The sequence below is a fragment of the Acinetobacter sp. YH01011 genome (assembly GCF_013420785.1).
GTDB classification, from domain to species: Bacteria; Pseudomonadota; Gammaproteobacteria; order Pseudomonadales; family Moraxellaceae; genus Acinetobacter; species Acinetobacter towneri.
Map to the genome: position 1 here is coordinate 173,015 of NZ_VOYG01000002.1, position 57,671 is coordinate 230,685.

Genomic DNA, 57,671 nt, shown 5'->3' on the forward strand with positions numbered 1-57,671 from the left:
AATTAAATCGGCATCACTATAGGCTTTGGCCATATCTTCAATAAAAGGCTGTACCTCAACCTGTAAATGGTCAGGCTTGTGTGCATAACGTGCCTGCGTCGCTTCGGCATGGTTTTGCCCACATTGATGATAAACATCTAAAGCGACATTTAGTTGCTTTAACGCTTCAGGTACACATTCATTTAAGGCTTGTGCACCTAGTGAACCACCCACAATTAAAATACGAATTGGCAAGCCTGCTTTTTCACGTTCCTGATAGCGCCATGCAGGGCTTAAGGTCGCAGTGATTTCTTCACGAACAGGGTTGCCTGTGGTGACAATTTTGTTACTGTTTGGAAAGGTATTTGGGAAAGCCTGACACACGGTTTTTGCCACACGTGACAATTGAGTGTTGGTAAAACCCGCAACTGCATTTTGTTCGTGAATCAGCACAGGAATACCCAAAGCACGTGCTGCCAAGCCACCCGGCCCTGCCACATAACCACCAAAACCTGCAACAGCATCAACTTTTAATTGCTTCATGTAACGCACAGCACTGAGCGTTGCGCCTAAAATTTTAAATGGTGCAGCCAGTTTACGGATCAAACCGTTGCCACGTACACCTTGAATATTAATTTGGTAAATTGGGATATTATGATTTTTAAGCAGACGATTTTCCATGCCCGTTGGGGTCGCCAACCATGACACTTGAATCCCTTGTTGCTGTAATTGTTTTGCGACGGCCAAAGCGGGAAAAACATGTCCACCTGTACCTGCGGCCATCATCATGACATGTTTAGGCTGTTGTTGCTGTGCGTCAGTCACGGTTTAATTCTTCAACTCAAAATAAGGCAAATAAAAATCTTGTATAAGCTATCAATTGTAATCACAAACGCATGGGCTTTAAAGGTTATTTACTTTTTTTCACCAAGTGCTTGATTGTTTTTTTCTACAGTTTTCCAAGTTTAAACTAGTTTTATTATTAATCTACGGAAATTGTTAAATTTTATTCAGTTTCAGACAATTTATTTGACCTATTTTACAAAGCATAAGTGTGCATTTTTGTATCTTTCATTCTAAAAACAAAGCACCCTAAAATTAGAGCGCTATTGTCTGAACTTTCTTAGCCTGATTTGACTCACACTTTTTTATAGCCTCATTCGGTACTTAAACCTGCGATGTAATCAGTCAAAGCATAGACTCTCGTTTAACTGTTACGCTCTGCTTCGAGTACGTCAAATAAATCATCGGCTATAGATGTGCCAAACTGTGCGTCAATTTCACGAATACAAGTTGGACTGGTCACGTTAATTTCAGTGACATAGTTGCCAATCACATCTAGTCCGACAAAAACTAGACCTTTTTCGCGTAAGTATGGCCCGACTTTGGCTGCAATGGCCTTGTCATTTTCAGTCAATGGACGTGCTTCACCTAAACCACCTGCAGCTAAATTGCCGCGCACTTCGCCATTTTGCGGAATTCGTGCCAAACAATAAGGCACAGGCTCACCATTAACCATGAGGATGCGTTTATCACCATCTACAATTTCTGGAATATAGCGCTGCGCCATGATTGGCTGAGTGCCGTTGTTGGTCAGAATTTCAATGGTTGAGCCAATATTGACCCCATCTTGGTACAAACGGAAAATTCCCATGCCGCCCATGCCATCGAGCGGTTTAACGATCACATCACCATGTTGCTGAATAAATTCACGAATCAGGCTTTGTTGTGAAGTGACCAATGTCGGAACTTGTAGTTCTGGGAATTGAGTCGCAAACAGCTTTTCATTACAGTCACGCAGGCTTTGCGGCTTGTTGATGATCCATGCGCCTTCGCGTTCAGCTTGCTCTAAAATATATGTGGTATAAACGAAATTCATGTCAAAAGGCGGGTCTTTACGCATGAGAATGACATCATAATCAGCTAAGGATTCTTTGCGTTTTTCGCCCAATTCGTAATAATGGTTATAATCTTCAAAGACTTTGAGCGATGCAATCAGACCAAATGCCTTGCCCTGATCAATATATAAGTCTTGCTGTAATGCATAGCCCAAGGTATGCCCACGACGGCTTGCCGCCCATAACATCGCCATGGTTGAGTCTTTTTTCAAATTGACACTTTCGATGGGATCCATCACAACAAGTACGCGCATATTTCGGTGCTCTTTTGAAGAATTGAATAAGCAAAAGTATAGCGGAGTTTGGCTTTGGTTTTGCTGCAATTTTCGTAACGCTTTATCCACGATCATCATGCACTTAGGAGTATGCGATGCAACAAGCGATTATTGGTTTTCATTTAGATGAAGAAAATGATTGGGTCGCAGATTTGGCCTGCGGTCATGGGCAGCATGTGCGGCATAATCCACCGTGGCAAAACCGCCCGTGGGTAATCACAGAGCAAGGGCGCAAGGAAAAGTTGGGGGTGATGCTGGAGTGTAAGAAGTGTGAGGAGGAATTGGAGTGGGTTTTGGATAAGAGATTTTAGGTTAAAAAGATAATCAAACGACCCATGAAGCGGGGCTTTCGTATAACGACCACGATTATGTTAAATCGAAAATTTAAGTATATTTTCTTAGATGATAATTGTGCTGACACCGTCAAATTAAAGATAGTATGGGCGCCCCAAACTCATCTACAAGTTCAATATCAGCAGCTTTTAAACGATCTAATGGATCCCCTGTTTTTAAACACCATCCATCAGGCATTTTGTTTTTTAAGCCACATGTCTTGGAATCTAATTTTTTTTGCTCGTCATGAGTAATATAAGCTATGCCTAAATTTCGTTTGAGAATCGTTGATAATTCTTGATTTGATAATTGATCGGTTTTTATTAAACCCCATAAACCATTGAAAAGATAAGACATAGGTACGATGTGTTCTTTTCTTGCAGGAATAGAGCCCACAGGTAAATTTTGAAAAACAGGATTAGAGTATCCCTTAAAAATTAATTCATCTTCTGGATGAACTAATCTCTCTATAAATCTGGAGTGATATCCCCAAGACTTTTGAATATTAGCTTGAAATACCATTATATTTTTAAGGTGTTGAATGACAAGATCACAAGTATTATCTAAATACTGATTAATATATTCTTTATTTTTCATTGAAAGACATCGCTCATAATATTTTTAAGAATAAGCTATTCTAAAATCGACATCATACACCTTTAACACATCACGAAAATTATTCCACATAATTCAGTCCCCTGCATACAAAAAAAGCCCAAACCTACAGATCTGGGCTTTTTATAAACTTGTTACGTTCCGCGCTAAATTATTAATCAACGCTCAATATTATCATTAAAGAGAATTGATAAGACTTAAATCCCATACTTTACACGGTACGCTTCCATTTTCGCCAAGGCATCTTTTTCACCTTTGGCATCCAAATAATTCATTAAATCTTTCATAGTAATTAAAGCATGCACAGGAATTTCCAACTCTTTTTGCACTTCCTGAATGGCTGACAAATCGCCCTGACCTTTTTCTTGACGGTCTAAAGCCACCAATACGCCCGCAATTTGTGCGCCTGCATTTTTCAAAATAGTCACCACTTCACGAATAGCCGTACCCGCAGTGATCACATCATCAATAATCCAAACTTTTTTGCCCTCAACCGCAGCACCCACCAACACACCACCTTCACCATGGTCTTTGGCTTCTTTACGGTTAAAACCCCACGGCACACTTACGCCATGATTTTGTGATAAAGCCACTGCTGTAGCTGCTACAAAAGGAATACCTTTATAAGCAGGCCCAAAAATAACATCTACGTTTTTGCATTTCATGAGTTGATCTGCATAGCCCGAAGCCAATAGGGATAAAGCTTCGCCATCATTCAACAAACCTGCATTAAAAAAATAAGGACTCACACGACCCGATTTTAAAGTAAACTCACCAAATTTAAGCACACCACGTGATAAGGCGAGTTCGATAAAAGCTTGCGGGTTAAATTGAGCTGGCGATGTCATGAGGTGCTCCAAATTAATACATTGAGGTAAGACCTGAGCATGATACCAAAGAGTAGCTATCCGAGTGATCAAAAAATTCTTCGAGTGGTTTCAATTAACGTCAATGGGTTGCGTTCATCGGTAAGCAAAGGCTTACTCGAATGGTTGGAAAAGTCTGAAGCAGACGTGATTTGCATGCAGGAAAGCCGCATCACACACGCCCAATGGACCGATAAATTTAAGCCAGAAGGCTGGCACACGCATCTTTTCCCTGCAGAACGCGCAGGCTACGCAGGGACAGCTATTTATAGCCGTTTGCCGTTTGTTTCTGTGCAAAATGGTTTAGGCTTTGAATTGGCCGATTCTCAGGGTCGCTTTATCAGTGCTGAATTTGATGTAGGACTGGATCACCCAATTTACATCTGTTCACTGTATTTGCCTTCTGGCTCTTCGGGTGAAGAAGCGCAAATGCGGAAAGATCACTTTTTAGAAGAGTATCAAAAAATTCTAAAACAGTGGCGTGAAGACAATAAATCGATCATTGTCTGTGGCGATTACAACATCGTGCATAAGCGCATTGATATTAAAAACTGGTCGGGCAACCAAAAGTCTTCAGGTTGTTTGCCGCATGAACGTGCATGGTTAGATCATATTTACAATGATTTGGGCTATGTTGATACCTTCCGTGAAGTGCGCCATGAAGCGGAGCTGTATTCTTGGTGGTCAAATCGCGGGCAAGCCCGTGCCAAGAACGTTGGTTGGCGGATTGATTATCATGCTTGCTCACCCGACTGGAAAGCACGCACTGCCAATGCTTGGGTGTATAAAGACGAATGGTTTAGTGACCATGCCCCTGTGATTATTGATTATAAGATCTAATATTCACACAAATTTCACAGCCTATATGAGTGAACAGTTGTTCACTCAACTGAGGTTCAATTCGCACATAATCTGTCGACTTTGTGTATTTATCTTCAAGTCGATTCAGCGCATTATTGCATCACGGCAAAGGGACAGTCAGGATGACACAAAAGGATTGGAAGCCGAAGGATGGAAAATAAACTAACTGGTTTTGGTTAGTTTCAAGGATGTAACAATGGACGTTAAAATGAGACCCGCATAATCAGGATGATTAAATGCGGGTTTTCTCTTTTTATCATCTTATTTTCTGTTTTGCGCTGTTACTGTTGTTCTTCACTGTATTTTTTATTTTCACTAGAGTCTGTTCTTATCAAGTTTTTCATTTTTTTCTGTTTATGCGTCCCATTTTAGAGCGATCAAGTGTCAATTTGGTGACATCGGTATGACGTATTGATGACACATACCATTTAAACAGCCAATCATTGTTCACTGCAAGTTTCTAGCACTTAGCGCTGTTTTGGGCTAGGCTATAGCCAGTTTGATGATATTAACGTGAAAAAAATATGTTAAAAATTTATGGGATTAAGAACTGCAATTCAATGAAAAAAGCCTTCGATTTACTCAATGAATTGGGGCTAAGTTATGAGTTTCACGATTATAAAAAACAAGGGATCGATGCCGACACTGTCAAAAGTTGGTTAGATGCGCTTGGGCAAGATGTAGTACTGAATAAAAAAGGCACCACTTGGCGCAAACTCAGCGAAGCAGAACAGCAAGCTGCTTTGGCCAGTGAAGCCAACTTAATTGAAGCACTTTGCACTCACACCAGTTTAATTAAACGTCCTGTCTTAAACACTGAATCAGGCTTTATTGCGGGTTTTGATGAAGCGGCTTATCGTGCTTTAGGTTAAGTTTAAAAAAATACCAATAAAAAAACCTGCTCACATGGAGCAGGTTTTTTTATATCCTGTGCAATATGATTTCAACTGCACAGGTGGAATACATGCTTAGTTCGCACGAATCCATGTTTGGTTACGACCCAATGCCGCTACACCAATGAAACCACGCAATTCCAGTTTCTTACCACCATCGGCAAGTTTACCTTTTAGCTTGTAGGTTTTACCTGTTTGCGGGTCAAGAATTGAACCACCATCGTAGCTCGTGCCGCCTGTATTTTTCAGACCGCGAACAATGGTCAAACCTTTGAGTGATTTGTTGTGATACGGACCTTCACATTTTGTACAGGCATTTTCTTCACCAGGCGTTAAAATTGACTGAATGCTTGCGGTTAAAGTTCCATTTTTTTGCTCAGTAAATCTTACCGTGGCTTTGGGTTGTTTGGTTTTGTCGTCAATTGTTTTCCAAACTGTGCCGTTAAGCGGATCTGCAGCATTGGCCAAAGCGCTTAAACCTAACAGCCCGAATGCAAGTGCAATTTTTTTCATTGTTTTGTTTCCCTGGTCTACTATCAGACAACTTTATTATTAAAAAGTCACAACAAATTTGCAATTTTTGAATGTGACCGTTTAGTGTACCCTTGTAAATTATGTTGGTAAATACACAAATATCCGATCAAATAAAGAACAAGATGGAAAAATCATGAAGATTAACCCCATGTGGAAACAAATTATTACAGAGCAGTTTTTAAAAACCACCATTCGCAAACCAAGCCAATTTAATTTACCCCCCAATTCTGTACGTTTTGCACTAGAACAAATGTGCCGTTTATTTCCCATGCAAAAGTCGGTGCAGGTACGCGCGCTGCGTTTAGCAGGTCTGCATGCCGAAGAATTAAAACCACAGAATGCTGCAACACAGCTCATTTTTCATATTCATGGCGGGGCTTTTTTTCTGGGTTCGTTAAATACCCATCGAGCATTTTTGAGTCAAGTTGCGGCACGCACCCAAATGCAAGTGATTCATGTCGATTATCCGCTTGCACCTGAGCATCCTTTTCCACATGCTTTGGAAGCCGTGTTTGATGTCTATCAAAGTCTGTTGGCGCAAGGTATACACGCCAAAGATATTATTTTGTCAGGAGATTCTTGCGGTGCAAATTTAGCGTTGGCGCTAGCTTTAAAAATACGTGATGAGCAATTGCCGCAAGTGAGTGGCTTAATGCTGCTGTCACCATTTTTAGATTTAACCCTCACCAGTGAATCCTTGCGTTATAACAGCAAGCATGATGCCCTGCTGTCAATTGAAACGCTGGAAACAGGCATTGATTACTATGTACCGCCTGAACTTGATCGGGCAGACCCGCAAATTTCGCCATTGTTTGATGATTTACACGAATTACCACCAGTTTTAGTACAAATTGGCTCTAAAGAAATTTTGCTGGATGATGCAACACGTTTTAAAGAAAAAGCCGAACAGGCAGGCGTAGAAGTGCATTACAAACTCTACACGGGTATGTGGCACAATTTTCAAATGTTTTCACCGTGGTTTGAAGAAGCCAAACGTGCATTGGCAGATTTAGCAGAGTTTGCACATCGGCAAGATCAGAGCTAAGTTCAACCATAACAAGGCTTTGCTAACCAACCCTTTTAGCCGATCCATCTATATAAAAAAAGCTCAGCACCCTCAAGGCACTGAGCTTTTTTTATTGAAATAGTGGGTTAAATCGCCTGAATTTTTTGCATCGCATTGGCAACAGCTTGGTCTTTAAATTCCGACATACTCACCCCTTCAGCGCGAATAATTTCTACATCATTCACCCCTGTAAAGTTGAAGATGGTTTTCAAGAAATCTTCCTGAAAATCGGCAGGGCTGTTATCACCATACACACCGCCACGGCTGCTGGCGATATAGGCTTTTTTCTCACCCGCCAAGCCTACAGGCCCTTGCTCGGTATATTTAAAGGTTTTACCTGCCACGCTGATGCGATCAATCCATGCTTTTAAAGTTGAAGTCAAACCAAAGTTATACATGGCTGCACCCACCACCACGACATCGGCATCAATATATTGTTGGATGATTTTTTCACCCAAAGCCGCTTGTTCTGCATCCTGCCCCATTAAAATTTCGGCAGTTAAGTGCGGAATCGGCTGTTGTGCCAAATCTAAATAATCGACCTGTGCATTGCTATTTTTTGCAGTCAATTGTTGCACAATCGCTTGGCTTAACTGACGTGAAACTGAGTTTTCACCTAAAATACTCGAGTCGATGTGTAAAATTTTCATGGGGATGTTCCAATCTTGTATTCATTTAATAACGCTATTTTAATCGTGCAGCGTAAATAGAATAATTGGGAAAACTAAGACACTATGTTTTATTTTTGGAACAAAAAAGACCACTTTACCGCACAAAAACTTCCGCAGTATTTTTCCTAATCCTACTTTTTCCAAGTCATTTTGCTGGTTTTTGATAAGGCTCTAAATAATTGACCCACATTGCTTCTTGTGATGCGGCGTGTACCCAAGCGCGCATAGCAGGATGCTGCATCACCCGCTGCATATAGTGTTGGCTGTTGGCACTTACAGGCAAGGCATAAGTCATAAAACGCGTCACCACAGGAGCATAAAACGCATCGGCAATGCTAAATTCACCACACAAGAAACCATCTGCTGCAGGACGTGCCGACCAAATGTGTTCAATGCGTGCCACATCCTGCCTTAAACCCGAATGTTCTTGCCATAATTTTGTACCCACTTCTGCTAAATTGGCGCGAATATTCATGCCACATAAACTGCGTAAATCGGTAAAACCACTGTGCATTTCTGCGCTGATGCTACGCGCCCAAGCGCGTTGCTGTACATCACGCGGCCAAAGTGCCTGTTCAGGATATTGCTCTGCCAAGTATTCACAAATGGCGAGAGAATCCCAAATCAACATGCCCTGATCTAACAAGGCAGGCACTTTACCATTGGGGTTAATTTCTAGGACACGTTGTTTAAAATCGCCCTCACCACGCTCGCATGGAAAGTTCAGTTGTATTTCTTCAAAAGCCAAATCAAACGCCTTCAGTACCAACCACGGGCGCATCGACCAGCTCGAATAATTTTTATTGGCAATATACAGCTGCATCATGGCGATGACTCCTGTGTGGTTTGAAGTTGCTGCAGTTGATTTAACAAGGTGCTTTCGTTAAACGCACCCGTTAAACGCAGACTGCGAATTTCTTGTTGTTGTGCATCCAAAAATAAAAAGGTAGGTGGCCCTAAAATTTCCCATTTATTCAGCAAAGCTTGATGACTGGCATCGTAATGGCTTAAATCGAGTTTAATTAAATAAAATTCTGCAAGTGCCTGTTTTACAGTGGAAGATGTCAATACCTGTTGCTCAATCGGACGGCACGCCACACACCAATCGGCATAGACATCTATAATCATGCGCTGATTTTTCGGAGCTTGGGCAAGTAACTGTTGTAATTCCGTTGCAGTCGTTGCACGGTGCCATTCTAAAACCGCATCGTTTTCCTGCTGCCAAAAACGCTGGCTGTGTTGATATTGGTTATAAATCAGATACGGCACCACCACCAATAACGCACTCAGATAAATCGCCCGCAGCGTACCATGATAGCCACTCAAACGATGCAGCACATAGCCGACAAAACCCACTCCAAGTGCCAAACTAAGCCATTGCATCCATGCTTCACCCAATAACGGACGAATAAAATACAATGCCAATGCCAACATAATAAAGGCAAACAGCACTTTGACTTGATGCATCCACAAACCTGCGCGTGGCAAAGCTTTTGCCCCAAGCACACTGGCCAACAATAACGGCGTACCCATGCCAAACCCGAGCGTAAATAGCAGCAACGCCCCATGCATCTGACTTTGGGTTTGTGAAATAAACAATAACGCCCCTGCCAATGGCGCAGTCATGCATGGGCCGACCAAAAGTGCCGACAACATGCCCATGAGTGCAGCACCTGCCAAATTGCCGCCTTTTTGCATAGATTGCGCCTGATCGAGTCGATTGACCCAAGCACGTGGTAACTTGATCTCAAACAGTCCAAACAAATTTAAGGCAAACAACACAAACAGTAAACTAAAGGCAATTAAAGTAGCAGGTTGTTGTAACCAACGCTGAAAATTCAAACCTGCGGATGACGCAATTAAACCCAATATGGCATAAACCATTGCCATGCTACAGACAAAAACCAGAGTAATCGTCCACGCTTTGACACCTTTATGTTCACGCACCAACAAGGAGGTCAAAATGGGCAACATCGGCAAAGAACATGGAGTAAAGGCCAATAAAACCCCTAAACCAAAAAACAGTAGCAAGCCATAAGCAAATGAACTCTGTGCCAGTTTTTCTGACCACATTTGATCTTGTGCAGTGATGGGTTGCGCTGTCGCAACACTTGTTGAGGATGCTAGCGTGGAGTTGGCAGGTGTTGTCGAAAACACATTCTGGGTTGGGTTACTGTGTCCACCCCACAGATTTTTTTGTGCTGCGCTTTGATTGTCTAAAATCACCAAACCAGTGCTGTCTGTCTGAAATTCAATGCGCTGTGGTGGATAACAAAGTCGATCTTGCGCACAACCTTGCCAGCTCACTTGATAGCGCTGTGCAGCCTGCGTGGGAATTTTAAAACTGACTTGTTGATAATAAACCTGAGTATGTCCATAGTTTTCATCATAAACATCTTCTGCGGGAGGCAACTCTAAAGCCAGTATTTGCTGTCCATGCTCAACCTTAAATTGATGCTGATACAAATAATACTGTTCAGGCATGTTCCAGCGCAGTTCGGCTTGTTGGGGATTGACCGATTCAACGCTAAACTGAAAGGCTTGTTCGGGTGGGAGTAAAGGTGCTTCTGCGTGTAGGCTTAGCGAACACAATAAAAGTAGACTTGCGAGCAGACAAGATAAGCCCCTATTCATATAGCGAAAAATATCAGCCATTAGATCAACAGCAGCTTGCCAAAAGGTCTGAAATAAGGACTGCTTCATGTTCTGCTCGCCTCGGCATGAACTTTATTAGGATGAAAACGAATCTGCAGCAAGCTTAATACTTAATAACTTTGGCCTGCTGCAGCATACAACGTATTTTAAAGCTTTAAATGGTTTCGATTGCTTAGAACAAAAACGCCATACCTAAACCTGCACGGTAACTTTTATCTGCACCGTCTAAATCTACACCGACACTGGCATCCAGTTGAGTGCGTTCATTCAGTGCGTAAATCACTCCCGAAATTAAGCCATATTCATTGTCCTGACTTTCAGCTTTGCGATAGACCAATTCTGAAAAACCTGACCATTGATCGCTTAAACGGTACTGAATATTGGGAATTGCTGTAACCGCCCAATCGCTATTTTGTACATCGTAACGCATGTTGATGCCTGTTTTTAACAGCTCACTGTATTGATAGCTGACTGCCGTACCCAAGCTATAAATATCATCTTCTTCGCTAAAGCCATCATTGCCTGTGGCAATTAGCGCTTGCAACAACACGGCCATAGAAAGTTTGTCATCATTTAAGTCAATGGCTTGTTTTAAACCAATGCTGACATCACCCAAACCATCATCTTCAACCGATTGACCTGCAGTTTTGCTTTTGCTCCATGCAGGCCCTTGCCAGCCCAGCTGTAACTCTAAATCTTGCGCCAAACCTGTACGTAACAGCATGTCAGCATTAAGGCGAGTAGTTTTAACTTTTTCGCCCGAAGCATCGTTACTTTCTTGATAACTTGCACTTGGCAAAGCCTGTTCCCAAGCCAGTTTCCCTACAGGTGTAATACCCGTACTCATTCCTGCACCAGGACGATCAAACTCAAAATCTGCCGCGCTCACCTGCATGCTGATGCCTGCCGCCACGATTAACCCAACTGTTTTTAATGCTGACATATTTTTATCTCTGCTCTTAGGCCAATTCTTTGCTCATTTTTGCGCCATAACGACGCAACAATTCTAAAGTCTGCTGTTCTTCTAGCAAAGCATCCGACCACTGAATTTCATCAAAATCACAATCAAACAATAAATCACTAATTGAAGATAAAATCGTTAAACCATCTTCATCTTTGCTGTTCGGATCGACTTTTTCATCTAATAAACGCTGTACCGCAGGAACACATGCTGCAGAAGCCGCATCCCACAATGGGCCGTAAATTTCTTCGGCATCCCATAAATGCAAATTCACTTTGGCTTGAATCAAGGCCTCTAAAATATCTAAATGCACTTGCAAATCTTGCTGTTTTTGCTGCTCTGTGAGTGGCTGACCTGCTTCATATGCTTCGCAGACTTTTTCCCACCATTGAAATAAACCATCTGACCAGACTGAAATTACAGGGCCTTTTTCGGCATCCATAAAGTTAGGGTCTAAACCGTCTGCCAATAGGCGTTGCACTTGGGCAAGGTCTAATTCTTCTATTGCTTGCACCAAGACTTGTTGTTGCGCAGTTAACATGCAGAGAGCTCTCTTATTCAATGTTTAATTTAGAACTATTATGCCCAATAAAGCGACATTTGTATGAGATAAATGTCAGCAAATCGTGAATTTAGTGCATTGGCTACATGCAAACACAAAAAAGCCTCGCAAAATTTGCGAGGCTCTTGGAATCTGTCTGATCCTTATTCGTCGTCGCCACCAACATCTGTATCTACAAATTCTGGGCGAGCACCACGAGGATTTTCATTTTTCTCAAACGCATGTTCTAGGCTGCGTTTTAAACGGTCAATCGCACCGTGAATGGCTGTATCAATATTATGACCACGATGATTCACAACCACTGGTTTTAAACCTGCTGGACGTGCTTCAATCATACAACGAATATCGTCATCACCGCCTTTTTCACCATTTTCATCACTAAAATGCACTGAAAAATGGGTAATACGCTCACTGTGGCGTTGGAATTCATTATTCAGTTCTTCACGAACGTAACTAATTAATCGATCACTGTTTTGAATGTTTTTATCGGTACGGATTTCAATGTTCATGATTTCATCCTCTTGCGTTCGTTATTTCTGAATCTTGTTGTGCCAAAATCTTACACATAATTTTATATATACGTTTTGGCGTGTTTATAATGTGCTGTTTTTACAGCATAAAGTACATCTTCAACTTAGTTTGGAATCACTTCCTCCTACGTGAATGATGAACACTTTTAATTCTGCAGAACCGTGTCCCTATACCTTGAATATCGGGCCTATCTGAAAAATATGCAAGCGATATTTATAGAAAAGCAGCAAAAGAATAACCCTTTTATCACCAATTTCAGCTTAGATGTTCAATAAGCGATCAATTTGGATAGCACTACGTTGTTCAATCTATTGCCAATGAGAAACTTGATGCTTTTAAGGGGCTTAGCATGGCATGCAAAAAGCTAGACATTATTTTTACCATTGGTTTTAAATCCTGCAAAAAATGCAGCGCTTTTAGAATTGGCAAAAAATACCAAGAAATGACCCGTCAATAATCGAATTTTGCTTTATTTTTGCTAAAGAATCTGTATCCTTGAAACGCTTTTATTGGGGTCTATTTTTATGAAACTTACACATATTGCTGCGCTGTGCGCAATCTCCACTGCTGCAACTTTTACGCAAGCTGCACCGATTTGGCAAGATTTTAGCGTGACAGGTTTATACGGTGAAAATTACAAATCACCTTTTTTAACTGGCGATCAAGAGATTGAACAAAGCACTGTAACTTTTGAATACGCTGCTGGTTTTAAATATGGTGATTTTTTTGCCTTTGCTGACCGTTCAAACAATGATGTAGATGGCAATGACACTTACTTTGAAGTATCACCACGCTTAAGCTTAGGCGCTGTTTCTGGTCAAAAACTTGCCTTTGGTCCAATTAAAGATGTTTTAATTGCAACCACTTGGGAAGGTGGCGAAGGCTTTAACAATTACCTATACGGTATTGGTTTTGATCTTGAGCTTCCATATTTCAAATATGCGCAATTGAACTTCTACAAAGCAGATAATGATAAAGATATCTCTCAAGATGATTATCAAATGACGTTTGCTTACGGTCTTCCATTTAAAGTCGGTGCTGAAGACTTTTTAGTAGATGGTTTCCTTGACTGGTCTACTGCAGAAGATGACCATGCCAGCGAATTAAACTGGACTTCTCAATATAAATGGAATGTGGGCAAACACATTTCACCTAAAACCAAATTATACGTGGGTATCGAACACTCTGTTTGGAACAACAAGTTTGGTATTAAAGGCGTAGATCAAAACGATGTCAGCGCATTGGTCAAATACCATTTCTAAGCTGTATTTTTCTCTGTTCAAAAAAGCAAGACTTCGGTCTTGCTTTTTTATTGGTCATTAAAATAGTTTCCAATAAATATGCTTTGCTCATAACCATGCAACCCATTTGTACTTAGCGCAAAACTCCGCTACATTGAGTTAAATTTCAAATAAAAAGCACTGTGAAGCCCACATGCAAAAAACCGATTTCATTATTCTGCTGTTTTGTGCGATTGCTGCAATTTTGCATGGCATGAGCGGTTTTGGTTTTCCTATGCTCAGTACGGCTGCGGTGGCGATGTTATATCCACTCAGTACTGCGGTTGCTTTGGTTCTGATTCCCTGTTTGCTTCTCAATATCTACATGCTGCGGGGCGATGCCACACAATCTATATTCAGCAGTTTATATGGCTACTGCAAAAAATATTGGGGTTTAATCTTCAGTGCGCTGATTGGCAGCTATTTGGGCGTCAGTTTGCTGCTCATTCTGAACGAAGGTTATTTAAAATTGGCAATGGGCGTACTGATTTTATTGTACGTGGCCGATCAATTTCGACAACGTCCTTTGCAAATTTCTGCCTCACTCAAAAATATGCTGATTTTTGGTTTGCTGGCAGGTGTGATTGGTGGTGCGACCAATGCCATGGCACCATTTCTAATGATGTATTTACTCAGCACTCAACACAGCAAAACCGATATTGTGGTGATTAGCAACTTAAACTTTATTATTTCCAAACTCATTCAATTAGCAGTTTTATATCCAGTAATTCAACAGTTTAGCCACATACAATTAAAAGTTTTAGCCCTGATTTGCATCATCTCTATGCTGATGGTGTATATCGGCAGTCTGATTCGTAAACAAATTTCCCAGACATTATTTAAGCAGATTGTATTTACGTTATTGGGTTTTATGGCACTTTACGCGATTGCTCAAGGATTATTCATCATCCAAACATCACCTGCTTTATTGATATAAATCAGACCAATAAACATAACAAATGGAAAATTATTTAGATTTTTTTTGGCTTAAATAATTATTTACACCTATAATTAAGACCAGCTTAAAAAACAGTCTGTTAAGACTGCTTCGGTCGTTTGCACCGACCAATCTTCCAACTTTTCCTTTTATTCCATTTTTACGGAGCGAACTTCTATGGAAAATAACCATATAGAAGTGCCAGCCAGTATTAAGCGAAAAGAACTGATCAAGACTTGGGCCATTGTTATTCTTGCGACCCTGCTCTCTTTCGGTTTGTATAACGTCTTACCCTATGATGAAAACGCCAATAAGGGTCTAAGTCTGTTGCTTTTTATTGGTATTTTATGGCTCACCGAAGCGGTACACATTACCATTACAGCACTGTTAGTACCTGTGCTTGCTGTGGCTTTAGGTATGCCACTTGAAAATGCCAGCAAAGAACTTGTACCAATTTCAACCAAGCAAGCATTAGCAACTTTTGCAGACCCTGTCATTTTCTTATTCTTTGGTGGTTTTGCCTTAGCAACTGCGCTGCATATCCAAAAACTGGATCGTAAAATTGCGATGTGGATTATTTCCATGTCGGGCGGTCACTTGGGGATTTCGGTTTTATCTATTTTTGCGGTTACTGCTGCGTTGTCGATGTGGATTTCCAACACAGCCACGGCGGCGATGATGTTACCGTTGGCGCTGGGTTTGTTATCACACCTCGATGCCACTAAAGAGCGTAAAACCTTCGTTTTCATTTTATTGGGGATTGCCTACTCTGCCAGTTTAGGTGGTTTGGGTACGTTGGTAGGTTCGCCACCAAACGCTATTGCAGCCAAAGCGTTAGACTATGACTTTGCTGACTGGATGAAAATTGGTTTACCAATGATGCTGATTTTGCTACCAGCAATGTTGGTCAGCTTATATTTGGTATTGCGTCCAAATTTAAATCAAAAAATTCATTTTGAAACTGAAGTAATTCCTTGGACCAAAACCCGTGTTGCAACGATGATTTTATTCGTATGTACTGCAGTGGCGTGGATTTTCGGCAAGAAACTTAGCGAAACCTTTGGTATTAGCCAACCCGATACATGGACTGCATTAACTGCTGCATGTTTAGTGGTTATGCTAGGTACTGCGTCTTGGAAGCAAGTGGCTGAAAATACCGATTGGGGCGTGTTATTACTGTTCGGTGGTGGTTTAACCCTCAGTGCGATCTTAAAAGATTCAGGCGCATCTTTGGTATTGGGTCAAACCCTTGCCAATACCTTTGGTGATACTTCGCCATTGGTAGTGATTTTTGCGGTGACCATCTTCATTATTTTCTTAACTGAATTTACCAGTAATACAGCGTCTGCTGCGTTATTGGTTCCTGTATTTGCTGCAATTGCAGACCAAATGGGTATTCCAAAAGAAATTTTAGTGGTGATTATTGGTATTGGTGCATCGTGTGCCTTTATGTTACCTGTGGCAACGCCACCAAATGCGATTGTATTTGGTACAGGTCAAATTAAACAAAGTGAAATGATGAGTGTGGGCATGGTGTTGAACGTCATGTGCGTATTTATTATTTCATTATTTGTATATTGGTTCTTTAGTTAAGGATCAATAAAAAATGGAGCACAAGATGCTCCTTTTTTTTCGCCTCAATTTTAGAATATTTTTAATCATCAAATCATTACCTAAATAAATTCGCTATACTCGAAACATAATAATTTAGACACGATGAGGAGGGTTAAATGGCTAAGTTTTTAAATACGAGCGCGACCAATTTTTTCTTAGAAGAACTGATAAAAAATGCCAAAGAAAGGTTAATTTTAATTAGCCCATATTTACGTTTAAATGACCGTATTAAAGAATTACTTGAAGATAAAGATCGACTCAAAATTGATATTCGAATCGTTTATGGAAAAAGCGATTTACATCCTGATGAAATAAAATGGATGCAAAAACTTGATTTTGTTCGGCTCAGTTTTTGTAAAAACTTACATGCTAAATGCTATCTCAATGAATCTGAATGTATGGTAATCCCCCCTAAAAATAATTGAGTTTAAAAGTAGAAAATCGAATAACCTTGATTTAAGGAGATTTTCTATGAAAACATCTAAGTATTCAGACAGCTTGATCATGAGTATCTTGAAGCAAGCTGAAGCAGGAACACCCATACCGAACTTGTGCCGCGAACATGGTATGAGCTCTGCTACATTCTACAAGTGGAAGTCCAAATATGGCGGCATGGATCTTTCAATGATGACGCGGCTTAAAGAACTTGAGGCTGAAAATGCCCGTTTAAAACGCATGTATGCTGATGAGCGGCTAAAGTCAGACATCTTGCAAGATGCACTTTTAAAAAAGTTTTAAGGCCTGTTCAGCGAAAGTCACTCACTCAACAAGGCAAAGACGTAGGTGCAGAATTTAAAACCAGTCAATATGGTGGATATTTTTTATGGCCTGAAAATATTGAATTATAAACACCAATCAAAATTACAATAAAAAGCATCCATTACTTTTTTGAAATAATGGATGCTTTTTCTAAATTAAATCAGCTTAAACCGCCAAATCGGCTAAATTACCTTTTTGCTCTAACCACACTTTACGGTCTGCAGAGCGTTTTTTAGCCAGCAATTTATCCAATAAACCCGCGGTAAAATGACTATCATCCAAATCCAATTGCACCAAACGGCGTGTATTTGGATCCATCGTGGTTTCACGTAACTGACTGGCATTCATCTCACCCAAACCTTTAAATCGGGTAATTTGCGGATTTTTGGTTTTGGCTTTTTTCAGCGTATTTTCTAGCTCATCTTCATCTAGCGCATAATGCACATCTTTACCGTCATCAATACGGAATAACGGCGGCATGGCGACGTATAAATGCCCATCTTCCACCAAACTTGGGAAATGTTTCACGAATAAAGCACACAGCAAAGTGGCAATGTGTAAACCATCTGAGTCGGCATCGGCCAAAATACAAACCTTACCATAACGCAATTCAGATAAATCATCACTGCCCGGGTCAACCCCAATCGCAATTGCAATATCGTGTACTTCCTGCGAACCCAAAACCTCGTCCGAAGACACTTCCCACGTATTTAAAATTTTTCCGCGAATTGGCATGATCGCCTGAAAGTTTTTATCACGTGCTTGTTTGGCAGAACCACCTGCGGAATCACCTTCGACAATAAACAGTTCCGATTCTTCACGGGTTTGTCCCACGCAATCTGCCAATTTACCCGGCAAGGCTGGGCCTGAAACAATTTTTTTACGTTCTACTTTTTTCGCTGCTTTTAAACGACGACCTGCTTTGGAAATTGCCATTTCTGCCAGCTGCATGGCAATGTCAGAGTTTTGGTTTAACCACAAGGCAAAGGCATCTTTGGCAATATTCTGCATAATGCTTGCCGCTTCACGGCTCGATAAACGCTCTTTGGTCTGCCCTGAAAACTGCGGTTCTTGGAACTTTAACGATAAAATGTAGTTGACCCCATCCCAAACATCTTCGGCAGATAGCTTTAAATTACGCGGCAATAAATTGCGTAATTCACAGAATTCACGTAACGCATCGGTCACACCAGAACGTAGTCCATTGACATGCGTACCGCCTTGCGCAGTCGGAATCAAGTTGACATAACTTTCTTGAATTTGCTCGCCGCCTTCTACATTCCAGCAAATTGCAAACTCTGCACTGGCACGCTCTGCCTCACCTGTCGCCACAAAAGCAGGGGCAGGTACAATCTCTCGATCTTCCAGCTCATCCATCAAATAGTCGACTAGACCATTTTCAAACTGCCAGACAATTTTTTCATCGTTAATTTCATCAATGTAATGAATTTCTAAACCTGCAGCTAGTACCGCTTTGGCTTTTAAATTGTGTTTTAAGGCTTTTAGCGCAAATTTAGGTGAATCGAAATATTTAGCTTCAGGCCAGAAATGTACCAACGTACCCGAAGCACGTTTTGGGGCTTTGCCTTCCAAGACTTCTAAAGGTGCAGCAGCTTCGCCCTGATCAAAAGCCATTTTATACAGGTTGCCCTGACGCTGTACGGTCACTTCAACCCGACTGGACAAGGCATTCACTACAGAAATACCGACCCCGTGCAAACCACCCGAAAATTGGTAGTTGTCGGTGCTGAACTTACCGCCTGCATGCAGCTTGGTCAGAATAATTTCAATCCCGCTTTGCCCGTATTCTGGGTGAATATCGACAGGCATACCACGGCCATTGTCTTCTACCGACAAAGAGCCATCTTTATAGACTTTTACGGTAATTTTATTGGCATGCCCTGCAAGTGCTTCATCCACCGCATTATCAATAACTTCTTGCGCCAAATGGTTCGGACGTGTGGTGTCGGTATACATGCCCGGGCGACGACGTACTGGATCTAAACCAGATAAAACTTCAAGAGATTGAGCGGTATATTGAGACACGTTGTACTGTTTCCTTAAGCTAGGGAATCCGATAAAAATTGCAGTAACATCGGAATTTTGTCTGCAAAATTATCCATGGCATGATTGCCGTGCGCTTCAGTCATGATCATGGCCGAAGGTGAGGCAGCACTATAATAACGCTGCGCTTCACGATAATCCAAAACTTCATCGCCTTGTTGCAATAACACCAATATTTTGTCTGCATCTTGCGCAACTGGCAACGCAATGTCTGCTAAGTCATCCAATTGCGCTGCAGTTAAGCTCCAGTTCGGATGTACCACATAGGGCAGCACATCGCCAAACAAGTCCTGAAACAATTGCCATGGTCGCATAGCAGGGTTAATCACAACAGCAGGCACATGATGCTGTGCGACCAGTTGTGTCGCATAAAAGCCGCCTAGACTGCTGCCCACCAATGCCACATTGGGCAAACGTCGAATCAATGCCGATACGTTTGCCAAAACCTCTAAAGGTGGAGCATTTAAATCGGGCAAATGCATCTGAATACCAGGGCGATGCTGCTGCACATAGGCATACAATAGCTGCCCTTTCATAGACAAAGGACTACTTTGAAAACCATGTAAATAAATTAAATTCATGCGCGACATTTCTTAGTAACACCATTCAATTTTTGGCTGATACAGCACTTATTTTGCGTTTTTAATTTAATTTTCATGGAAAAATGCAATTGTTAGACAAAAAGATGCGAACATCTTGGCAGTCATCGGTATTTTACAAGTAGTTCAAGATGAACACGATAAAATAAAAGTATCGGGTTTGGTGACAATTCATCTAAAAATTTGCAGTTCTGTAAATTCATGAAATGCCAGCAGACCCTTGAGTTTATACCGCGAACCCAAGTAAAAATAAAGCGTTCGGTATATGGGAACACAAGGGGCAACACAGTATGCCAAGTTTAACACCGCTGCATGAAACGTATTGTAGATGGGATCGTACACCTCCAAGTCAGGCCGATATCTTAGAAGGCTTGGCACAGTTGGTCAGCACGCGCCTGAATGCCGTGATGAGCGAAGTGATTCAAACCATTCAGCGTGAAGTTTTGCTCAGCGTATTTGGCATGAGCGAACAACGCTCGCAAAAGTTTCAAAAAACCGCAACTTTTCAAAAGTTGTATAAGTTTGCCTTCCACAGCTTACAACAATACGGCTATCACTTTGTTGCACCAGGTTTACGTCAAATCATTGCGCAATTTCCCAACTTACATGACAAAGCACTCACGCCAAGCCTGCATTTTTTAGTCGGTGTACTGAATGGCGTACTGGGAGATTATCTACTCGAACAGCAAAATCCGCTCGCCTTACCTATGGTGCTCTATGACCATTATGGCGAAGTCCAACAAGGCGATTTGTCTGGACGTGTGGTAATTTTTGTGCACGGTTTATGCCGCAATCACCTCGATTGGACTACACACCAATTTGGTGGTTTTGGTGAAAAATTACTGGCACAACGTGACCATAACACCATGTTATATCTGAATTACAATACAGGGCGTCGCATTTCTGCCAATGGCCGCAGTCTTGCCAATACCTTAGATGATTTAATTCAGCGTCATCCTAAAATTACCAGTATTGATTTAATTGGGCACAGCATGGGTGGCTTGGTGTCGCGCAGTGCGCTGTTTTACGGCAAGCAAAATTTGCAGCACTGGATTCACTTGGTCGAAAATCTGGTCTGTTTAGGCTCACCACATCACGGAGCAGTGTTGGAGCGTTTTGGTTTCCATTTACAGGAAAAATTAGGTCGCTTTCCCATTGTGAAAATTGTCGGGCATCTGGTCAATATTCGCAGCAACGGCATTTTAGATTTGCGCTATGGCAGTGTGCGAGATGATGACTGGGAACATAATCAGGCACGAATTGGACAGGTCGATGACAACCGCAAACCCGCACCTTTGCCGACCCATATTAATGCTTATTTCGTGGCAGGCAGCATTGAGTTTGAGAAAAAGCAGAACCTGACTCGCAAAGTCATTGGCGATTATTTAGTCAGTATAAAAAGTGCTTTGGGGGAACATCCTAACCCACGTTTTCAATTAAAACTGCCTGAATCGCACAAAGCTGTGTTCTATGGTCTGAACCACTTTCAGTTACAATATCATCCAAGTGTGGCAGAGCAATTGGTGAAATGGTTTTATCCTGCGCATGAAGAAGTGCCAGAGCAGCAAATTCATGAATTTATTGGCGATTGGTCAAGTTTAGAAGGCATTGCGCTCACCTAACATAGTCTAAACAGTTCAAAATACGCTACAACACGATGATTTTTAGATGGATTTTCAACAGCCCCTAAATACACAAATAAAAAAGCGCCATCTACATTGAGATGGCGCATTTTTATCAATTCAGTGAGCAAGTAGCCCGAATTTATTTTTTCTTCACTTTGCCAAATGTAGTCGATGCCACAAACGGATAGTTACGCAGCAATTGCCATAAACTGATGAGTGCCAACACGCTAAAGAACAGCAATGACCACACGGGTAAAGACTGCCCCAAGAACGTCCAGTCAATCACAGCACATTCACCTGAACCCGACAGTACTTGTTGCAATACGGCTTTCATGGGTAAGGCATCTACCAAATAATCTAGCCCTGGACCGCAGCTTGGCACTTGATCGGGCGGTAAGTTTTGCAGCCACACATGCCGTGCTGCCACACCCACTGACCATAAAATTCCAATACTGCCGAACAGCGCGTAAATACGCTTAACCACGTTAGATTTAGGGTTATGCACAAAAGCAATCAGTGAAACCAAACCCAATGCAATTAAGCCCACCCGCTGAAAAACGCACAGTGGACACGGCGCTAAACCTTGCACATGCTCTAAATACAATGCAAATGTCATCCCAATGACACTGGCTAAAAATAAAACACCACTTAGCAGACGATAACTCAATTGCATGTTTAAATCTCTGAGCTGTTATCTATATTGTGCGACATAGTCTGCAAAACTCAGACCCTGTGCTTGTTCAAGTTGTTGTTGTTGCTGAATAGATTGCACTGCAATTTCATCAAAATATGTTTGTGTTTCAGGACGCAGCGCATGTTGCTCATACGCATGTGCATGTTGCTGCGCCATATAACTGCCAAAGCCCCACGTACCGCCATGACGAATAGTATCGGCAATCATGTGTGCCGACAGAGTTTCATCGACTTCATGCAAACGCACCATCATGCGTTCTAAAGCTTGAGAATACAGCTGCGTCGCATAACTTTGGTCGAGTAAAGCAGCCAAAGGTTGCATGGCGGTGACATACTGCTGTCCCCACGCTTCAATTGGGGTTTTAACATCGCTCTCTTGAATGTGCGCATTTGGCGCACGCCCACGATTGACCACTTCGGCCTGATTTTTTTCGATGATACTTTGTTCCGCATCTAACAAGGCTGGGCTGTCTTGCAACAAACAATACAATGCTAAGACTTCCAAAAAGCCTGCGGTATGTTCATCTATCCCAATTGGGCTATACGGATTAACATCTACCGCGCGTAATTCGACATAACCAATACCACGATTGGCAAGTGCTTGAGATGGGGTTTCACCCTCTTGTGGCACTTGTTTTGGGCGCACTAAACTATAGTACTCATTTTCAATTTGCAGCACATGGTCATTAATTTGAATTGGCTCACCCGTGGCATCATCTAAACCTAAGCGGCTAAATGGCAAGTACGGGGTTTTTACGGCTTTTTGCAAACCATCCAAATAACCCGTTAAATCATTGTAATGAATACCAAGTTTTTTCTGCGCCGAGTTTTGATAGCCAAAGTTACCCATACGCAATGCAGTCGCATACGGTAAATACAACGTGCCTCTTAACAACGGCAGCAAATGATGTTCACGCCCCGTCATAAAACACTGACAAACCGATGGACTTGCACCGACTAAAAACATCACCAATGGTGTTAAACGAATAAAGTTACGAATTAAACCTAAATAACGATGACTACGATAATCTTGCAAACTCAGTGCTTTGAGCTGCTCATCACTTTCATGTTGTTGCAAGGCGGCAAATAAATGTTCAGGGAAGGATAAATTATAATGCACCCCTGAAATAGTCTGCATACGGCGACCATAGCGCACACCTAAACCACGGCGATACAAAGTTTTAAAGCGCCCAATATTGGAGCTGCCATATTGCGCCAGTGGAATACCGTCATCGGTTTCATCAAGCATACATGGCATCGACAGCGGCCAAAGTTTTTCACCTTCGCCTAAGTGCTGATGCACCACGCTATGAATATCTCGCAAATAATCAAGCGCGTGTTGAATGCTGCTTTGCGGTGGAGTAATGAACTCCATCAACGCTTCGGAATAGTCCGTAGTAATATGCGGATGTGTGAGTGCCGAACCCAAGGCTTGAGGATGTGCTTGCTGCGACAAGAAGCCATCGCTTTGCATACGCAGACTTTCGCGTTCAATCCCGCGCAACATCCCTTGAAGCAACGCAGCGTCTACCCATGTTGGTAGAACATCTTGCGCATTTGGTTCGGGTTGACTCATTACACTCTCGCTTAATCCAATACACTACAAATACGACATAAACCACAGGCTGATTTTGGGTCGGTGGCAATTTTCTCTATCATGCAGATGATCTGAGATGAAATTGCTACCGTTCAAGTATAACTTGATTTGGCATCAGCACATGCGCTTGGGCTGTTTTTTCTAACAAAATGATGATTTTGGGGCATGCTGACATTTAATAAATGTGGTCAACGTCAATAAATTTTAATTTGGCAATTTTTTATCACAAAGTTGCACTATAAGACATGCTAAATTTGTGATTTTATAATCAAAAGAACAGAGGTAAATAATAAAGCGTATGAATTATCAGGATTTTTTAGATTTTTGGTTTTCTCCTGCTGCTGAACCGAACTGGTTTGTCAAAAGCGCAGAGTTTGATGCCGTGCTTGCAGAAAAATTTACCGATGTACTGCAACAAGCGGCACAAGGAGAACTATGGACATGGCGCGAAACACCCGCAGGTCGTTTGGCTGAAATCATTGTTTTAGATCAATTATCACGTAATTTATACCGTAATGACCCGCGTGCCTTTGCCCAAGATGGAATAGCCTTGGTGTTGGCACAGGAAATGATTCACTTAAAATTGGATCAGGACTTAAACCCAACCGAACGCCGTTTTTTATATATGCCGTTTATGCACAGTGAATCCAAACGTATTCACGAAGTCGCATTGACGCTGTTTGAAAGTTTGAATGACCCCACCGTGTTGGGCTATGAACTGAAACATAAAGTGATTATTGACCGTTTTGGGCGTTATCCGCATCGGAATCAGGTGTTGGGACGTCCTTCGAGTGCAGAAGAACTTGAGTTTTTAACCCAACCCAATAGCAGTTTCTAACTGGCGAGCTTGTCTTGGCTGGTTGATGTGTACAGGAGCTTTCACATGAAATATTCCCTACTCGGTCTTGCCCTTGCCAGCAGTTTGCTGTTTACAGGCTGTGCCACGACACCCTCTAAACCGCTCAGCTTTGAACAGTTGGGGCAATACAGCACCACACCGCTCAATGCGCAAACCTATCGGATTAGTTTTTTAGCGGGTCATAACATGAGTTTTGGCACAGCAGAAGAAATTACTTTGGTGAAAGCAGCACAAACCACGCTGCAACACGGTTTTCGCTTTTTTAAAGTTTTAGATGATCCGAGTAACCGTAGCCAGAAACCACCTAGACAAGCCGTGGTTTACCCTGCACCAAGTTACTATCCGTATAGCTATTCGCCGTATGGATATTATCATCGTCGCGCACCATTCTGGCCTGACCCATTCTATGATATGCCGCAAGTGGTGACCCTCGATCCGACTCAAGTGTCTTACACCATTCAGTGTTTTAAAGATCAAAAATCTGCACCTGAAGATGCCTTTGATGCGAGCCTAATTTTACAATCACTGGGGGCAAAATATGGTTTAAGTCCCACAGGACAACCATTACCCCCACCAACCTCTGCCCCTGCCGCGCCCTAATGAGATAAGGATGCCTGCATGAATACAGCGTCTGACCACACTTTAGCGAGCAGCTCGCAGCATAGCTCTCCGAGCCTGCAACGCAGTAAACGCTTTGCCACCATTGCTTTAGTGATTGCCGTGGTGGCATGGCTGGCATTAATGCTAACCGCAAAATTACTGCCTGAATATACGTGGTTGATTCACATACTAATGCTGTCTGCCGAAGCAGGCGTGGTCGGTGGTCTGGCAGACTGGTATGCGATTACGGTGCTGTTTCGCAATCCTTTTGGCAAAATGCCAATTCCTAAATTCTTACGTGATCACACCGAAATTATTCCACGCAACAAAGACCGTATTGCCGAGTCGATGGGGCGCTTTGTGCAGGAAAACTTTTTATCGCCCCAAGTGGTACAAAAAAGCCTGCACAGCACTGACTTATCTTTATCCGTGGGCAAATGGTTGGCGAATCCACAAAATAATGCGCAAGTGACCCAAGTCATTCAGCAGACTGTACCGAAAATTTTTGAATTTGTCGGGCAAGAACAAATTGGGCGCTTTATTCAAAGCAACAGTGTGCAATGGGTTCGCAACACGCAGGTCAACTACTTGGCCAGTGAAATGCTGCGTGCGGTTTTGGAAAATGACTTTCATCAGGATGTGCTGCAACGCGGTTTAGACCTTGCCCATGACTGGATGCTGAAACATCCTGAAAAAAGCCGTGAATTGACCCGTCAATTGTTTAAAGAGCTTGGCGTGTGGAAACTGGCCAAAGGTGCGAGCTGGATTGGAATTGATGTGCAGCAACGCACCATAGATTCTTTACTGCAACGGGTCGAATCTATGTTGGCAGACCCTGAACACCCTTGGCGACAAAAAATTGAAGAGGCTGGGCAACAACTGATGTTACAACTGGCAGATAACAACAGCAGTGCCAGTCTACGTCTAAATGACACTAAAAATGCCCTATTAGACAGTCCACAAGTCTTGAATTTTATCAGTGGTGCAGTGGTGATTCTCTGCAATGCGATTAAGGAAGATTTACAAAAACCGGATTCGGGAATTGCACAAAACCTGCGTGTTGCTATTCAGCAAGTCGGTGAAAATATCATTGCCAATACCGCAGTACGTCAATTACTGAATGAAAAAATGAGTACGATTGCGGTGAACTTGTCAGATCAATATAGTGAAAAAGTGATTCGCTTTATTAGTGAGCGCATTCATGAATGGGACTCACGCGAAATGATTGGCAAAATTGAAAACGAAGTGGGTGGTGATTTACACATGATTCGGGTCAATGGTGTAGTGGTAGGTGCATTTATTGGTCTGGGATTGGGGATTATTCGGGCATTGGTGGAGTTGATTTGAGATGAAATTTTTTTGATAAGTCGATCTTGAGGTGTTCAATCAAAAATAACGCCTCGAACGATCTATTCAAGCCACATCATCACCCTTTACCCCATTTGCATTCCCCCCTGAAAACGCTACGATGTAAAACAAGCTGCTGCCACAACCAGAACCCCACTATGCTCGATATTCACGCGAAACTGCCTGCTCAAGGTCTGAGTATTTTTAGTACCATGTCTAACTTGGCACAACAACTGAATGCCTTAAATTTATCGCAGGGTTTTCCCGACTTTCCCCCACCTGCAGCATTACTGGATGCTTTAAGCCAAGCCACACACGCAGGCTTCAATCAATATCCTTCGGGCGATGGTTACTTGCCACTACGCGAACAACTGGCACAGCAATTTTTACAGCGTGATCAGCTAATGCTTGACCCGATCAGTGAAATTACCATCACCCCAGGGGCAACACTGGCTATTTTTAGCATCATGCAAACCGTGCTGCAGGCAGGCGATGAAGTCATTATTTTTGATCCAAGTTATGACAGTTATGCACCCTGTGTAAAATTGTTGGGTGCAAAAGCCGTTCATATTCCGCTGCAGGCTCCACATTTTCAGGTGGACTGGAATATGGTCAAAGATGCGATTCATGCCAAAACCCGCATGATCATCATCAACACACCACATAACCCCACAGGCACAGTATGGTCAGCGCAAGATTGGCAGCATTTAATTGATGTTATTCAGGAACATAATATTGTGGTGCTGTCCGATGAAGTCTATGAACATTTGGTCTTTGATGCGCATCAACACCGCTCTGCACTGTCTTTTCCTGAGCTTAGGGAACGCAGTTTTGTCGTGGGTTCCTTTGGTAAAACTTTTCATGTCACAGGCTGGAAAACAGGCTACTGTGCGGCTGCACCTGCCTTAATGCAGCTCTTTCGCCAAGCCTATCAATTTATTAATTTCTGCGGAGTTAGCGCTGTGCAAGTGGCTTTGGCAAATTATATGCAGCAGCACCCTGAACATATTGCAGAACTGGCAAAGTTTTATCAGGACAAACGTGATTTGTTTAATCAAGGCATTGCCAATTCACGCTTTCAATTCAGCCCTGCACAAGGCACTTATTTTCAAAATTTAGATTACAGCAATATCCGTCCCAGCTTAAATGCTGTCGATATGTGCCATTTTCTAGCCGAGCAGCACGGCATTGTCGGTATTCCTGTGTCTGCATTTTATCAAACCCCACCCGATGATTTACGTTTAATCCGTTTCTGCTTTGCTAAAAAAACCGAAACCCTGTTGCGTGCAGGTGAAATTTTATCGGCAATTTAAGCGATGAAGCTCCACTGAAATGTCACTGAGTTACTGAAAAGCTAAGGCTTTTTATGACCAAATCATGCTAGGGTGAAATTTCAAACAACCGCATATTGAAGCGCAGGATTTGGCATGGCAAGACCTCAGGCACTGGTCGATCACCCTCAGCTTTGGAAAACCTTTTTGGTGTTTCTATTGCCACTGATTGCCACCAATATTTTGCAAAATCTTTCGGGCACCATTAACACGATTTTTGTCGGGCAAATGCTCGGTGTGGAAGCCATTGCTGCGGTGTCGGTATTTTTTCCCATTATTTTTTGCCTGATGGCCTTTGTGATTGGGCTTTCGGCAGGATCGACCGTGTTGGTCGGGCAAGCGTGGGGCGCACAAAATGTCGAAAAAGTGCGTTGTATTGTCGGTTCGACTTTATTTATGACCCTAATTGGCGGCAGTTTCATTGCCTGTTTGGGGGTGATTTTTGCCGAACAAATTTTAATATTATTAGGCACAGACCCTAAAGTGATGCATCTATCCCTGCCGTATGTGCAATGGATGTTGGCAGGCAGCCCACTGCTGTTTGTTTATATTATTTATACCTCTATTTTACGTGGAGTGGGCGATAGCCTTACGCCACTCATTGCCCTGAGTTTGACTAGTTTAATGGGATTGGTGATTACCCCCATCCTGATTGCAGGTTATTTTGGCTTTCCTCGCTTGGGCATTATTGCCCCTGCAATTGCCACCATTCTGGGCTATCTGGCTGTTTTAATTTTTTTGGTGATTTACCTGAATAAAAAGAATCATCCCTTAAAAATGGATGTGCATCTACTACGTCAAATTCGGCATCAACCCAATTTAAGCAAGGTGATTTTACGCTTAGGGATTCCCACAGGCTTACAAATGGTCACTACCTCTATGGCAGGTTTGGTGATTGTCGGTTTGGTCAATCGGCATGGTGCTGAGGCCACTGCCGCCTATGGCGCAGTTAATCAGGTGTTGAACTATATTCAATTTCCTGCGCTATCTATTGCAATTGCCGCTTCAATTTTTGCTGCACAAGCCATTGGTGCAGGCAAAGCCGAATTACTGGCTAAAGTGACCCGTACAGCCTTAGGCATGAATTTGCTGATTACAGGTATTTTAGTCACCTTGGGTTATTTATTTTCTAAATATCTGATGGCGTTGTTTATTACCGATCCGGCGGTGGTGGTACTGGGTCAGCAGCTCTTATTTATTGTGTTATGGGCCATTTTATTTTTTGGTGCCAGTGCAATTTTTGCCTCCATTATGCGCGCCAGTGGCACGGTCAATGTTCCAATGATCATCAATATTTTAGCGATTGTTTTAATTGAAGTACCGTGTGCTTATTTCTTCAGTCAGTGGTGGGGTTTGCAAGGAATTTGGTATGCCTATGCCTTGGCATTTGTGAGTCTGTGCATCGGTCAAGGTGCGTATTATCAATTTGTCTGGAAGAAAAAAACCATTCAGGTTTTGGTCTGAATGGTCTGTTATATTTGTAAGTTAGATTAACCGCGTTTCTTGCCCAACTTAGTCGCCCATGCGGTAACTTTCTGATAACCCGTTGGAACAATACGCTGGATTAAATCCAAAGTTTTGGCATCATTACCAATCAATAAACGGCGCTTGTCTTTTTGTACCGCTCCTAAAATTTGGCGCGCCGCTTCTTCAGGCGGGCAACGCAATAATTTATTAAAAGCACGTGCCGATTTTTCAGGATTCATGCCCAAAGTGCGCATGCTGTCGTTCATTTTAGCATTGTTGGCAATATTGGTACGAATCCCGCCTGGATGCACGCTCAACGCACTCACACCACAATTTTCCAAATCCAATTCCTGACGCAAAGACTCGGTAAAACCGCGCACCGCAAATTTGGTTGCGTTATAAGCCGACTGCGTTGGCTGTGCAGTTAAACCAAATAAACTGGAAATGTTAATGATATGACCATCTCCCGTTTGTTTGATTAAAGGCAAAAATTCTTTGGTGCCATAGACCACACCCCAGAAATTAATACCAACAATCCACTCCAACTCTTCGTAACTTGCACCTTCTACGGTAGAACCCAACGCCACGCCTGCATTATTAAAAATCATATTGACCGAGCCGTGGTCTCGCACAGTTTCAGCTGCCCATTCGCGCATTTGTTCTAATTTAGAAACATCCACCTTTTTAATGGTCACGCGCACATTACTGTCTTTGAGCAAATCCACTGTTTGCGCCAAACCTTGTTCATTCACATCACTGAGCGATAAATGACAGCCTTGCTTCGCCAATAGAACAGCCAATTGCTGCCCAATACCCGAGCCTGCGCCTGTAATTGCGGCAACTTTATTTTTAAAATTTTTCATGTGATTTCCTTGAGTATGTGGCGTGCACAGTTCAGACCTGCTTGTTGTTTTGTAGGGCTGTGCGATGCGCTGTGGTTTAAATATAATTTTGACAATAAGTATTGTCAATATAAGCCAGTACGAATATCGCAAATGAATCTGAAAACATAGGTTTAACAGATAATTATTGCTAGTATAAAGCCTAATTACGGTTCTTATTTGGCTTAACTGAACATGACAGAACAACTGCCCGTGACTGCAGAAACAGAAAAAACCACCCAGAAACAACAAAAAGAACGTCAGTTTAAAGGCTTGTCTTTAACTGAGCGCAAACAGGCGCGTCGTGAAAAACTGATTGAGGCAGGTATTCAAGCCTATGGCACGCATGGTTTTTTTGCCGTGACCGTAAAAGATATTTGTACCGAAGCCAAACTAACCGAGCGCTATTTCTACGAATCCTTTAAAAAAAGCGAAGAACTGTTTCAGACCATTTTTTTAAAATTGATTGATGAATTACAGCAAAATGTCATGCAAGCCATTATGCAAGCCTCGGCTGATCCTAAAAAAATGATTGATGCAGGACTGACTGCTTTACTGACCACGCTAAAAAATAACCCGCAAATGGCACGTATTATTTATATTGATGCCATGCTGGTGCAAGAACTACATAACCAAGCCACCATTCACGAAACTATGTCGCGTTTTGACCGCATGATTCAGGCCTTTGTCATGCTGATGATGCCGCATTTAGACCGCCCCAACCGAGAAATTTCACTGGTAGCGACAGGCTTAAATGGTTATGTCACCCAAATTGCGATTCGCTGGGTGATGAGCGATTTCAAACAATCCATGGAAGATGTCTTGTCTTCTTGCCGTATTGTATTTTTATCGTTATTACAGACCTTTTCGGAAAAAGAGCAAGCTTTTGTGAAAGATTCTTCGACATTGTCATAAAATCGAAAAATATTCATAATATTTTTCAAATTCAGAGGGGTCTGCTGACATTTCATAAATGGCTTGCGCTGTAGGCTAAAACTGAGCAGATCAGGCATGAAACGCAGGGAATAGTGGGTCTATTACCAAGTTTCATAACGCAATCTGAGAAAGTTTTAGCTACAGTCCTTCGGAACGAAGCATATTTTTTTGCCGCTATTGCGTTATGAGTCAGTCACTTAGAATAACTAAATTTCCTGCCTCATGCCTTATATCAGCTAAAAAATCTTGCGAGATATATCTCTCACGTCGCAAACATAGACGAAGTGTCAGCAGACCCTATTTACTTTGACTGAATCTGTTCAGTTTTTTCATCAAATCGACACTATTTTGTCACAAATTATTGCAAAAATAGCCCATTCAACCCTTTCTGCAATGATACTGTCATAATTAATCTTTGTAATAAGCCTGTCATAAATAAAACGGTCCACCGTTAACATCTATAGGATATTGCGTTGTGAAAGATGACTACATTTTAATCGTCGATGACGAACTTCCAATTCGGGAGATGATCCATACCTCTTTAGATATGGCAGGCTTTCAGTGCTTACAAGCAGAAGATGCAAAACAAGCTCATCAGATGATTGTCGATCAACGTCCAGCGCTTATCTTGCTTGATTGGATGATGCCAGGCGGTGTCAGCGGTGTAGACTTGTGCCGTCGCCTAAAACGCGATGACAACCTTGCTGAAATTCCTGTGATTATGCTCACTGCACGTGGCGAAGAAGATCACAAAGTTCAAGGTTTAGATGCTGGCGCGGACGACTACATGACTAAGCCGTTCTCGACCCGTGAACTGGTGTCACGTATTAAAGCGGTCTTACGTCGTGCCAATGCCTTAAGCGGTGAAAAAACTATTGATGCCAACGGTTTAATTTTGGACCCAGTCAGCCAGCGTGTCAGTTTTGGTGACAATATTTTAGAAATGGGCCCAACCGAATATCGTCTATTGGCGTTCTTTATGACGCACCCAGAGCGCGCTTACACCCGAGCGCAATTGCTTGACCAAGTCTGGGGCGGCAATGTATATATTGAAGACCGAACTATTGATGTGCATATTCGTCGTTTACGTAAAGTTTTAGAACCGTATGGCGTAGACCGTTTTGTACAAACGGTACGTGGTACAGGCTATCGCTTCTCGACACGTGCGGATGTTGCTTTAGGCTAAAATTATTTTATGTACGAACCTTACCCAGTCCCTGAACTCGCCCGTGACCTCAAACAAGTTCGTTACAGCAGTTTATGGACTTTTGCCAAACAAGATTTTCGTTTATTGGCCTTTTTCCTAATTATTGCAAGCTTGATTGGTTTTGGGATTGGGTATTTTTGGATTTGTATTAGCCTCGCCTTTTTGCTGTTTTTTCTTCAGCAAATGCGCTCCCTCTATTTAGTTAATGATTGGATTTCCAATCGTCCTTATGATGTGCCGCCAAATCTGCATGGTATTTGGGGTGCATTACTGTTCAATGTTTATCGCTCACAACGTCAGGAACGTATCGTTCAGGCCGAAATGGTCGGGTTGATTGATCGCGCCCAGTCTTCATTGGTGGCGTTGGATGAAGCCGTGATGCTGATTGATGAAAATCATCAAATTGAATGGTGGAACCCTGCTGCTGAAAAGCTATTGGGTATTCAGCCTTTAGACCGTGGACGCAACATCCTCACTATTTTGCGCCAACCTAGTTTTATTGAATATTTTAATCATATTGATCAAGCACCTGACGGTTTAAAAATGAAATCTAGCGTGCATGAAGGGCAATATGTGCAAGTCAAAATGACTCAGTTTGGTGGCGATAGCCGTTTGTTATTTGCTTACGACATGACGCGTATGCATAACCTAGAACAAATGCGTAAAGACTTTGTCGATAATATTTCACACGAATTACGCACTCCGCTAACGGTGCTGAGTGGTTATATCGAAACCTTTACCGATCAGGAAGATATTAACCCGCGTTGGAAACGTGCTTTTGAGCAAATGCAGTCACAAACCAGACGCATGAACGCTTTGGTAAATGACCTGCTGCTGCTGTCGCGTCTGGAAAATGAAAAAAACATCGCCAAAAATCAAATTATTGAAATGCCAAGTTTAATGAATCAATTATTTGACGATGCACATGCCTATAACGTCGATTATGGACATACGCTCAACTTAAATATTGACAGTCATTATGATCTGATTGGTTCAGATGTAGAATTGGCCAGTGCCTTTAGCAACCTGATCACCAATGCGATTAAATATACCCCGAAAGGTGGGACGATTACCATTGGCTGGCATGATGATGGCAATCAAGGTTATTTTACTGTGGAAGATACAGGCATCGGGATTGATCCGAAACACTTACCACGCTTAACCGAACGCTTTTATCGTGTAGACAGCGCACGTAGCCGACAAACAGGCGGTACTGGTTTAGGTTTAGCAATTGTGAAGCACGTTTTGATGCAGCATAATGCACACTTAGAAGTCGAATCTAAAGAAAATCAAGGCTCTATATTTAAAGTCGTGTTCCCAAAAGAGCGTTTGTATTACGAAACTTAAGCGCTGGTTGAGCTAAAATAGACAATAAATTACAGATTTAAAAAACAAAAAAACGCCAAATTACTTTGGCGTTTTTTATTTCTTTATTCACATATTTTATTCAGCAGAAACGATATGTCCCAGGGCTTTCCCCATTTCCACTACAGAATTGGCTTTGAATTCAGCATCCCACTGCATTTTATTTTCTTCAAACAAAACAATCGCGGTTGAACCCAAATAAAAACGTCCTAATTCTGCACCTTTTTCAAGGAATAATTGGTGCTGATTCAGCTCCAAACGCCCTGATGGTTTCACTTTGCCTGTCGCCACGGTTTCAATGCCCGCCACAATCATGGCACCCACCAAAACAACCGCCATACGACCCAATTCGGTATCAAACAAACACACCATGCGCTCATTGCGGGCAAATAAACCCGGAATATTTTCGGCTGTGGTTTGATTGACAGAAAACAACTCACCTGGCACATATAAAGTTTCGGTGAGTGTGCCTGCAAAAGGCATGTGCACACGGTGATAATCACGCGGAGATAAATACACGGTTGCAAACTGACCATTTTTAAATGGTTCAGCCAATTGCGGGTCGGCAATTAAGTTTTCAACCGTAAATTGCTGACCTTTGGCCTGAAAAATTGCCCCATCTTCAATTTTACCCAACTGTGAAATCGCCCCATCTGCAGGCGATACAATGCTGTTCGGATTGCTGTCAATTTCCCGCACACCCTGCTTTAAAGAACGGGTAAAAAATTCATTAAAAGATTTATATTTCAAGGCATTGCTTTGTTCTGCCAAAGACATATCAATGCCGTATTGCGCCTTGAATGCAGTGATCACCGCATTTTTGAGCACAGGATGCTCACTGGCTGCAAGTTTACCCACAACACGTGATAATTGATGTTGTGGCACAACGCGTTGTGCCTGAATGAAAATTTGTTTTTTTAAACGTGATGTGAGGCTCAAGACGGCAACTCTCCAGTAATAACAGGACTGTCAGGGCGGTTGCCCCATTCACTCCACGCACCATCATAGGCCTGAATTTTCCAACCCAATAAACGCCCTAAAATGTAGGCCAAACCTGAACGGTGATGTGACTGACAATACACCACTACAGGTTCGTTTAAATTGAATCCGAGTTGTTCCAGACGCTGTCGTGTGCGTTCTAAGGGATGCAATTTTAAATGATTTTCACGATTAAGGGCAGTACTCCATTCAAAATGCAATGCCCCAGGAATGTGACCGCCGCGTCGTGCAGCCAAACGCAGCCCTGTATATTCATCTATGGTGCGGCAATCCCAAAGTTGCACCGACTGGTTTTGGCACTTTTCTAATAGCTCATCATATTGAATTCGATACTGATTTTGCTCGGCAACAGGAACAAGCATGCTGACGGGTGTTAGCGGTTCAACCTCAGAAGTAGTTGGAAAACCTGCTGCCAACCATGCGTGAATCCCACCATTTAGTAAACTGGTATTTTCAAAGCCTAAACAGTGTAAATTCCAAATCAGACGCCCTGCCCATGCGCCACCTTCATCGTCATAGGCGACCACATGATGCTCAGGGGAAATACTCAAATACTGAATCAAGTCTTGTAAAGCCTCGGGTTCAGGCAATAAACCCGATGTATCTTCATCCTGACGTAGCAACATGCTCGGTTTGACCTGTAAAGCATGCGGAAGATGCAATTGCTCGTACACCGAATTGCGGCTCAAATCGACAATGCGCAATTTTTCATGCCCTAAAAAGGGAACTAAATCTTCTGCTTCAATCAGCAGTCCAAAATTGAATGGAGAAGTGCTCATTTTTATGCGGTTCAGTCTGTTTGGCAATCAACTTTAACTTAGTATAGGTCATTTTTGATAGCATGCTGTTTTTTTCATAACTTTCGCAGAATTTTAACAATCACATGCTTTAATCTAGAAAAAAACCGAAGATTTTCTTCGGTTTTTTCAATGTGCTCAGGTTTTAAACAGGCGTTTGTATTTCAAAAACTTGGCGTAAATATGCCAAGAAGGTGTCATTATCGGTCATGGTTTTACCCGGACTATCGGACAATTTCGCCACCGACTGACCATTACATTCCACCAATTTCAACACAATATTTAGCGCAGTTTGCCCCATATCATTGGTTAAGTTGGTACCAATCCCAAAACTAACCTGAAAACGGTCTTTAAAATACTGATGCAAGGCCCATGCTTTTTCGACATTTAAGCCATCACTGAAGGTCAGCATTTTAGTTTTACTGTCAATTTTTAGCTTTTTATAATGTGCATAAGCTTTATCGCCCCACACATACGGGTCGCCACTGTCATGTCGCAAGCCATCAAATAACTTGGCAAAATACAAATCAAAGTCACGCAGGAAAGCATCCATCCCGACCACATCAGTCAAGGCAATGCCTAAATCACCCCGATATTCTTGCACCCAAGTTTCTAGTGCGGCTTTTTGGAAGTCACGTAAACGTACATCTAGCGCCTGAAATGCCTGTAAAAACTCATGTGCCATTGTCCCAATTGGGGTAATGCCTAATTCTTTAGCCAACAGTACATTACTAGTACCACGAAACACTTCAGGTACAGCTTGATGAAAAGCCGCAATCACGTGCTTTTGCCATGCAAAACTATAACGGCGGCGCGTACCAAAATCTGAAACCAAAAATGGTGGATCTTCAGGCAGTTGCTGCTGTTGGTAACTTTGAATCAGGGCAATTTTTTGCTGTAAACGGCGCTCACCTTCTGCCCAAACCTCATCATTACGGATGCGCTGAAAATACAGTTCATTGACAATTGCCAGGACAAAAATCTCGAACATCATGGCCTGTACCATCGGGCCTTCTACCCGAATATCCAAACGACCTTGCGCATCAATACTGGCGTGAATAAAACGACGCTTGAGCTGAAATAATTCTAAATAATCGACAAAGTCACTTTTAATAAAGCGTAAATTACGCAAATACTGCAATTCATCTTCTTTAAATTTCAACTGACACAAATGATCAAGCTGCGCATTCAACTCAGCTAAAATATCGCTCAGTGGATACGCGGTATCTTCAAGATTACGGCAGCGGAATTGATACACACTGTGCGTTTGCGGAAATTTATGCAGCACCACCTGTAACATGGTGAATTTATATAAATCAGTATCGAGCAGAGATTGAATAATGGGGGTCATAGGGATCATCATTTCGCGGTACTTCTTGCATTAAAGCATACTTTATTCAGCAAAAAAGGGCTTTTATCGACAATCTTGTTACAACTTTGCTGAAGTGTAGCCTTCCCAAGATATTTTACCTCTCTGCGGGCAGCTACCGTTCTGATGCTTTCGTGATTGATGTTAATGCACGCCAAAGTGCCTAAGTTTGCTACAATCTGCAGCCATCCCCCACACTGAGAAAATTAGTCCCCCATGCGCGCATTATTACAACGAGTTCTTGAAGCCAAAGTCGTGGTCGATGGTGAAATCACTGGCGAGATTCAACAGGGTATTTTGGTATTTTTGGGCTTAGGCAAAGACGATAATTTTGAGAAAGGCAAAAAGCTGATTGATAAAATTTTAAAATATCGTTTTTTTGATGATGAACAAGGCAAAATGGGTTGGAATGTCAGTCAGGCCAATGGCAGTGTGTTATTGGTTTCACAATTTACCCTCATGGCACAGACTCAAAAAGGTTTACGTCCTGATTTTGGCCCTGCGATGCCCCCAAACGATGCCAAAGCGCTGTATGAACAATTGGTGGACTATGCCAAAAGTCAGTTTGACAGGGTGGAAACAGGTATTTTCTCTGCCGATATGAAAGTGCATTTGGTAAATGACGGGCCTGTGACTTTTTGTTTGGAAGTCGAGTAAATCACATATAAAAAAACCTCTGTCAAAAATTGATCAGAGGTTTTTGTTTGGGTCTGAGCAGCTTATTTACCCGTTTTTTGTTTAATAAACTGGCGTGCCATTTTAATTTTTTCTTTTACAGGTTTTGGTAGTTTAGGTGGAATCAATTTCGCTGCTTGGTTAAACCACACCAATAAGCCAAAATCACCTTCCATTTTAATGCTGCCATTTTGCATGCCTGTCATAAATGCAGTTGGATCACCTTTCATTAAGGTTTTTACGCCTTGCTCGCTGTCTGCAAACTGCAAAATAAAATCGGCTTTTTCTGCATCGCCTGCCACAGTGTCAATATGTCCATTGTTGACAATAATTTGACGCGCCATACCCAAGTCTGTGCCAATTTGAATACGGAACTGGCGTTCATGCACCAACTCAATAAATTTTGGACTGGTACGTGCCAGTTGTTTCATACGCAATGCCAAACCTGCCACGAGAAGGTCAAGTGGATCGGTGCTGACATCAACCAAAGGAAGTTTGACCACAGGAATTGCAGAAAGTTTCATGACAGTGAAGCCTATTGTAATTGTTGGATAATGAACAGACTCATCCTATCACAACTCCCGCTTTTTGCTGCAAGGCTTTGTATAACAATCTTTAGGAGGGTGTTAAAATTTTGTCGCTGTTTGGATGGCGCAAACTGCCGTACAGATAAAGCAAAAAAGATGCAAACCAGTTGCATCTTTTTAAAGTTTTTGAATTTAGTCTGTACGATTTAGCGGCTTGAGCACTGCTGCTGATCGTCTTCATAGACTGGGGTATGTTCGATATAGCGACGTTTTGCCAAAGCACGCTCTGCCCGACGGTCTTCTCGTAATAATAATAAAGTCACCAAAGTCATCGCCAAGAAAATTGCCGACAAGTAACTGTAGGTAATTGGTAGTTCAAATACGCTTTGCACACTGTAGCGCACCACTTCCAATAAACCCCAAAACACCATACCTGCCAACATAAAGTTTAACCAGCGACGATAAGGCGAAAAGAAAACAGCAATCAACGCAGCTGCGACGAGGCTTAAGCCTACAATGGTCGCTAAATTCGCTGTTAGCATAAAAACCTCCGTCTAAAGATGCAGCCTCTTTTTGAATTGGTCTGCGACTTCAAATACCGTTTAAATAAATAATGGATGTCGATTTAAATTCTATGTCTGCATTATGCTGCGTTTTCTAGATAAAAAAAGACTTGTATTTTTATAAAGCGACACACCTTGTCGCAATATTATATTGTCATTACATTTTTTAAATTTTGTAGTTTTCGGGAAGCTAAGCTAGCTCTTTATTCGCGTGTCATTACAAAAAAACACCTTATTTTTTTGCCTTAAAAAATATTTTTTTCATTCAATGCTGTTGCGGTTTTTATCGACAGTTTTTGTTTACCGTTCATCGTTATCTGCTGATTATACAAACAAAAAACGCAGCATGACTGCTGCGTTTTTTTCATTGAATTGTCATATTAGGCACGGTTCAAGTCTTTGTCATGCACGCCCAATAAGTACAGCACACCATCTAAGCCCACGCTTGAAATGGCTTGATTGGCGTTTTGACGTACCAACGGTTTAGCACGGAACGCCACACCTAAACCTGCAATAGAAAGCATTGGTAAGTCGTTCGCACCATCACCCACCGCAATGGCTTGTTCCAAAGAAATCCCCATTTTGTCTGCCAGTTCACGTAGCAATAATGCCTTACGCGCACCATCCACAATGTGACCTTTTACTTCGCCTGTAACCATGCCATTTTCCACATCTAGAATGTTGGCATGCACTTCATCAATCCCCAATTTTTCCTGCAGATATTCTGCGAAATATTGGAAACCGCCCGACAAAATAGCGGTGCGATAACCCAAAGATTTCAGGGTTGAAATCAGGCGTTCAGCACCTTCGGTCACGGTCAGACGTTCGGCAATTTTAGGCAACACAGCAGCATCTAAACCTTTGAGCAATGCTACGCGCGCGCGGAAACTTTGCTGAAAATCCAGTTCACCCTGCATGGCACGTTCGGTAATGTCCGCCACCTGATCGCCCACACCTGCCTCAATCGCCAACTCATCAATCACTTCTTGTTCAATGAGCGTTGAGTCCATGTCAAAACACACCAAACGGCGGTTACGACGGTAGGCATTGTCTTCTTGTACCGCGACATCCACACTCAGTTCATTCGACAGGCTTAAACACGCAGCACGCATGGCAACTGCATCTAGCATTTGTCCACTTAATCCAAACTGAATGCAAGCACGTTTAGGTTCATCTTCGGCTACATTAAGCTGTGGGCGACCCGACAAACGGGTTACAGTTTCAATGTTAAAACCTTGGCTAGATACAATATGCGTGACCGCCTGTAAATGTGAGGCATTCAGCTCTGGTGCCAGTGCAGTCACGATATAACGGGTACGACCGCCTTCTCTGACCCATTGCTCATATTCAGTTGCAGAGATTGGTTTAAAACGCACAGTTAAGCCAATATCATGTGCTAAAATCAGAATCTCCTTCATGGCTAAAGCAGTTGCAGTCTGGTCTTCTGATGCAACAACAATACCTAAAGTCAGTTGATTATGAATAACAGCTTGGCCAACATCTAAGATTTGTAAGGAATGAGCGGACAATACCTGCATTAATCGAGTAAACTGATTAGGTTGGTCAGGTCCTAAAAATGATATAAGAATGATTTCTCGCATGAATTGACTCGGGTCTGAGCTACAACTATTGTGAGAATCATAATCTAAATTGAATATAAATGCCTTGGAAGTTTTACCTTGAATGCGCCTAGACAAGGGCTATTTGCTAGCCTATTGATTGTAAGTTTTGCTTTTCACACCTTTTTATTGGTGCTTGCAACAACACACCAATTAAATGAAAACCGCGCCAATCAGGGGCAGTTAATGACCAGCCAACTGGTCACAGACAGCCTTTCTGAGCTGGAACCTGCCAATACAGTATCACTGGCATTATTGGTGAATCGTTATGCCACCAATCCAAGCATTGCTTCTATTCGTATTTTAGATGCGCAAAATCAGGTCTTGGCGACAGGTGGACAGTCACGTACCCGTGAAGGTGAAGTCTTTGTCCGCGATGCAATCATCAATGAAAAGAAAGTCGGCAGCATTGAAATTACCTTAATTCAGCCAAGTATTGGTGAAATTCTGCGTACCCAATGGTTAGCGACACTTTTATCATTATTGGTTCATGGCTTGTTATGGTTGGCTTATCGCGCGATTGCCCGTCCAAGTCGTAGTGAATATTTAGCACGCATTAATAATGAATCTCGCCTTAAACACGAATTACAATTATTGACGCAAGCCCTTGAACAAGAAAAACATCAAACGGCTTTGGCACTTGCGCAGGCACAGCAACAGCCTAAACCTGTGATGTCGCCTAAAGCAAACAAAGCCATTGAGCAAAGCCAAGAGCAAAACAACATTGCGCTGAATATTCAGTTTTATGACCCGAAACAATTATTAGACACGGTCACGCAAAGTGTGTCTGTGCCTTATTTTAGCTTATGTCAGATTTTCCTGAACAAAAGCATTGAACTGTGCGTACAACACTACAAGTTAAACCGTTCCGACATTCAAACAGTACAACCATTCCATGAAGATGGCGCAACACTCAGTATTGCAGCCAATACACCAAATGCAGCAGCCTGTATGGCCATGATTGGCACGGTGTTCCAGTTATTGTCTGAAGTGCTGTATAAGCGTTATCGTGAAGAAAAGCGTTTTGTGTTGCAAACTCGCAGTGGTTTATCAACCGCAGTCGAAGCCATGCAGTTATCTGCAGTGCAGGCAGCAGAGCGTTTGGTGCATCAATTATCTGCTCGTGAAAATGCAGTGCATTTACCGAATGAATTACTAGATGAACTGTCTACGCATTATGAATTAGTGAGTATGCCAAATCCGACCAATGTGCTGATGCGCCATGCCTTTATGGTTAATGGCATGGACAGCCAATCGGCTGAGTTGGCGCAAAGCCTGCGAACTGAAATTCTAAAAGGCAAACATTCAAGAGCTTCTTAAAATAATCCATGAGATGCCTTAAAAGCATAAAAACCTGAGTATGCACACATACTCAGGTTTTTTATACTCACAGATGCTAGATCACATCCATTTACTGCAGCCCAATTTACACATTCAACTGCTTCTGCTCGACCAAATACATTTGCGCATTGTGTACAGCAGCCTGCCCCACCACAACAGCTTTCTGCCATTCGCCATTGGCTTGTAGCTCCCACGCATTTTGATTGTCATGCAAATAACTCAGCAAGCCATCTTCTACAATACGCTGTTTAATTTTCTCATCCAAAATAGGGAAGCAAGTTTCCACCCGTGAAAATAAGTTGCGCCCCATCCAGTCTGCGCTGGCGCAGTACAATTTTTTTGCACCACCATGCTCAAAATAATACACGCGGGTATGCTCCAAAAAGCGTCCCACAATCGAACGGACATGAATACGCTCAGACATACCTTTCACTTTTGGAATCAAACAACAAATCGAGCGGATAATTAAATCGACCTGTACCCCTGCCTGCGAAGCACGGTACAAAGCCGTAATTAACTCAGGCTCAGTCAATGCATTGACTTTAATGATAATTCGGGCAGCTTTGCCTGCTTGTGCAAACCCGATTTCTTGTTCAATCAGTTTGAGCAATTCACTGTGCAAGGTAAATGGTGCATGCAGCAAGTTTTTTAATTTTGCCGATCTGCCCATGCCTGTGAGTTCCTGAAACACCCGATGCACATCTTCACAAATATCAGGATGTGTGGTCATCAAACCATAGTCGGTGTACATACGTGCATTGCCCGCATGATAGTTGCCTGTACCCAAATGCACATAGCGCACCAACTGATCTTGCTCACGACGCACAATCAAAATCATTTTGGCATGGGTTTTATAGCCGACAATGCCATACACCACCACTGCGCCTGCCTCTTGCAAGACGTTGGCGACCATAATGTTGGATTCTTCATCAAAACGTGCGCGTAGCTCGATCACGGCAGTGACTTCTTTGCCATTACGTGCGGCTTCTGCAAGTACCTGCACAATTTCAGAATCTGGGCCACTACGATACAGCGTTTGCTTAATCGCCAACACATTTGGGTCTTTCGCCGCTTCTTTGAGTAAATTAATCACCGGCTGAAAAGAGTCAAATGGGTGATGTAGCAACACATCCTGCTTTTTCAGAATCTCAAACATCGGTTTTTGCTTCCGAAATATTTTTGGAATCACAGGTGCAAAAGGTGGATATTTCAATTCAGGTCGGTCAAAACTACTGGTCAGACGCGACAGGTTAATCGGCCCGCTAATCCGATATAATTGCTGCTCATCTAAATCAAACTCTCTGAGCAAATAATCAATAATATCTTGCGGGCAATCATCTTCAATTTCTAAACGTACCGCACGCCCAAAACGACGTGACGATAATTCATCTTTTAAGGCAACTGCCAAATCATCGACATCTTCGGCCAAAATCAGGTCGGCATTGCGGGTCACTCGAAACGCATAGCAACCTGTGGCTTTCATGCCTGGGAACAGATCATTGATATGCTGCTGAATAATCGCAGTCAAGAAAATATGTTCAGTCGCACTACCTGCCACTTCTTTTGGCAAATTGATTAAACGTGGCAAAGAGCGTGGCGCAGGCACAATCGCCATTTCAATTTCACGTCCAAAAGCATCTTTGCCTTGTAAACTGACAATAAAGTTCAGACTTTTATTGACCAAACGCGGAAATGGATGCGATGGGTCTAGGCTAATTGGCGTTAAAACAGGCTGTACCTGACGGGCAAAATAATCGGCAATCCACGCTTTATGTTTATCCACAATGTCATGGTATTGAATAAAGTGAATCCCTAAACTTTGCAGCTGCGGCAAAATGGCATAATTTAAAGTGTCGTATTGCTGCTTCACCGCCTGATGCACTTTATCAGACAGTTCTACCAAGACCTGTTCAGTCGGAATGGCATCTGGGGTACGGGTAATGGCATTCAAATCGAGTTGCTTCATTAAACCTGCAACGCGAATTTCAAAAAACTCATCTAAATTACGTGAAAAAATAATTAAAAAATTGAGTCGCTCTAAAATAGGTAACTCTGGGTCTAAAGCTTGCGCCAAGACCCGACGGTTAAACTCAATTAAAGAGAGTTCACGATTAAAATAAGTATCAGATGAATGCTGAAAGTGTTCCATATCTTCTCTATGCTGTTTTTAAGACAGTCTGCTTATTTCGCCTCTGTGCAAGGCATGGTAGGTAGAGATTATGACAATCATGTTACACCCACAATCAATCGCAGAACATTTCGTCAAAATTGAGTATATGTAAAAAATTGATTTTTATTTATTTTATTTTACATTTAATCTATTTTTATAGAAAAAAGGAAGATTTCGCCCTTCCCTTTCGCGGCCAGTTCGTTATCTAGTTTTAGCCAAGTAAGTGCTGACTTTGTACTCGCTGTACTCCTTGTGCCAACATCTGTTGCCATGCTTGTTCTAAAGAGCCATTTAAATCAATCGCTTTGGTGGCATCTTCAATCACATAGGTGCTAAAACCCAACTCACAGGCATCTATTGCCGTCCACGCCACACAAAAGTCGGTGGCAATGCCCACAATATAAACCGTATCAATTTCACGGGCTTTTAAATAGGCCGCCAAGCCTGTGGTGGTTTTGCGGTCTGCTTCCATAAAGGCAGAATAACTGTCTATTTGCTCGTGAAAACCTTTGCGTATAATCAATTGTGCTGTAGGCAAATCTAGATCTGGGTGTAATTCAGCATCAGCTGTGCCTTGCACACAATGCACAGGCCACAACACTTGCTCGCCATAACTGAGCTGAATCTGCTCATAGTCCTGTTTGCCTGCATGGTTGGCAGCAAAGGACACATGCGTTGCAGGATGCCAGTCTTGGGTGATCACAATGTTCTGAAACACACGTCCCAACGCATTAATGCAGGGAATAATTTGATCGGCATTTGCAACCGCCAAATTACCTCCTGGACAAAAACCATTTTGCACATCAACCACAATCAAGGCATTATTCAGCTGCTGCATGCTGTTTCCTTTCCCATCTTAAACGCTACCCTCAGCATAGCTGAAATTTAAGTCTGAGTTGTATCGCTTTGATAAAAATAAAAAGAATCGTTTTCGGCACAATGTTGATAGTTCGGTAGCTGTAACAATAATTGCCGTACAAAACGTGGATAGATTTTGGCTTTGCGTGCAGTCGCGGCATGAAAATAAAAATAAGGCAGTGGATGCCGAGTTAAATAATTGACCAAATGCTGTCGGGTTAAACGCATCACCTGAAAGGCATCAATACCTGCGTTGACATCTTCATAAGTAGCTTGATCGGCAAATGCCAGCCACGCGTTTTGTTTTGGAGAAGTCCGTGTTGCTCGAAAATGGCGTTTCAGTTCTAAAATAAATTCATATTCAATCAGATACAGCGAAAACTGCTGTTGATCCAACTGAAATTCTGCAATCAATTTTTTCTGCTTCAAATGATACTCTTATATTTACTGTTTTTTAGGACTTATTATACCCTGCTTGCGTCATTGCCACCCAGTAGAACAGGCAGCTTTGCGACAGTACTTGTCACACTTCATTCGAGCATTTTCTCTCAAAAATCAGCGATCAACATACAAAAAAATAGCCTGCAAGTGCAGGCTATTTGGTCTTTCAACTGTTCTCATCCTTTTAAACAGTTTGAATACGACGTACCAATAACAACATGAAAATGGCTGAAATAATAATACATGGAATGGCTGCTGAAATAACCCCAGCCGCACCAAAGCCTGCTGCCAACAACTGACCTGCAATAGCAGGGCCAAGCATTGCGCCTACACGACCAACAGCAGAGGCAACACCGACCCCAGTACCACGTACTTCGGTTGGGTAGACAATACTACCAAAAGCATATAACACGCCCTGACAGCCAATCACAAAAGCACCGACCAAAGCTGAAGCCATATACATTTGCATGAGTGAACCCGCTGCATTTAGAGCAAATAAACCTGCCAAAATACCACCATACATCAATAAAATCACGTAGGCTTTTTTCCAACGGTCGGTCAGCATACCCAAAATTACAGTACCGACTGTCGCACTCACCATGAAATAGAACTGTGCAGTACTGCCTTCTTTACGCGAGAAACCTAATTCCATAAATAAAGATGGTAACCAGCTCAACATGATGTAAACCACCATCAAGGTAAAGAAGTAACTCACCCAAATAAATAAGGTGCGCAATAAGTTTTGTGAATTAAACAAATCTTTAAAAGATGCTTTTGGCGCAGCATTTTGTGCTGTGACATCTTTACCTGCCGCTTGTGCTTTTAAGAATTCACGTGATTCTGGCAATAACCACATCATCAATGGAATGACAATAAATGGCAGCAAACCACCCAAATAGAAAATGTTTTTCCAGTTTGAGCCAAAATCTGTACTGGCAATTAAAGATAAAATGGCTGCACCCACAGGCATACCACAATACATCAAGCCCACAGCACGACCACGGTTTTGTGGCGAAACAGCTTCAGATGCCAAAGTAATTAAAATTGGCATGGCTGCCCCTAAACCCGCACCTGCCAAGAAGCGCACCGCCAATAGGCTTTCAAAGCTATTCACCCACACCGTACATAAGGTAAATAAAGCAAAGACTGCTGTAGACCAGATTAATACTTTTTTACGACCAATACGGTCTGCAAAACGTCCGCCAACCAAAGCACCTGGCAATAAACCTAAAATACCCGCACTAAAAAATACCCCAAGCTGCGAGCTGTCTAAACCAAAATGCTCACGGATACCTGCCGCAGCAATACCTGCTGCCTGAATATCCAGACCTTCAATCACTGCAATTAAAAAGCAGATCGCGACGGTAATAACCGCATGCCGCTGATCGCTATGTTGTGTTGATCTATCCATTGGGTCCCTCTACTAGAATTAGATAGCCATGTGAAAGCCTGCATCTTGCGCAGTTTTAAACTGCAGCAATAGCTATCAATAAGTGTTAGACCAAAGTGAATTTTTTCAGATCAGCGCAAACGTGTTGCGCAGCATGTAGAAAAAAACATAGCGAAAAAAACAATAAATCTGGCAAGTTACACGCTATTTTCCCGCTTAAAGCAGTAAATTCAGCGCAAGATTTCTCACCATTTAAGAAGTCAGCGACAACATAGGTAGACTTAAAAGCTATTATTCTTAAGAATCAAAAATCAAAATATCCCGATTAAAACAGTCAAATATAAGAGCTATAAGGTCTGAATTGAGCGTTTTTTTATATAAATATCTAGGGTCTGTTGACAATTCATCTATGTTTGCGACGTGAGAGATATATCTCGCAAGATTTTTTAGCTGATATAAGGCATGAGACAGGAAATTTAGTCATTCTAAATGACTGGCACATAACGCAATAGCAGCAAAAAATATGCTCGCCCCCTTGCGCAGCAAACAAAGCAGCGCTTTGTTCTTGCTCATGTGGCTAAAAAAACGCTGATACCGTTGCGCCATACCAATGAAAATTTGGGTACAAAGGAGATGGTTATTATTTTTTTATTTTGAACAACAAGCTGCTGATCCTAAAATACTAAATTAAACAAAGTTTATGATTGCTTTGACGAAAGCATATTGTTCTGACACACTGAATCAGTCATAATTTGGCTAAGCATTATTTAATCAATTTGATTGAATTTTGACCCAAATCAAAATACTGCAACCATCCACATCTACCTTTTCTACACCTCTGTGGATGGAAAAATAGGATCTTTTTAAAAAATGACTCAGCAAGCACAGACCATTCAAGGCTCAATTGTCGCAATTGTCACCCCAATGTTAGAAGATGGCAGCGTAGATTGGAAAGGTCTCGAGAAGCTCGTTGAGTGGCACATAGAACAAGGTACCAACAGTATTGTTGCTGTAGGTACAACTGGTGAAGCATCGACCTTAAGTATGGAAGAGCACACCAAAGTGATCGCAGAAATTATTCGCGTCGCAAATAAGCGTATTCCTGTCATTGCTGGTACTGGTGCAAACTCAACGCATGAAGCCATCGAACTGACCAAAGAAGCACAACAATTGGGCGCAGATGCGGCCTTATTGGTAACGCCTTATTATAATAAGCCAACTCAGGAAGGTTTATACCAGCACTATAAAGCAATTGCAGAAGCAGTTGATTTACCTATCATTTTATATAATGTACCGGGTCGTACTGGTGTAGATATGTCAAATGAAACGGTCATCCGTCTTGCAGACATCCCAAATATTGTGGGCGTAAAAGATGCAACGGGCGATGTGCCACGTGGTCAGCAATTATTGGCTGGCTTAACAGGCAAAAACATGGTGGTGTATTCAGGCGATGACGCTACGGCATATCAATTGATGCTGCACGGTGCAAAAGGCAATATTTCTGTAACTGCCAATGTTGCACCAAAAGCCATGAGCCAAGTTTGCGCGGCTGCAATCGCAGGTGATGCTGCAGGTGCAGAGCAACAAAACAGTGCGATTGCAAATTTACACAATATTCTATTTTGTGAATCGAACCCAATTCCTGTGAAATGGGCACTTCATGAAATGGGATTAATTGGTACAGGAATTCGCCTGCCATTAACTCCGCTTGCAGAACAATATCGTGCACCGTTACGCGAAGCCCTTCAGGCTGCGGGTGTCATTCAATAAAAGAGCTTAGTATGATGCAATTACGTTTTGGTTTTATCGCCGCACTTTCAGTATTGAGTTTGGCTGGTTGTAGTTCTCTTGCCATCAATAATGGTTCATTGGACTATAAAGACGCCGCTACTTTAGCACCACTTCAATATCCAGAAGGTTCTGTGGTTCGACCTGCAACACCGTTGTATCCTGCACCAAGCGTTGACCCTTTAGCAACGGCAAATGCACCTAAGCTTGAAAATGCACGTGGCAACCGTTTTGCGATGCCACGTCCTGAAGCCATGCAAGCCAGCAGCAACACAGTTCAAGACAGTACGCAAATTGGACGTCCTCAACCCGTAGTTGACGGAAACCAAAATCCGTTGCTCAAAATTGATGGAAATTCTGCTACAATTTGGCAATACACACTTGCCACCCTCAGCAGTCTGAATTACAGCATTGTTGGTCAAAGTAAGAACCGTTACGAGGCAACCATTAAGGTCGATCAACAGATTTATGTCTTAAGATTGACCTCTGTCGGTTCGAGCAACAACCTAGCTGTATTCAATGCCGATAACAGCTTTGCAGATCAAGAAAAAGCTGCAGATCTGTTGGCCCAGATTTACCAAAATTGGCCAGCCTAGCCGTACTAGGCATTTTTTTTTGAAAAAGGTTCCCTCATGTTAAAACAAACCTTGCTCTATACTGGTAAAGCAAAATCTGTTTATACCACAGACAGTGCAGACCACCTGATTTTAGTCTTTCGTGATGATGCCTCTGCGTTCAATGGCGAAAAAATCGAACAACTAGATCGTAAAGGTAAGGTGAACAACCGTTTTAACGCCTTTATCATGGAAAAATTGGCTGAAGCGGGTATCGAAACTCACTTTGAAAAACTACTTACACCAAACGAAGTATTGGTGAAAAAGTTAGACATGATTCCTGTAGAGTGCGTTATTCGTAACTACGCTGCAGGTTCACTCTGCCGTCGTTTAGGTGTAGAAGAAGGTAAAGAACTGACCCCACCTACATTTGAATTGTTCTTTAAAGATGACGCTCTTGGCGACCCAATGGTAAACGAATCTCAAGCGATTGCTTTAGGTTGGGCCAATGCTGAACAATTGGCAAAAATGAAAGAATTAACTTACCAAGTCAACGATGTATTAAAAGCATTGTTTGATGCAGGTAACATGATTTTGGTCGACTTCAAACTTGAGTTTGGTGTATTCCACGACCGTATTGTGTTGGGTGATGAGTTCTCTCCAGACGGTTGCCGTTTATGGGACAAAGACACCAAGAAGAAACTCGACAAAGACCGTTTCCGTCAAGGTTTAGGCGGTGTGGTTGAAGCTTATGAAGAAGTTGCTGCACGTTTAGGCATCGACTTAGACAATATCTAATTCAAGCTTTTCAATTTTAAAAGCTGAATTCCCAAAACCGAGCAACATTGCTCGGTTTTTTGTATTTTGCTGTAGACCAAACAGGGTTTACAAACCAAATCTTTGAAAAAATCGCCCCATCCACAATGCCCAGTCTGTCTGCCTATTTTTAAATTTATCTGAATTTAAATTGTGTATTCTGCAATTCCGTGTATGCTTGTTGTCATACTAGAAAAATATGAAGTTCGTTTTAATCGTCTAAGTCCGTAGTTTTATTTTGTAATCCTTCGTTTGTTCAGATTTTAAGTCGCATCTTTTTCCCAGTTATTCCAAATCTTTTTTAGATTGCAACATATTAAAATTCAGCAGGATATTTCCCTATGTCAAATCCGACAATGAAAGGCACGGTAAAGTGGTTTAACGAAACTAAAGGTTTTGGTTTTATTCAACCAGAATCTGGTCCAGATGTGTTTGCGCATTTCAGCGAAATCGCACACTCAGGCTTCAAGACTTTACACGAAGGTCAGCAAGTTGAATTCAGCATTGCGCAAGGTCAAAAAGGCCCGAATGCTGTAAACATCAAACCGCTTTAAACCTTTGAATGCAGCACTCAAGGCTGCAAACAAATCTAAAAAAGCTCAAGTTGATTCTTGAGCTTTTTTTATGCCAATACTTTTACAAATATCTTTTCAGCTATACCAAATCGCTTAGGATTGAGTCTGCTGCCAACGACGTTGTTGTAAACGCTCACCTTCCACTTCACGTTTATTACGTGCCGACTCATACAACTTTGTGCCTTTCAGTTCAGGCGGCAAATAGTCCTGTAGCACAAAATGCTCTGGGTAATTGTGCGGATACAAATAATCTACGCCATAGCCTTGTTCTTTCATCGGTTTGGTCGGTGCATTACGCAAATGCAGTGGCACAGGTAAGTTGGCGGTTTTTTCAGCCAAATCCATGGCTTTATTAATTGCCAAATAAGTACTGTTACTTTTGGCACTGGTTGCCAAATATACTGCACATTGTCCTAAAATAATCCGCGCTTCGGGCATACCCAGCACTTGTACCGAGCGGAAACACTCGCCTGCCAATAACAAGGCATTCGGATTTGAATTGCCAATATCTTCCGAAGCAGCAATCAACATGCGACGCGCAATAAAGCTCGGGTCTTCACCGCCTTTGAGCATGCGCGCCATCCAATACAATGCAGCATCGGGGTCACTGCCACGAATTGACTTAATAAAAGCCGATACCAAATCATAATGTTGCTCGCCTGACTTGTCATAACGGGCAATGTTTTGTTGCGCAACCTTGACCACAATCGCGTTGGTGATGATATTTTCCACCTCGGGTTCAAAGGTGCTTGCCACCAAGTCCAGTAGGTTTAAAGCCTTGCGTGCATCACCTGCAGCAAACTGAATCAGAGCATCAAATTCTTCAATCTGAATATAACGGTCTTTTAAGAATTGATCTTGCTGAATGGCTTGAGTCAGCAAAGTCTGAATCGAATCGGCATCTAAAGCCTTTAAGGTATAGACCTGACAACGTGAAAGCAGCGCACTATTGACTTCAAAAGATGGATTTTCAGTGGTCGCACCAATTAAGGTGATTTTGCCCTTTTCCACCGCATTTAATAAGGCATCTTGCTGCGACTTATTAAAGCGATGAATTTCATCAATAAACACCACTGGTGTGAGCAAATCGCCGCCTTCGGCAATAATTTCACGCAGCTCTTTGACCCCAGTATTCAAGGCAGAAAGGCTGATAAAAGGACGATCTACCGCCTGCGCCAACAGCAAAGCGATGGTGGTTTTCCCCACCCCTGGTGGCCCCCAGAAAATAATTGAAGGCAAATGCCCCTGATCAATCATTTGGCGTAACGGCGCTTGCTCACCTAAAAGATGATCTTGACCAATAATTTGCGATAAATCGCGTGGACGCAAACGCTCAGGCAGTGGAATATGACTCTCTGACATCTTGTTATTTCTATACTTGACTTCAACCTAGTCTACTATGATCTCAAGCTTTGGAGTATTTCTAATCGTACCGATTTATCGCTAAAACACGATTCAAAGTTTATTCTGCAGTATGAATTAACGCACCCAACGCACCACATAATCTTCTATATCTTCTTCTGCAACATCCAGTTCTGAAATACAACGCCCTGCCGCAGATTTTTTGGCTTTAATCACACTTTGGCGTGAGCCCGTATTTAAGTAATGCCAAGATGGCAAATTTTTGCCCTGTTTTAAACGACGATAGGCACAACTTGGCGGCAACCAGTGAATTTTTTCTAGTTTTTCGGGGGAAAGTTGAATGCAATCGGGCACAAAGTCAAAGCGATTGGCATAATCTGAACAACGTGCTGTGTTACAGTCCAGTAACTTGCACGCCACTTTGGTATAGGCCACTTCTTGCGTGTCTTCATCTTCTAGTTTGACCAAACAGCATAAACCGCAACCATCGCACAAGGCTTCCCATTCCGCAGTATTTAAGGCATTCAGCGGATAGTTTTTCCAAAATTCAGGTCGTAATTGATCAGACATAGCGCACAGAAAATAACAAAACTGCGTCATTATAACAGCCTTGTTTCAACTTGTTGCTTTTGTTTAGTCTTTAAATGAATCAAACACTTAACTCAAACAACTGAACATTTAATACACAAAAACAAAACAGTGTGCTGCGTTCAGCTCCCTATACTAAATTCAGAAGCTATAAAAACACATGGAGAACAATTATGTTTCGTTGGGCTATAATCTTCGCAGTGATTGCGTTAATCGCGAGTTTACTTGGTTTTGGTGGTGTCGCAGGTTTATCCAAAGACTTTGCCATTATTTTATTGGTGATTGCTGTGATTTTGGCAATTGTTGGTTTCCTCTCTCGCGGAAAAATCTAGTGACCTCGTCTATAAATTCCTAAAAATCAGATAAAAAAGAAGGATTTTTCCTTCTTTTTTTATGTCCGCTTTTTACGCAACAAATGCCAATTTGGCTATTTTAAAAATATTTTCTCACATTTATTGGCAGTATTTACCCTGTTTTTAAAAATGCGTGCCATATTATTATGCTTTAATCATGGCATTGAAAACGATAAGGAATAAGGCATGGCTTTAGCAATCAAAACTCGCGAAATTGAATATACGGCTGCAGATGGCAGCAAACTGATCGGTTATTTTGCTGCACCAGAAACAGCACAAGCTGTCGCGGGGGTGATTGTCGCACCTGAATGGTGGGGACGTAACGAATACACCGAACAACGCGCGCGTGAATTGGCTGAACATGGTTTTGCAGCCTTAGCGATTGATATGTATGGCGATAAAAAAGTCACCACCACCGCAGCCCAAGCCAATGAATGGATGATGCAAACTTTTGCAGATGCTGACACAATTGTGACTCGTGCGTCTGCAGCTTTGGACACTTTAGCTGCCCAACCTGAAGTAAATCGCGATAAACTCGCTGCAATTGGTTTCTGTTATGGCGGCAAAGTCGTTCTGGATTTGGCTCGTTCTGGCGCAGCATTAAAAGCAGTGGTGACCTTCCACGCCAACCTCAGCCCGAAAGCCCCTGCACAACAAGGTCAGGTACAAGCCGAGATTTTGGTGTTGCATGGTGAACTGGACAGCATGGTGACTTTAGACGACGTCGCAAGTTTCCGTGAAGAAATGCACGCGGCTCAAGTAGAGCATGAAGTGATTATTTTTGAAGATGCCAAACACGGCTTTAGTAACCCTCAAGCCGATGAACGTGCCAAAGCCAATGGGGTCGATTTAGGCTATAACGCATCGGCAGAGCAACAAGGTTTAGCTGCCATGTATGAAGTGTTGGATCGTCGTTTAGCAGATTAATCTGCTGTTCACATTACGCAGCATATACTCAACGCAAGCCAAGAAAATTTTAAAGAAGAGGATATAACAATGACTGAGCAATGCCCTTATTGCAATTTTGATGATTATGATGTTTTGGCAAAAAATGAATTTGGGGTAATTTTGCCTGAACCCAATGCCCTGTCTAAAGGACATTGCGTGATCATTCCGCTACGTCACGTCGGCTCTTTTTTTGACATTACAGACAAAGAACGTAAAAGTTTATTGTCTTTATTAGAATTGGCGCGCAATGAGTTGCAATTGCGTCATCAACCTGCAGGTTTCCATGTGGGTTTTAATGATGGCGATGTGTTTGATGCTAAATCTGAGCATTTACACATCCACATTATTCCACGCTATGAAGGTCAGACCTTAAAATTGGATAACCGTTGGGGTATGAGCGGTCAAATTTAAACCACGACTCGTTTTATCCCAAACCAAGTGAAACCAAACCTAAAGAAGAAGATGCACGCTCATCTTCTTTTTTTATGCACGTAATTCCCACGCCAGTTTGGCTATACTAAGCCGCTACTTTACAAACTGGGTTCGCATGACTGCTTTTTCATTTTCCGATGCTCTCCTCACGTGGTTCGATCAACACGGACGCCATGACCTGCCGTGGCAAGTCGCCGATGATCCCTATGCGGTGTGGGTGTCTGAAATCATGCTGCAACAAACTCAGGTCAAAACCGTATTGCAATATTTTGAGCGTTTTTTGCAGCGCTTTCCGACAGTGCAAGATTTAGGACGTGCAACTTGGGATGAAGTTGCACCGTATTGGGCAGGTTTAGGCTATTACGCCCGCGCCCGCAACTTGCATAAAGCCGCAGCCATTGTGGCACAGCAAGGACATTTTCCAAGTACGCTCGAACAGTGGATGGCTTTGCCGGGCATTGGTCGCTCTACGGGTGGTGCCATGATGTCGCTGGGTTTACGCCAATACGGCGTCATTATGGATGGCAACGTCAAACGGGTTTTAGCACGTTTTTTTGCTATTGAAGATGATTTATCCAAACCTGTACATGAACGTGCCATGTGGCAACTGGCAGAACAGCTCTGCCCCGAAGTGCGTAATCACGACTATACGCAGGCTATTATGGATTTGGGCGCCACCATTTGTACCCCCAAAAAACCACTGTGCTTATATTGCCCAATGCAACAACACTGCAAAGCACATCAACAAGGTTTAGAGCAGGAATTGCCCTTTAAAAAACCGAAAAAAGCCGTACCCGTTAAATCTGCACAGGTCTTAGTACTGCAATGCGCAGATCAGTGGTTATGGCAACAACGTCCCAATACAGGACTTTGGGGTGGACTATGGTGTTTGCCTGTCATTGAAGATGCACAGGCTTTTGAGCAACTGTGTCAAAGCTTGAGCCTTAAACAGGTACAGCAACGCGCACAGATTTCACATAGCTTTACCCATTTCACTTGGCAGCTTGAAGCACTGTGTTTTCAGGTCGATGCTGATCTACAAGAACACTTGGCAATAGAACTGAATGCAGATTGGTATAGTCCGCAACAAGCCAGCGATTTGGGCATTCCGACGGCCATGAAAAAATTGATCTCGGCAATCAATCTGTGACATAGTCAAGCATCGTGATGAATGAAATCTTTGCTTTCACTGCCATTACAAGGATGTCTTATGTTTCGATGGATTGCTGTTTTAAGCCTGTCACTCTTTACCTTATTGATTGCGGCCTGTAGTTCTGCACCGAAACGTCCCAGTACCCCACTCCCGCCTGCCTTGGTGCAAAAACTCAATCAAATGAGTTTAAAAACTCGCTTGCCCATTCCTGTGCAGGGCATTAAAGCGCATCAGTTGAATGACACTTGGGGTGCATCTCGTAGTAGCGGACGTTTGCATGAAGGCATTGATATTCTTGCCGCCAAAGGCAGCAAAGTGTATAGCGCTACAGAAGGTTTAATTGCAGACTTACGCGATAATCGCTTAGGTGGTAAAGTAATTTGGATATTAGGGCCTGCAGGCACTTGGCATTACTATGCACACTTGGATGGACATAAACGCGGTTTAAACGTGGGCGATTATGTCAAGGCAGGAACGCATATTGGCTATGTCGGCAATACAGGCAACGCCCGACACACTGCCGCACATTTGCATTACGGACTTTATTTAAATGGTAAAGGACGCGGTGCGGTCAATCCTTATCCTTATTTACGTTAATTTTGTTAGGAACATTTCATGTCTGAAGCCTTGATAAATCGATTGGTGGAATTTGCAGAATCTGGCAATCAACAAAAAATTGTATTGGCAGGACAAGTCCATCAAGGCTGGGTCATGGAAATTACTGAAGATGCCCTGCTCATCAGCACAGGTTATTCAGATAAAGTTGGTAAAGACAACTGGATTTCCTTTCAGGACTTAGAACAGGCCGAATTATATTATTGGGATAACCAAAACGACCAATGGACGCAATTTCAGCTTTAATCTGCCCGATTATTTTATGCCTTAATTGATCAGGAGTACGCACATGACCTTACAACGCTGTGGCTGGTGCTCTGATGATCCGCTCTATATGGCCTATCACGATTTAGAATGGGGACGGCCTGTCTTTGCAGAAGCACATCTGTTTGAAATGTTTTGCCTAGAAGGACAACAAGCAGGTTTGTCTTGGATTACTGTTCTAAAAAAACGTGAAGCTTATCGCCAGCATTTTTTTCAATACAGCATTGCTGAAATTGCCGCATTTAGTGATGATGATCTTACGCTCAAATTACAAGATGCTGGATTAATTCGCCATCGAGGCAAATTACAAGCAATTCGTGACAACGCACGTGCATGGCAAAAACTAAAAGATGCCGATATAGACGTCGTGACATGGCTTTGGGATTTTGTCGCACAGCGACCTATTAGGAATGATGTACCTGACTATCGTCTTGCACCTGCACAAACCAACGCCAGTGTTACCATGTCGAAAGCCTTAAAGAAAAATGGTTTTAAATTTGTAGGCCCGACCACCTGCTATGCCTTTATGCAGGCTGTGGGCATGGTCGATGACCATGAAAATCACTGTCACTTTAAAACAACATCCAAGCTTTAGTATTCAAAACTGCTCACCCCATAACAGCAAGATCACCAATCAATACAGTCAGTCGATGACAAGGACGGTGCAATATGAGTAATACCATTCGAGCCTATGCCGCAATGCAGGCAGGTGAAGCCCTGCAAGCCTATCAATTTGATGCGGGTGAATTGCAGGCGCATCAGGTAGAAGTCAAAGTCGAATATTGTGGCTTATGCCATTCCGATCTTTCAGTCATTCAAAATGACTGGCATTCCTCGGTATATCCTGTGGTGGCAGGACATGAAATTATTGGCACGATTACCCAATTAGGCAGTGAGGCCAAAGGCTTAACCGTGGGGCAACGTGTAGGCATTGGCTGGACTGCAGACAGTTGCCAACACTGCGATGCCTGTATTGCAGGCGAACAAGTGCTGTGCAGCAATGGCACTACCGCAACCATTGTGGGACATGCAGGTGGTTTTGCCGATAAAGTCCGTGCAGGTTGGCAATGGGTAATTCCATTACCCGATGAGGTCGATCCTGTCAGTGCAGGGCCTTTGCTCTGTGGTGGAATTACCGTATTTGATCCGATCTTGAAACATCAAATTCAGGCAGTACATCATGTTGCGGTGATTGGTATTGGTGGCTTGGGGCATATCGCCATCAAATTATTAAAAGCATGGGGCTGTGAAATTACGGCGTTCAGTTCCAATCCAGACAAAACCGCAGAATTACTGGCTATGGGTGCAGACCATGTAGTGAACAGCCGTGATGCTGCTGCCCTTAAAACCCAGCGTGGCAAGTTTGACCTGATTTTAAGTACGGTAAACGTAAGCTTGGACTGGAATGCTTATTTAAGTACGCTTGCACCACATGGCACTATTCACATGCTAGGTGTAGCGCTAGAACCCATGCAAATTAAGGCGGGCAGCTTAATTGGCGGTGCAAAATCGGTTACTGGTTCATCGACAGGTTCGCCTGCAGCGCTGCGTCAATTACTACAATTTGCCGCACGCAAACAGATTGCCCCACAGGTGGAAGTTTTTCCGATGTC

At 42.5% G+C, this 57,671-nt stretch carries 58 protein-coding genes and 2 pseudogenes (2 of these 60 running past the window's edge); 32 read left to right on the forward strand and 28 right to left on the reverse strand.

Going from position 1 to position 57,671, the window contains the following annotated elements; all coding sequences use genetic code 11:
• Together murG and gshB are read right to left on the reverse strand one after the other, a co-directional pair.
• On the reverse strand, nt 1–804 hold the 5' portion of the coding sequence (gene murG, locus FTT78_RS02165) for an undecaprenyldiphospho-muramoylpentapeptide beta-N-acetylglucosaminyltransferase (RefSeq protein ID WP_004974229.1). It extends 300 nt beyond the left edge of the window; only the first 804 of its 1,104 coding nucleotides appear in the window; its start codon is at nt 802–804; its stop codon lies off the left edge, out of view.
• Between the two features lie 382 nt (nt 805–1,186).
• Nucleotides 1,187–2,131: a glutathione synthase gene (gene gshB / locus FTT78_RS02170; protein WP_180043498.1), complete on the reverse strand. Its 945-nt coding sequence runs from the start codon at nt 2,129–2,131 to the stop codon at nt 1,187–1,189.
• 116 nt (nt 2,132–2,247) lie between these two features.
• Here gshB and FTT78_RS02175 point away from each other — a divergent pair, with 116 nt between their 5' ends.
• Nucleotides 2,248–2,463, forward strand: coding sequence for a DUF3565 domain-containing protein (locus FTT78_RS02175; protein WP_096901642.1), 216 nt, complete (start codon nt 2,248–2,250; stop codon nt 2,461–2,463).
• 112 nt (nt 2,464–2,575) lie between these two features.
• Here FTT78_RS02175 and FTT78_RS02180 read toward each other — a convergent pair whose 3' ends face one another.
• Entirely contained in the window at nt 2,576–3,082 is a 507-nt protein-coding gene (locus FTT78_RS02180) for a hypothetical protein (protein ID WP_096901639.1), read from the reverse strand.
• A 215-nt stretch (nt 3,083–3,297) separates the two neighbouring features.
• Complete coding sequence (gene pyrE, locus FTT78_RS02185; RefSeq protein WP_180043500.1) at nt 3,298–3,948, reverse strand: orotate phosphoribosyltransferase; 651 nt, start codon at nt 3,946–3,948, stop codon at nt 3,298–3,300.
• A gap of 39 nt (nt 3,949–3,987) precedes the next feature.
• Between pyrE and FTT78_RS02190 the strand changes: the two genes are divergently transcribed.
• Both FTT78_RS02190 and FTT78_RS02195 read left to right on the forward strand, forming a co-directional pair.
• A complete protein-coding gene (locus FTT78_RS02190) occupies nt 3,988–4,806 on the forward strand; it encodes an exodeoxyribonuclease III (protein WP_154320181.1) in 819 nt (272 codons plus the stop codon).
• Nucleotides 4,807–5,351: 545 nt separating this feature from the next.
• Nucleotides 5,352–5,699 (forward strand): Spx/MgsR family RNA polymerase-binding regulatory protein, encoded by a 348-nt coding sequence (locus tag FTT78_RS02195; protein WP_154320180.1) that lies wholly within the window; start codon nt 5,352–5,354, stop codon nt 5,697–5,699.
• Between the two features lie 96 nt (nt 5,700–5,795).
• Here the strand turns inward: FTT78_RS02195 and FTT78_RS02200 are convergent, their stop codons facing one another.
• Nucleotides 5,796–6,233, reverse strand: coding sequence for a DUF2147 domain-containing protein (locus FTT78_RS02200; protein WP_004974208.1), 438 nt, complete (start codon nt 6,231–6,233; stop codon nt 5,796–5,798).
• Nucleotides 6,234–6,387: 154 nt separating this feature from the next.
• Between FTT78_RS02200 and FTT78_RS02205 the strand changes: the two genes are divergently transcribed.
• Nucleotides 6,388–7,299: an alpha/beta hydrolase gene (locus FTT78_RS02205; RefSeq protein WP_004974206.1), complete on the forward strand. Its 912-nt coding sequence runs from the start codon at nt 6,388–6,390 to the stop codon at nt 7,297–7,299.
• Nucleotides 7,300–7,406: 107 nt separating this feature from the next.
• Here the strand turns inward: FTT78_RS02205 and FTT78_RS02210 are convergent, their stop codons facing one another.
• The 6 genes from FTT78_RS02210 to FTT78_RS02235 all read right to left on the reverse strand — a co-directional run bounded on the left by FTT78_RS02210 (nt 7,407) and on the right by FTT78_RS02235 (nt 12,678).
• Nucleotides 7,407–7,970 carry an FMN-dependent NADH-azoreductase gene (locus FTT78_RS02210; protein ID WP_004974205.1) on the reverse strand — a complete coding sequence of 188 codons (564 nt, stop codon included), beginning with the start codon at nt 7,968–7,970 and terminating at the stop codon, nt 7,407–7,409.
• A 166-nt stretch (nt 7,971–8,136) separates the two neighbouring features.
• Nucleotides 8,137–8,817 carry a glutathione S-transferase family protein gene (locus FTT78_RS02215; RefSeq protein ID WP_131261214.1) on the reverse strand — a complete coding sequence of 227 codons (681 nt, stop codon included), beginning with the start codon at nt 8,815–8,817 and terminating at the stop codon, nt 8,137–8,139.
• Nucleotides 8,814–10,646: a protein-disulfide reductase DsbD gene (gene dsbD, locus FTT78_RS02220; RefSeq protein WP_180043541.1), complete on the reverse strand. Its 1,833-nt coding sequence runs from the start codon at nt 10,644–10,646 to the stop codon at nt 8,814–8,816. The genes FTT78_RS02215 and dsbD overlap by 4 nt, the downstream gene beginning before the upstream one ends.
• Before the next feature lie 172 nt (nt 10,647–10,818).
• Complete coding sequence (locus FTT78_RS02225) at nt 10,819–11,589, reverse strand: transporter (RefSeq protein ID WP_179997058.1); 771 nt, start codon at nt 11,587–11,589, stop codon at nt 10,819–10,821.
• Nucleotides 11,590–11,605: 16 nt separating this feature from the next.
• On the reverse strand, nt 11,606–12,148 hold the full coding sequence (locus FTT78_RS02230; protein WP_004974192.1) for an ankyrin repeat domain-containing protein: 543 nt from the start codon (nt 12,146–12,148) through the stop codon (nt 11,606–11,608).
• A 164-nt stretch (nt 12,149–12,312) separates the two neighbouring features.
• Entirely contained in the window at nt 12,313–12,678 is a 366-nt protein-coding gene (locus FTT78_RS02235) for an HPF/RaiA family ribosome-associated protein (RefSeq protein WP_004974190.1), read from the reverse strand.
• Between the two features lie 546 nt (nt 12,679–13,224).
• Between FTT78_RS02235 and FTT78_RS02240 the strand changes: the two genes are divergently transcribed.
• From FTT78_RS02240 to FTT78_RS02260, 5 genes and pseudogenes are all read left to right on the forward strand, one after another.
• Nucleotides 13,225–13,962, forward strand: a complete 738-nt coding sequence (locus FTT78_RS02240) for an outer membrane protein OmpK (RefSeq protein WP_180043502.1) — start codon at nt 13,225–13,227, stop codon at nt 13,960–13,962.
• A gap of 172 nt (nt 13,963–14,134) precedes the next feature.
• A complete protein-coding gene (locus FTT78_RS02245) occupies nt 14,135–14,917 on the forward strand; it encodes a sulfite exporter TauE/SafE family protein (RefSeq protein WP_004974188.1) in 783 nt (260 codons plus the stop codon).
• A gap of 177 nt (nt 14,918–15,094) precedes the next feature.
• The gene (locus FTT78_RS02250; protein WP_180043504.1) at nt 15,095–16,510 is read left to right on the forward strand and encodes a DASS family sodium-coupled anion symporter; all 1,416 of its coding nucleotides are present in this window, start codon (nt 15,095–15,097) and stop codon (nt 16,508–16,510) included.
• Nucleotides 16,511–16,647: 137 nt separating this feature from the next.
• A pseudogene (locus FTT78_RS02255) lies at nt 16,648–16,940 on the forward strand (phospholipase D family protein); the annotation flags it as partial.
• A gap of 62 nt (nt 16,941–17,002) precedes the next feature.
• Nucleotides 17,003–17,334 (forward strand): annotated as a pseudogene (locus FTT78_RS02260) (transposase); the annotation flags it as partial.
• A gap of 121 nt (nt 17,335–17,455) precedes the next feature.
• Here the strand turns inward: FTT78_RS02260 and parE are convergent.
• A complete protein-coding gene (gene parE, locus FTT78_RS02265; protein ID WP_004974183.1) occupies nt 17,456–19,336 on the reverse strand; it encodes a DNA topoisomerase IV subunit B in 1,881 nt (626 codons plus the stop codon).
• 14 nt (nt 19,337–19,350) lie between these two features.
• Complete coding sequence (locus FTT78_RS02270; protein ID WP_180043506.1) at nt 19,351–19,935, reverse strand: YqiA/YcfP family alpha/beta fold hydrolase; 585 nt, start codon at nt 19,933–19,935, stop codon at nt 19,351–19,353.
• A 308-nt stretch (nt 19,936–20,243) separates the two neighbouring features.
• Here FTT78_RS02270 and FTT78_RS02275 point away from each other — a divergent pair, with 308 nt between their 5' ends.
• Complete coding sequence (locus FTT78_RS02275) at nt 20,244–21,575, forward strand: alpha/beta fold hydrolase (protein WP_178318907.1); 1,332 nt, start codon at nt 20,244–20,246, stop codon at nt 21,573–21,575.
• A 142-nt stretch (nt 21,576–21,717) separates the two neighbouring features.
• Here the strand turns inward: FTT78_RS02275 and FTT78_RS02280 are convergent, their stop codons facing one another.
• Both FTT78_RS02280 and gshA read right to left on the reverse strand, forming a co-directional pair.
• The gene (locus tag FTT78_RS02280) at nt 21,718–22,251 is read right to left on the reverse strand and encodes a disulfide bond formation protein B (protein WP_004974176.1); all 534 of its coding nucleotides are present in this window, start codon (nt 22,249–22,251) and stop codon (nt 21,718–21,720) included.
• Between the two features lie 18 nt (nt 22,252–22,269).
• Entirely contained in the window at nt 22,270–23,847 is a 1,578-nt protein-coding gene (gene gshA, locus FTT78_RS02285) for a glutamate--cysteine ligase (protein ID WP_180043508.1), read from the reverse strand.
• A gap of 319 nt (nt 23,848–24,166) precedes the next feature.
• Here gshA and FTT78_RS02290 point away from each other — a divergent pair, with 319 nt between their 5' ends.
• The 5 genes from FTT78_RS02290 to FTT78_RS02310 all read left to right on the forward strand — a co-directional run bounded on the left by FTT78_RS02290 (nt 24,167) and on the right by FTT78_RS02310 (nt 29,469).
• Nucleotides 24,167–24,706 (forward strand): DUF924 family protein, encoded by a 540-nt coding sequence (locus FTT78_RS02290; protein ID WP_179990727.1) that lies wholly within the window; start codon nt 24,167–24,169, stop codon nt 24,704–24,706.
• A 45-nt stretch (nt 24,707–24,751) separates the two neighbouring features.
• Entirely contained in the window at nt 24,752–25,327 is a 576-nt protein-coding gene (locus tag FTT78_RS02295; RefSeq protein ID WP_179990728.1) for a hypothetical protein, read from the forward strand.
• A gap of 18 nt (nt 25,328–25,345) precedes the next feature.
• Nucleotides 25,346–26,674 carry a DUF445 domain-containing protein gene (locus FTT78_RS02300; protein ID WP_004974172.1) on the forward strand — a complete coding sequence of 443 codons (1,329 nt, stop codon included), beginning with the start codon at nt 25,346–25,348 and terminating at the stop codon, nt 26,672–26,674.
• Nucleotides 26,675–26,832: 158 nt separating this feature from the next.
• The gene (locus FTT78_RS02305) at nt 26,833–27,987 is read left to right on the forward strand and encodes a methionine aminotransferase (RefSeq protein ID WP_179997051.1); all 1,155 of its coding nucleotides are present in this window, start codon (nt 26,833–26,835) and stop codon (nt 27,985–27,987) included.
• Between the two features lie 114 nt (nt 27,988–28,101).
• On the forward strand, nt 28,102–29,469 hold the full coding sequence (locus tag FTT78_RS02310) for an MATE family efflux transporter (RefSeq protein WP_096901501.1): 1,368 nt from the start codon (nt 28,102–28,104) through the stop codon (nt 29,467–29,469).
• Nucleotides 29,470–29,495: 26 nt separating this feature from the next.
• Here the strand turns inward: FTT78_RS02310 and FTT78_RS02315 are convergent, their stop codons facing one another.
• Entirely contained in the window at nt 29,496–30,335 is an 840-nt protein-coding gene (locus FTT78_RS02315; RefSeq protein ID WP_179990730.1) for an SDR family oxidoreductase, read from the reverse strand.
• Between the two features lie 213 nt (nt 30,336–30,548).
• On the opposite strand from FTT78_RS02315, the gene FTT78_RS02320 reads away from it, so the two are divergent.
• The 3 genes from FTT78_RS02320 to phoR all read left to right on the forward strand — a co-directional run bounded on the left by FTT78_RS02320 (nt 30,549) and on the right by phoR (nt 33,843).
• Nucleotides 30,549–31,268, forward strand: coding sequence for a TetR/AcrR family transcriptional regulator (locus tag FTT78_RS02320; RefSeq protein ID WP_004974164.1), 720 nt, complete (start codon nt 30,549–30,551; stop codon nt 31,266–31,268).
• 496 nt (nt 31,269–31,764) lie between these two features.
• Entirely contained in the window at nt 31,765–32,475 is a 711-nt protein-coding gene (phoB, locus tag FTT78_RS02325; protein WP_004974162.1) for a phosphate regulon transcriptional regulator PhoB, read from the forward strand.
• A 9-nt stretch (nt 32,476–32,484) separates the two neighbouring features.
• On the forward strand, nt 32,485–33,843 hold the full coding sequence (gene phoR, locus FTT78_RS02330; RefSeq protein ID WP_179996516.1) for a phosphate regulon sensor histidine kinase PhoR: 1,359 nt from the start codon (nt 32,485–32,487) through the stop codon (nt 33,841–33,843).
• 96 nt (nt 33,844–33,939) lie between these two features.
• Here phoR and asd read toward each other — a convergent pair whose 3' ends face one another.
• The 3 genes from asd to pncB form a co-directional block, all read right to left on the reverse strand.
• Complete coding sequence (gene asd / locus FTT78_RS02335) at nt 33,940–34,800, reverse strand: archaetidylserine decarboxylase (RefSeq protein WP_096901498.1); 861 nt, start codon at nt 34,798–34,800, stop codon at nt 33,940–33,942.
• Nucleotides 34,797–35,639 (reverse strand): sulfurtransferase, encoded by an 843-nt coding sequence (locus FTT78_RS02340; protein ID WP_167846417.1) that lies wholly within the window; start codon nt 35,637–35,639, stop codon nt 34,797–34,799. The genes asd and FTT78_RS02340 overlap by 4 nt, the downstream gene beginning before the upstream one ends.
• Before the next feature lie 163 nt (nt 35,640–35,802).
• Nucleotides 35,803–37,008: a nicotinate phosphoribosyltransferase gene (gene pncB / locus FTT78_RS02345; protein ID WP_131261228.1), complete on the reverse strand. Its 1,206-nt coding sequence runs from the start codon at nt 37,006–37,008 to the stop codon at nt 35,803–35,805.
• Between the two features lie 234 nt (nt 37,009–37,242).
• Here pncB and dtd point away from each other — a divergent pair, with 234 nt between their 5' ends.
• Nucleotides 37,243–37,683 (forward strand): D-aminoacyl-tRNA deacylase, encoded by a 441-nt coding sequence (gene dtd, locus FTT78_RS02350; RefSeq protein WP_004974142.1) that lies wholly within the window; start codon nt 37,243–37,245, stop codon nt 37,681–37,683.
• 62 nt (nt 37,684–37,745) lie between these two features.
• Here dtd and FTT78_RS02355 read toward each other — a convergent pair whose 3' ends face one another.
• The 3 genes from FTT78_RS02355 to serB form a co-directional block, all read right to left on the reverse strand.
• Nucleotides 37,746–38,225 carry a hypothetical protein gene (locus tag FTT78_RS02355; RefSeq protein WP_004974140.1) on the reverse strand — a complete coding sequence of 160 codons (480 nt, stop codon included), beginning with the start codon at nt 38,223–38,225 and terminating at the stop codon, nt 37,746–37,748.
• Nucleotides 38,226–38,434: 209 nt separating this feature from the next.
• Nucleotides 38,435–38,770: a ciprofloxacin tolerance protein AciT gene (aciT, locus tag FTT78_RS02360; RefSeq protein WP_004974137.1), complete on the reverse strand. Its 336-nt coding sequence runs from the start codon at nt 38,768–38,770 to the stop codon at nt 38,435–38,437.
• 401 nt (nt 38,771–39,171) lie between these two features.
• Nucleotides 39,172–40,392 carry a phosphoserine phosphatase SerB gene (serB, locus tag FTT78_RS02365; protein ID WP_179997047.1) on the reverse strand — a complete coding sequence of 407 codons (1,221 nt, stop codon included), beginning with the start codon at nt 40,390–40,392 and terminating at the stop codon, nt 39,172–39,174.
• A 78-nt stretch (nt 40,393–40,470) separates the two neighbouring features.
• Here serB and FTT78_RS02370 point away from each other — a divergent pair, with 78 nt between their 5' ends.
• Nucleotides 40,471–41,730: a hypothetical protein gene (locus FTT78_RS02370; protein ID WP_004974135.1), complete on the forward strand. Its 1,260-nt coding sequence runs from the start codon at nt 40,471–40,473 to the stop codon at nt 41,728–41,730.
• A gap of 106 nt (nt 41,731–41,836) precedes the next feature.
• Here FTT78_RS02370 and ppk1 read toward each other — a convergent pair whose 3' ends face one another.
• From ppk1 to mhpT, 4 genes are all read right to left on the reverse strand, one after another.
• On the reverse strand, nt 41,837–43,900 hold the full coding sequence (ppk1, locus tag FTT78_RS02375; protein WP_180043510.1) for a polyphosphate kinase 1: 2,064 nt from the start codon (nt 43,898–43,900) through the stop codon (nt 41,837–41,839).
• A 232-nt stretch (nt 43,901–44,132) separates the two neighbouring features.
• A complete protein-coding gene (pncA, locus tag FTT78_RS02380) occupies nt 44,133–44,759 on the reverse strand; it encodes a bifunctional nicotinamidase/pyrazinamidase (RefSeq protein ID WP_104852749.1) in 627 nt (208 codons plus the stop codon).
• A gap of 47 nt (nt 44,760–44,806) precedes the next feature.
• Entirely contained in the window at nt 44,807–45,208 is a 402-nt protein-coding gene (locus FTT78_RS02385) for a hypothetical protein (RefSeq protein ID WP_131261230.1), read from the reverse strand.
• Nucleotides 45,209–45,404: 196 nt separating this feature from the next.
• Entirely contained in the window at nt 45,405–46,631 is a 1,227-nt protein-coding gene (gene mhpT, locus FTT78_RS02390) for a 3-(3-hydroxy-phenyl)propionate transporter MhpT (RefSeq protein WP_131261231.1), read from the reverse strand.
• A gap of 849 nt (nt 46,632–47,480) precedes the next feature.
• Between mhpT and dapA the strand changes: the two genes are divergently transcribed.
• From dapA to FTT78_RS02410, 4 genes are all read left to right on the forward strand, one after another.
• Nucleotides 47,481–48,380 (forward strand): 4-hydroxy-tetrahydrodipicolinate synthase, encoded by a 900-nt coding sequence (gene dapA, locus FTT78_RS02395; RefSeq protein WP_131261232.1) that lies wholly within the window; start codon nt 47,481–47,483, stop codon nt 48,378–48,380.
• Between the two features lie 14 nt (nt 48,381–48,394).
• The gene (locus FTT78_RS02400) at nt 48,395–48,994 is read left to right on the forward strand and encodes a hypothetical protein (RefSeq protein WP_026438344.1); all 600 of its coding nucleotides are present in this window, start codon (nt 48,395–48,397) and stop codon (nt 48,992–48,994) included.
• Nucleotides 48,995–49,030: 36 nt separating this feature from the next.
• Nucleotides 49,031–49,750 (forward strand): phosphoribosylaminoimidazolesuccinocarboxamide synthase, encoded by a 720-nt coding sequence (gene purC, locus FTT78_RS02405; RefSeq protein ID WP_004974116.1) that lies wholly within the window; start codon nt 49,031–49,033, stop codon nt 49,748–49,750.
• Nucleotides 49,751–50,109: 359 nt separating this feature from the next.
• A complete protein-coding gene (locus FTT78_RS02410) occupies nt 50,110–50,322 on the forward strand; it encodes a cold-shock protein (protein ID WP_004974113.1) in 213 nt (70 codons plus the stop codon).
• A 114-nt stretch (nt 50,323–50,436) separates the two neighbouring features.
• Here FTT78_RS02410 and FTT78_RS02415 read toward each other — a convergent pair whose 3' ends face one another.
• Entirely contained in the window at nt 50,437–51,705 is a 1,269-nt protein-coding gene (locus FTT78_RS02415) for a replication-associated recombination protein A (protein WP_180043512.1), read from the reverse strand.
• 117 nt (nt 51,706–51,822) lie between these two features.
• A complete protein-coding gene (locus tag FTT78_RS02420) occupies nt 51,823–52,275 on the reverse strand; it encodes a YcgN family cysteine cluster protein (protein WP_026438343.1) in 453 nt (150 codons plus the stop codon).
• Nucleotides 52,276–52,466: 191 nt separating this feature from the next.
• On the opposite strand from FTT78_RS02420, the gene FTT78_RS02425 reads away from it, so the two are divergent.
• The 8 genes from FTT78_RS02425 to FTT78_RS02460 form a co-directional block, all read left to right on the forward strand.
• Nucleotides 52,467–52,625, forward strand: coding sequence for a DUF1328 domain-containing protein (locus tag FTT78_RS02425; RefSeq protein ID WP_004974108.1), 159 nt, complete (start codon nt 52,467–52,469; stop codon nt 52,623–52,625).
• Nucleotides 52,626–52,832: 207 nt separating this feature from the next.
• Complete coding sequence (locus FTT78_RS02430) at nt 52,833–53,573, forward strand: dienelactone hydrolase family protein (RefSeq protein ID WP_136144130.1); 741 nt, start codon at nt 52,833–52,835, stop codon at nt 53,571–53,573.
• Between the two features lie 69 nt (nt 53,574–53,642).
• Nucleotides 53,643–54,005: an HIT family protein gene (locus FTT78_RS02435; RefSeq protein WP_070155794.1), complete on the forward strand. Its 363-nt coding sequence runs from the start codon at nt 53,643–53,645 to the stop codon at nt 54,003–54,005.
• A gap of 136 nt (nt 54,006–54,141) precedes the next feature.
• Nucleotides 54,142–55,176, forward strand: a complete 1,035-nt coding sequence (gene mutY / locus FTT78_RS02440) for an A/G-specific adenine glycosylase (protein WP_131261235.1) — start codon at nt 54,142–54,144, stop codon at nt 55,174–55,176.
• Between the two features lie 60 nt (nt 55,177–55,236).
• On the forward strand, nt 55,237–55,776 hold the full coding sequence (locus tag FTT78_RS02445) for a M23 family metallopeptidase (RefSeq protein ID WP_131261236.1): 540 nt from the start codon (nt 55,237–55,239) through the stop codon (nt 55,774–55,776).
• An 18-nt stretch (nt 55,777–55,794) separates the two neighbouring features.
• A complete protein-coding gene (locus FTT78_RS02450; RefSeq protein WP_180043514.1) occupies nt 55,795–56,040 on the forward strand; it encodes a hypothetical protein in 246 nt (81 codons plus the stop codon).
• A 43-nt stretch (nt 56,041–56,083) separates the two neighbouring features.
• Complete coding sequence (locus FTT78_RS02455) at nt 56,084–56,653, forward strand: DNA-3-methyladenine glycosylase I (protein ID WP_180043516.1); 570 nt, start codon at nt 56,084–56,086, stop codon at nt 56,651–56,653.
• Nucleotides 56,654–56,727: 74 nt separating this feature from the next.
• Nucleotides 56,728–57,671 carry the 5' portion of an NAD(P)-dependent alcohol dehydrogenase gene (locus FTT78_RS02460; protein WP_180043518.1) on the forward strand. It continues 79 nt past the right edge of the window, so 944 of the gene's 1,023 nt are visible here — the first part of the coding sequence; the start codon lies at nt 56,728–56,730; its stop codon lies beyond the right edge, outside the window.

What these genes read in the sequence shown, in the direction of transcription:
- gshB (WP_180043498.1), bottom strand. Translation starts at nt 2,131, where the DNA reads ATGCGCGTACTTGTTGTGATGGATCCCATCGAAAGTGTCAATTTGAAA.
- FTT78_RS02175 (WP_096901642.1), top strand. Translation starts at nt 2,248, where the DNA reads ATGCAACAAGCGATTATTGGTTTTCATTTAGATGAAGAAAATGATTGG.
- FTT78_RS02180 (WP_096901639.1), bottom strand. Translation starts at nt 3,082, where the DNA reads ATGAAAAATAAAGAATATATTAATCAGTATTTAGATAATACTTGTGAT.
- pyrE (WP_180043500.1), bottom strand. Translation starts at nt 3,948, where the DNA reads ATGACATCGCCAGCTCAATTTAACCCGCAAGCTTTTATCGAACTCGCC.
- FTT78_RS02190 (WP_154320181.1), top strand. Translation starts at nt 3,988, where the DNA reads ATGATACCAAAGAGTAGCTATCCGAGTGATCAAAAAATTCTTCGAGTG.
- FTT78_RS02195 (WP_154320180.1), top strand. Translation starts at nt 5,352, where the DNA reads ATGTTAAAAATTTATGGGATTAAGAACTGCAATTCAATGAAAAAAGCC.
- FTT78_RS02200 (WP_004974208.1), bottom strand. Translation starts at nt 6,233, where the DNA reads ATGAAAAAAATTGCACTTGCATTCGGGCTGTTAGGTTTAAGCGCTTTG.
- FTT78_RS02205 (WP_004974206.1), top strand. Translation starts at nt 6,388, where the DNA reads ATGAAGATTAACCCCATGTGGAAACAAATTATTACAGAGCAGTTTTTA.
- FTT78_RS02210 (WP_004974205.1), bottom strand. Translation starts at nt 7,970, where the DNA reads ATGAAAATTTTACACATCGACTCGAGTATTTTAGGTGAAAACTCAGTT.
- FTT78_RS02215 (WP_131261214.1), bottom strand. Translation starts at nt 8,817, where the DNA reads ATGATGCAGCTGTATATTGCCAATAAAAATTATTCGAGCTGGTCGATG.
- dsbD (WP_180043541.1), bottom strand. Translation starts at nt 10,646, where the DNA reads ATGGCTGATATTTTTCGCTATATGAATAGGGGCTTATCTTGTCTGCTC.
- FTT78_RS02225 (WP_179997058.1), bottom strand. Translation starts at nt 11,589, where the DNA reads ATGTCAGCATTAAAAACAGTTGGGTTAATCGTGGCGGCAGGCATCAGC.
- FTT78_RS02230 (WP_004974192.1), bottom strand. Translation starts at nt 12,148, where the DNA reads ATGTTAACTGCGCAACAACAAGTCTTGGTGCAAGCAATAGAAGAATTA.
- FTT78_RS02235 (WP_004974190.1), bottom strand. Translation starts at nt 12,678, where the DNA reads ATGAACATTGAAATCCGTACCGATAAAAACATTCAAAACAGTGATCGA.
- FTT78_RS02240 (WP_180043502.1), top strand. Translation starts at nt 13,225, where the DNA reads ATGAAACTTACACATATTGCTGCGCTGTGCGCAATCTCCACTGCTGCA.
- FTT78_RS02245 (WP_004974188.1), top strand. Translation starts at nt 14,135, where the DNA reads ATGCAAAAAACCGATTTCATTATTCTGCTGTTTTGTGCGATTGCTGCA.
- FTT78_RS02250 (WP_180043504.1), top strand. Translation starts at nt 15,095, where the DNA reads ATGGAAAATAACCATATAGAAGTGCCAGCCAGTATTAAGCGAAAAGAA.
- FTT78_RS02270 (WP_180043506.1), bottom strand. Translation starts at nt 19,935, where the DNA reads ATGAATTTAATTTATTTACATGGTTTTCAAAGTAGTCCTTTGTCTATG.
- FTT78_RS02275 (WP_178318907.1), top strand. Translation starts at nt 20,244, where the DNA reads ATGCCAAGTTTAACACCGCTGCATGAAACGTATTGTAGATGGGATCGT.
- FTT78_RS02280 (WP_004974176.1), bottom strand. Translation starts at nt 22,251, where the DNA reads ATGCAATTGAGTTATCGTCTGCTAAGTGGTGTTTTATTTTTAGCCAGT.
- gshA (WP_180043508.1), bottom strand. Translation starts at nt 23,847, where the DNA reads ATGAGTCAACCCGAACCAAATGCGCAAGATGTTCTACCAACATGGGTA.
- FTT78_RS02290 (WP_179990727.1), top strand. Translation starts at nt 24,167, where the DNA reads ATGAATTATCAGGATTTTTTAGATTTTTGGTTTTCTCCTGCTGCTGAA.
- FTT78_RS02295 (WP_179990728.1), top strand. Translation starts at nt 24,752, where the DNA reads ATGAAATATTCCCTACTCGGTCTTGCCCTTGCCAGCAGTTTGCTGTTT.
- FTT78_RS02300 (WP_004974172.1), top strand. Translation starts at nt 25,346, where the DNA reads ATGAATACAGCGTCTGACCACACTTTAGCGAGCAGCTCGCAGCATAGC.
- FTT78_RS02305 (WP_179997051.1), top strand. Translation starts at nt 26,833, where the DNA reads ATGCTCGATATTCACGCGAAACTGCCTGCTCAAGGTCTGAGTATTTTT.
- FTT78_RS02310 (WP_096901501.1), top strand. Translation starts at nt 28,102, where the DNA reads ATGGCAAGACCTCAGGCACTGGTCGATCACCCTCAGCTTTGGAAAACC.
- FTT78_RS02315 (WP_179990730.1), bottom strand. Translation starts at nt 30,335, where the DNA reads ATGAAAAATTTTAAAAATAAAGTTGCCGCAATTACAGGCGCAGGCTCG.
- FTT78_RS02320 (WP_004974164.1), top strand. Translation starts at nt 30,549, where the DNA reads ATGACAGAACAACTGCCCGTGACTGCAGAAACAGAAAAAACCACCCAG.
- phoR (WP_179996516.1), top strand. Translation starts at nt 32,485, where the DNA reads ATGTACGAACCTTACCCAGTCCCTGAACTCGCCCGTGACCTCAAACAA.
- FTT78_RS02340 (WP_167846417.1), bottom strand. Translation starts at nt 35,639, where the DNA reads ATGAGCACTTCTCCATTCAATTTTGGACTGCTGATTGAAGCAGAAGAT.
- pncB (WP_131261228.1), bottom strand. Translation starts at nt 37,008, where the DNA reads ATGACCCCCATTATTCAATCTCTGCTCGATACTGATTTATATAAATTC.
- dtd (WP_004974142.1), top strand. Translation starts at nt 37,243, where the DNA reads ATGCGCGCATTATTACAACGAGTTCTTGAAGCCAAAGTCGTGGTCGAT.
- FTT78_RS02355 (WP_004974140.1), bottom strand. Translation starts at nt 38,225, where the DNA reads ATGAAACTTTCTGCAATTCCTGTGGTCAAACTTCCTTTGGTTGATGTC.
- aciT (WP_004974137.1), bottom strand. Translation starts at nt 38,770, where the DNA reads ATGCTAACAGCGAATTTAGCGACCATTGTAGGCTTAAGCCTCGTCGCA.
- serB (WP_179997047.1), bottom strand. Translation starts at nt 40,392, where the DNA reads ATGCGAGAAATCATTCTTATATCATTTTTAGGACCTGACCAACCTAAT.
- ppk1 (WP_180043510.1), bottom strand. Translation starts at nt 43,900, where the DNA reads ATGGAACACTTTCAGCATTCATCTGATACTTATTTTAATCGTGAACTC.
- pncA (WP_104852749.1), bottom strand. Translation starts at nt 44,759, where the DNA reads ATGCAGCAGCTGAATAATGCCTTGATTGTGGTTGATGTGCAAAATGGT.
- mhpT (WP_131261231.1), bottom strand. Translation starts at nt 46,631, where the DNA reads ATGGATAGATCAACACAACATAGCGATCAGCGGCATGCGGTTATTACC.
- dapA (WP_131261232.1), top strand. Translation starts at nt 47,481, where the DNA reads ATGACTCAGCAAGCACAGACCATTCAAGGCTCAATTGTCGCAATTGTC.
- FTT78_RS02400 (WP_026438344.1), top strand. Translation starts at nt 48,395, where the DNA reads ATGCAATTACGTTTTGGTTTTATCGCCGCACTTTCAGTATTGAGTTTG.
- purC (WP_004974116.1), top strand. Translation starts at nt 49,031, where the DNA reads ATGTTAAAACAAACCTTGCTCTATACTGGTAAAGCAAAATCTGTTTAT.
- FTT78_RS02410 (WP_004974113.1), top strand. Translation starts at nt 50,110, where the DNA reads ATGTCAAATCCGACAATGAAAGGCACGGTAAAGTGGTTTAACGAAACT.
- FTT78_RS02415 (WP_180043512.1), bottom strand. Translation starts at nt 51,705, where the DNA reads ATGTCAGAGAGTCATATTCCACTGCCTGAGCGTTTGCGTCCACGCGAT.
- FTT78_RS02420 (WP_026438343.1), bottom strand. Translation starts at nt 52,275, where the DNA reads ATGTCTGATCAATTACGACCTGAATTTTGGAAAAACTATCCGCTGAAT.
- FTT78_RS02425 (WP_004974108.1), top strand. Translation starts at nt 52,467, where the DNA reads ATGTTTCGTTGGGCTATAATCTTCGCAGTGATTGCGTTAATCGCGAGT.
- FTT78_RS02430 (WP_136144130.1), top strand. Translation starts at nt 52,833, where the DNA reads ATGGCTTTAGCAATCAAAACTCGCGAAATTGAATATACGGCTGCAGAT.
- FTT78_RS02435 (WP_070155794.1), top strand. Translation starts at nt 53,643, where the DNA reads ATGACTGAGCAATGCCCTTATTGCAATTTTGATGATTATGATGTTTTG.
- mutY (WP_131261235.1), top strand. Translation starts at nt 54,142, where the DNA reads ATGACTGCTTTTTCATTTTCCGATGCTCTCCTCACGTGGTTCGATCAA.
- FTT78_RS02445 (WP_131261236.1), top strand. Translation starts at nt 55,237, where the DNA reads ATGTTTCGATGGATTGCTGTTTTAAGCCTGTCACTCTTTACCTTATTG.
- FTT78_RS02450 (WP_180043514.1), top strand. Translation starts at nt 55,795, where the DNA reads ATGTCTGAAGCCTTGATAAATCGATTGGTGGAATTTGCAGAATCTGGC.
- FTT78_RS02455 (WP_180043516.1), top strand. Translation starts at nt 56,084, where the DNA reads ATGACCTTACAACGCTGTGGCTGGTGCTCTGATGATCCGCTCTATATG.